The following is a 57,671-nucleotide window of genomic DNA, read 5'->3' on the forward strand; positions in this document are numbered from 1 at the left end:
TATGGGCACCAACGTGGTGGATGTTTATGTAAACTACCTCAGAAAGAAGATAGATAACGGCACCGGGCAAAAGCTTATCCATACCGTTTTTGGAATGGGTTATATATTGAAAGAAGAAGCTTAATGAGGTTAAATTCTAGTCCCTGTTTGCGGTGCCAAAGAAAATTTATACCCAAATTTCTAATCAAATTCTAATAAGTATAAAAAACCCATCAAACAGCCCACAAAAACACCCTATAAAACAACAACTTACACATATAATTAAATATGATTTTCTAATCAAATTCTAATTTACCTCTTATCCCCTTTTAATCATTGGGGCCTAGTATTGCAGTATAACATTAACCATTAATTATTTAGTTATGCAAACAATACTTATCCCCACCGATTTTAACCCTGCATCGGTAAACTGCATCCCAACGTTATGCAAACAATTACCTGAACAGGAATTGAACTTTATTTTTATCCATATGTTCAAACTTTCCGACAGAATGGGTGATCTTTTAATGCTTTCCCGAAGGAACAGGGAATACAAATATGTAAGTCAGGAATTTTATGATCAGTGCGAACTCATGAAACAGACTTACTCCTTAATTAAAGCAATTAAAATAGAGTTTTTTTATGGAAGTACAGTAGGCATGTTTCGCGATTACCTTGAAAACGCCGGAGTTAATCAAATTCTTGACCCCTCTTTTTGCTCCACCGGTAAACTGAACAGTAACAGCATTGACCCTGCTTTGTTAGTTCAGCGCTCGGGCACTCCTGTAATCCATATTAATACCAACACGCCTGTTGCCGAGCTTCCAAAAAGAAAGATCATACTGGAAGCCGAAACATTGGAAACATTGTTAGCCTAAACTTAACGGCTATTACTTCACCTAAAAATTAATCCTATGCTATTAAAAGAAAATATTCCTATTAGCTATATAGCCGGTAAGATTCGTAAAGAGATCATTCTTGTAAGTGCCTACGCTATTTTAATAGCAATTGTATATAATAACTTTCATTTCACAAGGATTTCCATTCCTATTGCCGTTCCCACTATACTGGGAACGGTAATCTCTCTGTTGCTTGCCTTTAAATCTAACCAGGCTTACGACCGCTGGTGGGAAGCAAGAACCATTTGGGGGGCAATTGTAAATGATACCAGAAGTTTAACCCGGCAGCTGCTCACTTTTGTAGATACTCCTTACAGCTCGGCCGACGGAAAAGCATTTTGCGAAAAAATGGCAAAAAGGCAAGTAGCATGGTGCTATGCACTTGGCAGACATTTAAGGCGTCAGGATATTATGCCAGGACTCGAAAAATTACTTTCCGAGGAAGATTACAATCATATTAAAAGTTGTAATAATATCCCATTGGCATTGCTGGAACTGCAGGGGTTTGATCTCCGAAATGCACACAAACTGGAATGGATCAATACCTACCAACAGGTGGAAATAGATAAAACATTAACGCGTTTTTCCAACCATATGGGAGGCTGTGAGAGAATTAAAAACACCATTTTTCCGGCAACTTACAGTGTATATATTCATTTCGCTTTAGTCCTTTTTATCATGTTGCTGCCATTTGGCCTGATAGAATTCTTTGGCATTGTAGAAGTACCATTGGTGATTGCGATATCCTGCTCTTTTTTTCTGATAGAAAAAATGGCCATTCATCTTCAGGATCCTTTCGAGAACAAACCTACGGATACGCCAACTACTACAATTTCCAATAACATTGAACGTGATGTGAAACAAATGCTTAAAGAAAACTACAGGCAAGAGGAAAAGCACAATACTGATTTGCTGATAAAATCACAATTGTTTTATATTCTATAAAATCATAGGAACCCATTTCGTTTTTCTCTAGTGAAGAAAGGAAAACAGCATGCACTCAATCTTTGTTGATCATCGCTGTTTTCCTTTGCATTTCCAATTCCAACCGAGGTTAGTAGCAGGCATCAATCAAATTTTGCAGATACGTTGTATTTATGCTGCATAAATTTTGCTATTTTATTGTCTCACCAAAAGAATAGCAAAAGAGAAGCAAAACAATAGCAAAAGGATAGCAAAAGAAAATTGTATCATAAACTTATTTTTTATTACAAAAAGCTGGAGTTATTGTATAATAATAGACCTTACTTTAACATCATTTGAGGCAAACATATCCTGATATTTTTTCTTATTTTCGTTTTCTTACAACGTCTTTCTTCGAAAAGGTAGGTACATGGAATATAATCATCAGGGAATTACAAAAAACTGGAAGCTCCTGGTCGAGGGTGAGAAGCAGGGTCTTTACACCTGCTTCAATTTATTCTATGACGACCTCTATCGTTTTGGGATGTCGCTGTACCGAAATCCGGAATTGGTTAAAGAGAGCATCCAAAACTTGTTTATAGAGCTTTGGCAAATAAGGGATAAACTAAGCCATGTACAAAACATTCAGCAATATGTTTTTACCGTCTATAAAAGGATTATGTATAAAACCTATCAAAAGGAAATCCGCAAGGATCCTGGTAAAGTTGTACACCTGGAGGACCTTAATGAACAATATGTTTCAGTTCATTCTTACGAAGCAATACTGATTGCGAGCCAGGAAGATGAGCAGCTAAAAAAACGCTTGGAGCATGCGCTGAATAAGCTTACGCCAAGGCAAAAAGAAATTGTACAGCTACGTTATTTTGACTGTTTATCGTTCAAAGAAATTTCACACAAAACGGAGCTTACAGAAAGAACGGTTTACAATACCCTTCATAATGCAGTCAACGTTTTGCGTGATTCTCTTCTTTCCATTCTTATTCTTATGATCCTGGGCGATCTCTAAATTTTTAACCTGATATTTCTTTTTTCCAGCAAACCTGTAACTGATACAATTAGCAAGGCATAAATCAATGATTTAAATAAGCCTGGCACCCCTGTGCGCATGACCTCCGGTAACTGCGAAAGTCCGAGTAGTCCAATTAATGCATAATGGATATAGGGTATCAAATAACAGGTAAGTGTGCTGGTACCGGCCGGTTTAATGTAGTTATACCAGCTCGCCACTTTTCGGATATCACTGATGTACACCATTACTAAAAACCCAAGAATTCCTATACCCGAGCAGATGGCCGTCCACGATGGTGTTGCCCTGATCTTAGAGATTCCCCAAACAGGGCGTGTAAGCAAGCCAAATCCAATAAGTACAACAGCAAACAGAACCATCAATATCCAGAATTTCTTATTTGCTGAACTAAGGTTTCGATACGCAATGGAAGTAATGATGCCTGCCATACTAAATGCAGGCATTGACCCATCCCCTGCGATCCAAACGTACTTTTTTATGCTTTCTATTGGCCCCAGCCAGTCGAGAAATGAGGCACTGCTAAAAAGCATAAAAAAAACAAGGGCAAGCACCTGAATCACGGGTTTTCCGGCCGAGAAAAGATAAACACAGGAAGCAATGAAGTAAGCCCAGCCAATTAACCCAAGTATACCCCACCAATGAATACCCATAGCTGTTATTCCATTGCGGGTTTCTGTTTTATAGAGGGCGGCCAATATAGCCAATAGTAAAACTCCCCCAGCCCTTAACAGTTTTACGGTTAATGACTCAGGGTTTTTATAGGCCATCCATATCAGAAAAAAGGCGGCTACCAATAAAATCATCCAGACATCCTTAGGCAAAATTGCATTATCTGCATAGCTTTCTGAATTGACAAGGAACAAGCCCATTACCAACAGTGCTATCGTTCTTGCTACAATATGAAAAAATACTGTGGTGTTTGTATCGCCCTTTTTGCTTCTGCTCTCTATTGCATAGGGCACAGATAAGCCTACGATAAATAAAAAAGCGGGAAATACAACATCGGCAAGCCCCATACCATCGGCATCGGCCGAAACATGTTCAAGCCAACCCGGAATGTCAATTAAGGTCCACAGATCGTTTACAAAAATCATCAATATCATCACTATTGCCCTGAAGGCATCGATAGAAATCAGTCTGGATAATGTTACCCCTGGCTTAGCTGTCATTTGAGTATCTTGCTTAATGTATTCATTAAGGAATTTTCGCCCACTGCATCATAGTCGCCTGCCCAAAGATACGCTCCTTTAAAGCCTTTTTCTTTTATGTAATTGGCTTTTTGAGTTACCAGCGGAATTCCATTGAAATATACACCTTTAGCTTCAACAGCTGTAAATTCTTTTTGAGCAGCCGTTGGGTCTTTTACTAATATGTCTTTAAACTGCATATAATCATAAGATCCCCAGCTCAGGTTATTACCGTCTCCATCTAATTCAAGATACCTTACACCAAAAGCTGGTATTCCTAGCACAATTTTGTTAGCAGGGAAACCTTTATTTCGCCAGATGGTTGCGCCATCATTCATAAAACTAAGTGATGACTGCTGTCCTAAAGGAGCTCCCGGGCCTACGTGTGCACCATCCTCAAATGCGTGAACATTTATCCAATCGGCTTTAGAAAGATCAGTATATTCCCAATGCATATAGTTTGTGGTTACCGTGGCGGTAACAATGCTTCCAACTGGTAATGCCGCCTTTAACTCTGATACGAAAGGGCCAACGGATTGAGCACTTTTAGCAGAGATATCGTAAACGTCGTTACTTAGGTCTGTCATCATGACATCTATTCCGTCCAGCTTTCTGTTTACAACATATTGAGTAAGGGCTTGTACCAGATGAGCTCTTTTTGCTGCATCGCTGATCACCAAACCAAAATCTGTACTGTTGTATAACGACCATCCATCTACTCCCGACAGTCGGCCAGTAACACCCAGCAGCACCGGAACGCCATTCATATGGCCCCGGGCAACAAGTTCATCTATGTTTTGATTCTGGTTTCCCTTCGAAAAATCAACCTCTCCATCGGGAAGCACCCTTGCCCCGCTAAAAGCCACATGGGAAACATTGGCCCAGGTAACATTGGCCGAAACCCCGTTTTCAGAAAGATAAGGCATATTTACAAATGGGCTAACTTTTGGTGTATAAGTGGATGGGCTAACCAGAACCTTAGATAGGCGCGTGGCGGTCTGTCCATTAAATGTGGCTTCCAGTTTAATTTCAAATTCACCTCCTGCCGTGGGGGTAAATGTAAAGGCAGTATCTGTTGAAACCTCTTTACCATCTACCTTCCAGCTTAATTTTGTTTTAGCTCCGGGAGCCGGGGAAAATAGCAGGCGGTTATAGACGGCCGATTGCCCTTCCTGTATAATTCTGGATGGCGACTGAAATACCAATCCCTGGTCGAAGATCCGGGGATGAAAATCTCCGCCAACCTCATTATTGTCTTTTTTACACCCGAGCATAAATATCAGCAGGGGAAATATAAGGTATACTATTTTTTTCATCTGAATATCTTTATTATTTTAAATAATTTCTCTTATTGGATTAAGGTATTTATGGCCGACAAAAGTGATTTATCTCCTATTGCATCTCCCAGCAATTGCCAGATCATGATGCCTCCTGCTTTTTTATTCAAAGCAAAGCCGACCTTTTTCTTTATGGTTGGTAATCCGTTATAATAGATCGTTCCCTTATTGGGCACGACAACAAAATCAACAAGCTCTGAGCCTGGAAATCCTGTTACAATATCGCCATAAGAATAGCTCTCCTGAATTGAGGGGCCAAAACCATATCCATAAAATGGCAAGCCAAGTGTAAGCTTATTTGCAGGCACGCTTCTGGAAGTGTTCCAATAAGCAAAGTCTGTTTCTGCCGCTTCATAGGTTGAATGGGGGCCCGGTTTTTCTTTATTCCACGGACCCGTCTGGTCATAAGACATGATGTTAACCAGATCGAACAAAGCCAGTGCCTTATCTGATATTGCATTTCCGTTCCAGGTTGCTACTGCCGCTGTTAGTAGTTTTTTATGCGGCTTTAAGGCGCTCGACAATTCAACAATCAACCCTTCATAGTTCAAATCAATAAAGTCTCCTTCCAGGTCAACATCTACCCCGTCAAAATTATAGGTATTGGTTAGCTTAACCAGTTCCTTAATCAATTCAGCACGTTTAGCTGGTTTGATCAGTTCCTTTAAATGTTGCGGGGCATTCCCTCCTCCAAAGGAGAACAAAACCTTTACCTTATTGTCATGGGCCCTTTTTATGGCTGCGGTTAAACCTGCAGATGGACTAAACAATCCATTGGCATCCGGATTTAAAAAAGCAATGTTCAAATGTGTGATCTTGCTGAAATCCAGCTTTGCTGATTCCGCATCCAGGTCGCCGCTTCCAAATATATATCCAACAACATAAAACCCTTTATCTTTTTTGTCTGGCATACTCTGATCTGTTGCTTTTGATTTGGCACAGGACACTAATGCAAACAAGCAAATGATTTGTATAAAAATTCTTGACTTTCTCATCGTATGAAAATTAGGTTTAACATTATGGTTTATCCCACCAAACCCTGTTGGTCCAGGTATTACCACCAGGGCCAATTGCAGCCACCGCAGCAGCAGCATTCACTGCATTTTGCTCCAGTTCAAAAATTGGATATTCAAATCTTCTTGGCGTGGTTTGAACGGATGAGTCGTAATTAGTAGATGAAGCTAAGGCAGGAAAGCCTGTTCTTCTCCAGTTTGCGTAAGCTTCCGGTCCGTTTAAAAGCAATGCAATCCACAGCTGTTTGTTGATCATCTCAATTTCCCTTCCCGGAATCAGGTTGTTCCCTTTTATGAAATTGCTGATGTCTGTTGAGCTGATAGAAGGCCCGCCCGGGAAAAGGCTTAACTGCGAAATTGCAGCTTCAATACCTTTTGCATAATGTTCTGCAGCTGTGCCACCAAAGGTTGTGCCCCACCTTACTGTTGCTTCGGCAAGCAGCAATTCAACTTCGGCATAAGTCTGGTGAAGAAAAGGGGCATTGTTACGAATGAGGAAATTAGCCAGCTGCGCTTTTTGATCGTTGTTAACGGCTTCAGTTGGCCCAACACCTGGTATGTCAATGGTGATTGGATTCATCCAGCCATCCCAAATGTACTCATTAGGAGGTACCCCGTTATAACCAATCTGCGCTTTAACCTGATCTGTGATGTCAGTGCGTTCAAAAGGTCTGTTCACAATGTCAATATAATACCTTACCATATGTGAAAGACGAGGGTCGTTAGTGCTTCTCAGTTGTTCTATGAAAGGGTCCTGAACACGAGGAATAACCTCAGACTGACAAAAAGCTGCAGACACGCCATTTCCTCTAATATCTATATAGCTGTTTTGTACATCCTGATGAACTATTTTACACATCTCTGCATTGCTGGTAAAAACACCCGCCGCAAATGCAGCCTGAGCTTCCGTTTTTGCTTTATCAGGATTAATCTTTACCAGACGCATGGCATACCTTAGTCTAAGCGAATTGGCGAATTTTTTCCAGGAAGCAATTCCACCATTATAGAAAAGATCGCCTTTCACGGCATCCTTAGAAGCATCAAGTTGGGCCGAGGCCTCGGCAAGTTCTTTAAAAAAATCGTTGTAGATTTCTTCCTGTTTATCAAACTTGGGTTGTACTATTCCATCTGTAAATGCTTTGCCCGCTTCAAAATATGGGATATCTCCATACACATCTGTTATTCTGGCAAATTCATACACCTTCATAATACGGCAGATGGCATTCAGATTCGTTTTTAAAGGATCATTTTTAGTCCGGTTCACCGCATCTACAATATTTACCACATCATTGTTGTACGTGTTATTCCATAAAGAGGAAAGGTAGTTTCGGTCGTATACATAGAACTGGCCATTTCTATTCAGCCAGATTCCTCCAATTTGCTGTACAAGAGGCATTGTAAATACAAGACCCAGCTTTTCATTTACTTCCAGATCTCCTGAGAAGCGTAGTTGAACGTTTGTGAGCTGTAAAGAAGGATCAAGATTGCTTGATCTGGTAGGATCAATATTTACATCCCCAAATTTTTTACAGGCACTGAGCATCAATACCATTATGGCAAGTACGAATGCGTATTTTTTTAAATTCGTTTTCATGTTTATCTCCCTTGATGAATCTCTTAAAACTTAAAGTTTAAATTAAAGCCCCAGCTGCGTCTGGTTGGCAAAGAGCCATACTCCAGACCCTGTCCGTTTCCATTATTGTAATTAGAATCAGGATCTACATTTGGTACATCGCTGAAAAGAATAAATGGATTTCGGCTTACCAGCGCTACCTGTATATTTCTAACTCCCCATTTAGCAGAGATTCTTTCAGGAATGGTATAGCCCAAGGTGATCTCACGCATTTTAACATAAGTTCCAGAGTAGATATAAGGTCTGGCTACACCACCGCTTGATACGATCTGTGGCCAGTAAACTGAAGGATCAACGGCTTTTGTGTTTTTAACAAAGTTCCCATTCTCGTCTTTAACTACACCTTCAGGAACTAAGCCCCTCACCTTTCCTATTGCCTTCCATTGGTCAAGTGTGTAACCCTGGGCCTGTCTTTCTTCTTCCGATGCAATCCATTCTTCACGTCCGGCAAGTGTAGTGTTTAAACTACCACGACTGGCGGCAAAAAGATTAGTCATTGAAAACAGGTCTGACCCGAACTTCACATCGATAAGTGCACTTAAACTAAAGTTTTTGAAATAAACCGTATTGCTAACACCACCTGTCCAATCGTAAATTCCTTTACCAACTACTTGTCTTTCGTCGCTTTGCAGAGGCAAAAGTGTAGTAGGGTCAAGTATCACATTTCCATTGGGATCTTTCTGATAGTCGAACGACAAGATAGAGCCATAGTTTTCACCTGGTTTTGCTATTACCGCAACCCCCATCCATCTCGCCTCCGATAGGGTTAAAAAAGGAACACCATCGGCCAGAGATTCAACTCTATTGACATTCCGGGCGAAATTAAAGCTCACATCCCATTTAAAATCTTTCTTGGCAACCGGACTTGCAGTAAGCAGTACCTCGATCCCTTTATTTGAAACCACTCCTGCATTGATCATCCTTGTAGAAAAACCTGAGGAGAAAGGACTTGGAACATTATTGATCTGATCTCTTGATCTTTGGTTGTAATAAGTAACATCAAGTCCAATTCTGTTTTCAAAGAACTTTAGTTCCGTACCTATTTCCCAGGAGCGTGTACGGGTTGGCAACAGATTGGCATTTGGCATTCTGGCCGTATTCAATCCTCCATAAGACATTCCGTTAAAAGACAATGGATTTACCGAATAATACAGGTCCAGTAAATAAGGATCGGTATCACTAGCCACCTCAGAAATTGCCGCTCTTAATTTACCCATCGTTAAGACTTTCTTACTTAATTTAAAGGCATCAGAGAAGACAAAACTTGAAGACAGTGATGGATAAACATAGTCTTTATTCAATGTAGAATAAGCATCATTTCTAACTGTTGCATCCAGGTACAGATAACCTTTATAGCCTACACTAAGCAGTGCATAAACAGAGTTTAAGTTCTTTTTATACGGCACAGGGATAATACTTTTATCGGTAAAACTTGTAGGGGTAATTGCATCAGGAACAGTAAGATTTGTGAACTGCATAAAGTCTGCATTGTTGTGTACCCTCGAAATACTACCCCCTAAACGGGCGGCCAGATAAAGAGAAGGTGTAACCTGTTTTTGCCCGGTAATTAATACATCGGCCTCTGTAGTTACGTGCTTTCTGTTGATCTGATCCAGCGCTCCGGTTACTACACCCGGTGTAGTTCTTGGACTGAATTTTTCAAAATTGATATAGGTAAGGTCTGTTGATCCGCGACCTTGAATACTTAACCAATCGGTGATTTCATAGTTTAATTGCAGGGCACCTAACAGACGATTCTTTTTGGTTGTGTTCTTCATTTCGTTAATTACCCAATATGGATTTAAACGATACTGACCACCACCCCATTCGATATAAGAACCATCTGGGTTTTTATAAGTTTCTGCAAACCATGCCTGATCTACATTATTTGCAAGCCCTATAAAAGCATTTCCAATATTCCCCGGATCATCAGCCAAAGCAGGACGATTATTTACATTTTCGTCCATGTAAAAAGCCCTGGCTTCGAGAGAGAGCTTAGAACCAAATTTTGATGTACCATTAAAAGTAAATGAATTTCTTCTAATGCCACTTTCAGGAATGATGTCGTTATTTCTAAGATCAGTAGCAGAAAATCTGACAGATGATTTTTCATTGGCGTTACTGAAGGAAACATTATTGGTAAATGTAGTACCGGTTCTGAAAAAGCCACCAATATTGTCGCCAATCTTTTGGTAAGGCCTATACACATCGTCGTACGATACCACCATTAAATCAGGATCCAGTCTGGCACCAAAGTTATTAAACATTGATGTTCTTGCCTGTAAAGAGGAGGTATTGATGGTCTGATTACGGCCTTGACCATATAAGTACTGGTACCCATCGAAGGAAGTAAGCTGATTCTCAAATGATGCAGTGCTGTTTACTTCTATACCAAGGTCAGAAGTGCCTTTACCCCGTTTCGTTGTGATCAAAATAACTCCATTGGCGGCTCTTGCACCGTACAAAGCCGATGCAGAGGGACCTTTTAATACGCTGATTTTATCAATGTCGTCCGGATTTATTGCAGATATTGCATCTCCGAAATCATATCCCTGAGCATACATCTCAGATCCTGTACCTCCGTAATTCGAGTTATCTATTGGAACCCCATCTACCACATACAAAGGCTGGTTATTGCCCGTAACTGTGGTATTACCACGAATGATCACTCTGGAAGATCCGGCAGGCCCACCTGCTGTACTGTTAATGATAAGACCTGCTACCTTTCCAGCTAAAGAGTTAATTACGTTTGTTTCTCTTGCTTTTTTTAATCCCTCGCCATTTACCTCAGAAACCGCATACCCCAAAGATCTTTCTTCTCTTTTGATACCCAGTGCGGTAACAACTGTTTCTTTCAGTTCAAGCGATTCCTCTTTCAGCACCACAGTTATATTTTTCTGTGATTCACTGGCAACAATGCCGGTTTGCTGAAAGCCCATCATCCGGAACCTGATGATGTCGCCTTTATTGGCTGCAATAGAAAACTTCCCGTTCTCATTAGTTGAAACTGTTTTGTTAGCCGTGGCATTAATCACAGAAACTCCGGGAATCGGGATGTTTTTTTCATCGGTAACCGTTCCGGTTATGGTAAATTCAATTTTTACAACCACCGGCTTGTAAGATTGGATCATTATCGTTTGTCCGTTGATCTGATATTTGATACTCACCTTTTTTGAAATGGCATCCAGAACGTCGTTAATTTTCTGTTTTTCGATATTCAGATCAAACCTTGCGTTTACATTTAAATCGAGTGGGTTGTAAGAAAAGTGCACTTGTCCCTGACTTTCTATTTGTTTAAAAGCATCCAGGATGGTGGTGTTTTTCCATTTAAATGAGTACAATTTATCTTTGGACTGTGCATATGCGGACGTTGACAGGATTAGAACAACGCATAAGCTTATTTTAAATAAAAGCCCATAAAAGAAATAATAGGTTGGTAAGTTTTTTTTCATATTGTTTGGTTTGGTTAGGTTGTTGCGGTTTAGAATGCCAGTGTTACAGTATCATTTTTTATAGTGTAAGTAAAGTGGTTAGCGAATCCGATGGCATTAAGCACATCAGTAAGATTTTCATTTTTAAATTGACCGGTAAAAGCGATTGGCTTTTTAGGTTGTTTTTCTGTTCTGATTTCAACTCCATAGATCTCCTTTAAAACCGATTTAATATCTTTTAAAGAAGCCATTGAGAATACGAGTTTTCTTTCTGCCCAGTTCTCTACTTTTTCCAGCTCAAAGTTTGATTTTGTAAATTTATTTTGAGTCTCCACAATCTCAACCTGCTCTCCGGGAATCAGTTCAACTTTGTTTATTATTTTTTGATGATTAACAGTTCCAACACTAACCTTACCAGTGGTGAGCATTACAGAGGTAGAAGTATGCATTTTGTAATTGTTGATTTTAAAAGAGGTGCCCAGGGCTGTGGTGGCTGTTTTGCCTGAAACTACAATGAAAGGTTTGTCTTTATTTTTAGCAACGCTAAAATGAGCCTCTCCATCCATCCATAAAACCCGGTTATTTTCGTTGTAATTGTCGTCTATCTTTAGTGTTGTTAAACTATTCATCAACACAGTACTTCCATCTGATAGCCTTATGGATTTACGTTCGTTATATCCTGTTTTTATAGTGGCTTTGGTGCTAAGTTCATTGTAGACAGGAATGGTTGTGGCATAATCCTTCCTGTTCAACAGTGCATAGGCGCCTATAGCAATTAAAATTGCTGCTGCCGATGAGAACCAAAGCGTCCGGCTTTTTAAACGAATCGTTTTCGCAGGGATCTGTTCAGACTCTAATGTCTGTAAGTGTTCAATAGAAGATTTAAGTTTGGATAATTCCTGCTCCTTTTCCTGAGGATCAATTTTTACAGAAAGTAAAAAGAAAAGCGATTCGGCCTGGTGTATTTTTGTCGAAAGTTCCGGGTACCGGATAAGGATGTTTTCCCAGAATGCAATATCCTGATGGTTATCGCGCAAACAATATTTAACAAAACTTTCGTCGGTTAGAAAGTCTTCAATAGTATATAAAGAATAATCCATTTTTATCGCCTATAATTGATTTATAAGCACAAGTGCAGGACTATTCCATTTTTTACCAAAAGAATTTTAAAAACTAATGCAAACAACTGATGATGAGTGCATTAATTTCAATAAGGATAATTCTATTGAATTATCCTTACTCCTTTAGGGGCATTTATATCCGTTTTAATTTTACCGTTAGCCAGTTTAGTATGTTTAATTTTTAAAACACCATAAGGTGTAGGGTATGTACCTTCTACAAACTTTAAATCACCTAAATGCGGTTCTATTTTAATTGCTTTACAACCCGCCTCCACTACTTTAACACCTAAAATATGTTCAGTTAACCATGCTGTTGGCCCCGAGGCCCATCCATGGCATAAGCTATGTCTGAAACCTACATAACAGTATGCTCCATAATCGCCATGTACGTCTTTTTTACCTTCTGGCACTAACTCATCTATGCGGGAAGCATTCGCTATCCAGTCCATATTAAAATCTTCCCAGAAAGTGGTGGCTCCTAAGTCGAGCATTGCACCCCAGTACTGACGGATTACATCAATAGCACCTTGATGGTCCCCTGCTTTAGCTTTTGCCTCGAGCATATAGTAGCCATAAAAAGTAGAGAAATTTGCTGCACCACCAACTGAAAGTACATCTTTATTGGCTTTCTCCGCAGGCATTAAACCAGTAATGGCAAGCAAAGCTGCCGCTTGTTTTGAACCATTAGGATCAGGTATATATTTGCGCATCCTGGCCACCGTTTTGTTGCATAAATCAGCGGTTTCTTTATCGCCTACAAGGTTACTTATTTTGGATGCCGTAGCCAATGACCAAACCGTCATGGCCTGCAAGCCTGCATGAATTCCCTTAGGATTTTCGCTTGATGGCCAGTCCAGAAAACGCGTCCCATCCAGTTTTTCCTGATTATCATCCCCAACTTTTGCTACTATTTGCTTTACCAATCCATTTAAATACTGCTTCTGTTGTTTCAGGTAATTTAAATCTCCGTTCTGCATATACCAATCGTAATGAAGAATAATCCACCACATAGAATAAGTACTTATCCCATTCATCCAACCTGGTAAAGGAGTAGTTTCCTTTGATAAATCTAAACTCTTAGGAACCACCTCATTGTATCCAAAAACAGAATTAACGGTAGATATTTCAGGATGAAGATCACCAACCCATACCAGCCTATCACGTTTAATTCCATCCCAAAGATATTCCTGCATGTTCAAGTGCACTGTATAGGCACCCGTTTCCCAAATTTTGTTCAGGCGCTCATCATTGCTTTTAAATGAACCGATATAAGGAATATCACGATAGGTAAAAATTGCACGTACTTCTTTCAATTGCAGTTCTGCATTTTCCTCTTCAAGGTCTATGCGCACAAAGCGAAATCCGCTTTCCGCCAATTGGATTCGGCCCAACCAGGGAGCCAATGTGGTAAAATCCCTGATAGCATGATCATTGGTTGCACCCTTTGGACCACCAACGTCAGACATGGCTTCGCTTGCCGATTCACCATAACGCACACGTATTTTAAGAGGAACATTTTTTGGGCCCCACATGCCGGTTACAATCTCCAATCCACCCTGCAGTTCTTTACCAAAATCCAGTAATATAGATGCTTTTTTACCTGAGCCATCATTTTTCAAGATCGCCATGTTACGATTGGCCAGATCGGCCTGACTAATTCCCGGTTTCAACAATTGCTCAATGTTGTTAACCTGGCCTTCTTTCCATAAAATCTTTACCGGAGAAATATATTGTCTGGTTAAAGGACTAATATTATCAGCTTTAGCAGAACTACTTAGTTTCTTGCCTGGCTGTGCATGTGTACTAGCGGCTATTAAACAAATGGCAAAAAGAGGATATAAGAATTTTTGTAACATGTTTTTAATTTATAATGATCTGTTTAGATTTTCTCTGTTTTAATAATATGGTTACCTGATGTAAGCTCAAAAGATCTGAAACCATCCTTTAAACCTAAGTCCTTAATGTGGTTTGACTTATCAGTTACATTTTTTGTCTCATTTTCCTGTAGCTGAAGTATAGCCGTACAATTAGGAGGTACGTTTATGTTCATGGTGAGCTGATTACCTGTACGTTTCCATGCCGTTTTGATTAAACCTGCAGGCGATTCTATATTGGCTTTGGCCCATTCCATTTGCGTGGCTGTTAACAGTGGGGGGCGAACGATAAAGCGTTGAAATCCGGGTGCCTGCGGATCGCGTTTTATACCAGCAACTCCGTCAATATACCAGGCACCCGGATACAGGTATGAGCTATGTAATAGAGAATGTCCAGGCAGGTCTTTTTCCCACATTTCCCAAATGGTTGTTGCACCATTGGCTTTCATGTAGCCCCAGCTCGGATAATCAGTCTGCGAGGTCATGGCATAAATAAGGTCATCGCGTCCGGCGTCTCTTAATACTTTAAAGAGCATTGCTCCGCCTGTTATCCCTACATTGATGTGCCCTTTATGAACCACCAGAATCTCATTTTCAAGCCGCTTCATGATTAATGGTTTCAAGTCTTGAGGCATTACCTCACCCAATAAGGCCGCAGCAAGATTAGACATTGATTTATCAGAATAACTATGATCATCTGCATTGTAAAATTTAGCGTGAATTGCTGCGCTTGATACATCTGCTTGTTTTTCCCACTGTTGTGCTTCTTTATCTTTATGAAGTACGCGAGCAATTTTAGCAGCCGTACGCAGGTTAAATATTCTATAGCAATTGTTTAAGAAAACGGTTTGGGGTTTATTGTTATTCATCCCTTCGGCTGTGGCTCCAGGCCATAACCAATCACCCAAAAAATCCCATGATCCGCCAAAGCGAACCAACATATCATCTTTAGTATTCAGATCCAAAAATGAAAGCCAGCCTTTTATCATTTCAAAATTCTTATCAAGCACCCTTTTGTCGCCTTCATGCTGATAAATAAACCAGGGCAAAGAGACTACTATACCGCCCCATGCAGGGCCACCGCCCCCCATGTAAGTAGGTGCAGTGTGTGGCAGAACACCATTATTCATGATGCGACCACTCATTATGCTTTTGCGGGCAAAGTTTTCGTCGTACATGTTTCCTACCAGAGATTCAGTTCCTTGTACATCTCTCCAGTCTTCCATCCATTTGGTATAGAAAGCAGCCATGTGATAATTGAACATTCCTGTTTCGCAAGTTGCATGTGCATCGCCTCCATAGCCCAGTCTTTCACGCTGAGGGCAGTCTACAATATACCCTCCTATTGAGAGATTTTGAAAGGTCCATTTTATCGTATTATATGTCCAGTTTTGCAAAGGGTCTGAACATTCAAAAGTGGTAGCTTCTTTGTAATTTGTACGTACCATCCACCCACGGATATCATTAAGTGAGGGCTTACTTTTTAAACCTTTAATAGTAACCCAGCGACCTGAGCTATAGTTAAAGCGATTATGGAAAGTTCCCTGTCCTGTTTTACCAATAACAAAAGCGCTGTGGTTGCTGAAAGTGATATCGGATTGTTCCCTTTCTGAGAATAAAAATTTCACAGTATCCCCTTGCTTACCTTTTACTTTAATTTCTGTCCACCCGGCAAAGTTGACACCCATATCAACCCGGTATGTCCCATCATTTCTTTCTACAATTCCAATTGGCTTTATTTCATCAAAAACACGGTTAGGTTCTATTTTTTGAGCAGAGAGGATAAGTTTAGGCTGATAGGTTATTGCCTTATCCCATGTTGTTTCATCACAGGCGGTAGTGTTCCAGTTTGCAACTTCTTTATTTGCATCCCAAATCTCTCCTCCCATTCTGTTAGAATCCCACACGCCTAATAATTTATTAGGGCTCCTGTGGGTTTTCCAGCTTTCATCTGTACTTATTACCAATTCAGGTTTTGATAGTGGTGTAGTGTTTTTATTGGTATAAATTGTGGCCTGAGCAATTACAATTGGGGTATTTGGCCGGTCTTTTACGATGTAGGGTCCAAAAATAGACCATGATGTTCCTAACCAGATGGTGATTACATTTTTACCTGCTTTAAGTTCCGGTGCAATATCGTAGGCCACGTAACGCGCCCTTTTCATATGGTCTGTTACACTTGGCGCCATAACATCGTTGCCTATTTTTTTACCGTTTACGTATACTTCATGGAAACCTACAGAGGCTACAAATATGTTTGCCTTTCCGGGTTTTGTTTTGAGTGTAAATGTTTTTCGAAGCCATGAATCGGAGATGTTACAATCTTGCTGGGCAGGATCAAAAATCTGATCTGTGCCAATCCATTTTGCTTTCCAATCTGTTGGCTTAAGTAAACCCGTAGTCCATTGAGCGGCTTTACTCCAAGGCGAGATTTTGCCTTTCTCGTCTTTAACCGAGACTTTCCAAAAATAGTTTTTATCAGATACAAACGGCTTTCCTTTGTAGGTTATCTGCTGCATCTGCGATGAACTTACCCAACCAGAATCCCATATATCACCTTTGTTGAGTTTAAGTCCGCCTTCTGTTGATGCAACTAAAATCCGGTAAGCAGTTTGCTTTTGTCCAAAAGCAGCGGTATCAGTTGCGGTAAGTGTCCAGCTTAAACGGGGTTGTAATTCATCCAGACCCTTTGGGTTGATCAGATATTCACATCTCGTATTTCCCGGAACAACGGAACTGGTTACATCGGTTATTTTGGCAGCGAAGGCCGTACCCGATAAACACAGAAATAGCAATGCAATAAATATATTTTTAGTTCGTCTCATTGGTTAACATTTGGTTTTTTAAAATACCACAATTACAGTAGAATGGCAACCTGTACTGTCCAGTACCTGGTCTTATTGTTTAATATATCTGTAAGCAAACCGTGCATTTGGAGCAGCATCACCCTTGTCTAGCCAATGCATGGCATTTCCGTCAACAGGTGAGTTATCGGCCCATTTAAAGTCTAATGTAAACTCGTTTCCTATAACACCAAGTTGTTTTTTTGGGATAACAAGTTCCAATTCGTTTTTGTCCGTTCTGTATTTTATGGAAGATGATTTACCTAAACTACCATCTTTTTTAAGGTTATGTAACGTAGCAGTATTATTACTTAAAACACGCTGGTTAACTACATATTGGAAGCCCTCCCAGTCTTGGTTGGCAGCACCTTTTACACCTATAAACAAATGCATCCAATCTGGAGAATCCCATGGTGTTAATGGATCTTTTGTTTTTACATAGAAGTACACATTCTGCTGATCTGAAGTAATTCTGGATTCAATAATATCATTGCGACCTGTGTTATTTACATATTCATTTATGCGGCCCCAGCCTGGGTGTTTGCGATGGAAGGTATCTCCACTATCATCTTTATATACCGCCGGTATTTTTTTCCAATCACTAAATTTCCCATCAATGCTCATTGATGTATTGGTTTTGTAAACGGGAAGTTTTCCTGTGCCTTTAAACTTCCTTACATTATCTACCAGCTGGTAATAATAATTGTCTTTGGTTACGCCGTTTTCAGGTTCCGCGTCTCTGCTAAATTCGGCATTATAAAGATCTACAAAATAGGTTTCTCCCTTTTCGATTGACTTACCTAAAAAGGTTTTGGATGCTCCGTCATTAAAGCGCATGGCCACCCACTCATTCCATCCGGTTATAAATACAAATTCAGGATCTACCTCAAGAGCTCTTTTCCATTGTTCTTCAAAGTAAAGTCCTTTTTCGGTCGAAAATATTTCTGGCTCTTTACCATTATGAAAGCTTCTGCCAATGTTCGACATCGGGTGTTGTGCAATAGAAACGGTTACCTGTTCAGCTTTATCTTTTGAATCGTGCCAGCCATAAGATTGAGGGTAATGATCAAGCCATGGCCATTTATCTTTACCATCTGCAAACCACTGCTGGCCCTTGCTCCATGCCCAGGAATGTCGGGTGGTAAAGAAACTTTTAATTTCGGGTGTAACTGCCTCTGGCGGGCACAACAACAGAGGTTTTCCTTTCCACAAAAACCAAAGGTTACTAAACAATCCTTTTTTATAAATCTGCTCATAAAGGTTATTAACCGTTTGTTTGGGCACACTATTTACAATAAAGGAAATAGATGGTGTGCTTACTCCTTCGGCACGCATTTTAAGGTAAGTATTGGCAATCTTTGTAACCTGCGGCAGATAAATAGCGGCATTGGTTACATCAAGAATAATTACATCAATACCAGCATCAGATAACATTTGTGCGTGTTTACGGATCACCCATTCATCATCGGCAAGGTAATACCCAAAATAAGGTTCACCCCAATGGTGAAAAGCGTGAATTGGTCCATATTTAGGGTCAGTTGGATTGGCCTTTAAAAGCTTGGTAATGTCATATGGGCTAACCGTATCCCCTGGTGTTTTGGGCATCACCCCACCATCAGCAGCACCTCCTTTATGCTGATCATAGCCGTGAGCGCCCTGCCATATGAAATAGAATATTCCTGCATACTTATCTTTACGTGGAGTTTTATATTTTGCTGGCTCAATAGTGCGGCCCAGCGCATCTTTTGCTACCCATGTATCAGCATTTGATGATGAAACTTGAGCTTCAGTCTGATAAAAGGAGATACAAATCAATCCCGATAAGAAGATTTTTTTTAAACCCATCATCAATTGGTAGCGCTATATATGAAATTAAAACGGCCACCCGGTGCTGTGTCGCCATTTAGATACCAGTCTAACGGATCGTTATCGTTCTGCATATTATCAGACCATTTAAATTCGAAATTGAGCGGTTTAGCTACGTTTTTAAGATAGATTCTTGGAAGTGTAACCATCATTTGATTACCCTTAACTACGTATTTTAACGTCTGTATATCTTTCCAGGCTCCATCTCTGTATTGCTGCAAATTGCTTCCCCCTGCAACTCTAAAATCATATCCTTTCCAGCCTGTTTTAGCGCTTCGATCTGTATCCAGATATAGTCTCATCCAGTTACTGCCTGAATTGGAAGTGATGTCAGCTACAGTTTTAACAAAAAAGTAAATGTTGGCTTTGTCACGCGCAATCTTCATCTGCTCAAAATCGTTTCTGCCTGTTGCATTGGTATAAACAATTGCAGGCTCTATCGGGGTGCCTGGATGGTTACGTTCCTGAGTGTCGCCGGTATAATCCTTGTAAACGGGCTGTACTGATGTCCAATCACCGAACCCATTAATTGTTTTAGGTAAGCCAGCCGAAGGATTTGCGGCTACGCCTTTGTATCTTCTTATATTGCCAACCAATTGCATATAGTAGTTATCCTTTAAACCGGCAGTAAGCGAAGGCTCGATATCTCTGCTATATTCTGGGCTTGCCTGATCACAAAACCATGAGTGTTCCGGGTTGTTATCTCTACTAGGAAATTTTCCGGCTATCCACTCATTCCAACCTGTAACATACACAAAAGGCGTGTTTTGTTTTATAGCATAATCCCATTGCTCCTGAAAATTGTAACCATAAATTACATCTGTTGCAGGATTTCCGGGTGACCCATTATGATAGCTCCTACCCCAATTGTCTTTATTACCATAAAATGCCGAACCACCCATCCCTGCCGTTGGATTAGGGTGCTGTGCAACTGAGACATTGATGATTTCTGTTTCTCCCTTGGCGTTCTTATATGTTTTTTGAGGTCTTACAAATTCAATCCATGGCCAGCTGTTTGTTTTTTGAGGTTCGTTTGGCCATTGTGATTCTCTGTATGTGAAAGTATTTTCATAATCTTTTCCCTTAGCTTCTGCAGATATTCCAATTATAAGCGGCTTACCATCCATTAAATACCAGCACTCGGGGTAGCGGTATGGAGCACCAGGTTTATAAAAATTATTGTAGGCTTCCTGCATGGTCTCGCCCGATGAGGTATTGGTATAAAACACGATTTTAGGAGGGGTTTTACCCTGCGCCCGAACTGCATTCATAGCCTTCATCAACACGTCGGCTTGTTTTGGATAAGTTAAGCGGTTTGTTGCATCAATTACAAGAAGATCCACACCAGCATCAGTTAGCAACTGAATACTTCTTAAATGCACCCAATAATCATTTGCGCTATAATATCCATAAATGGGTTGCCCCCAGTAATACATGCCCCCGCTTCCCCAATATGGATTATCAAAATCATTGAGTACTTCGGGATGTGCATTCACGATTTCATGGAGATCCCAATATTTGCGTGGTGCTGTTTCATGCCATAAAAAGTAGAACATGGCAACCGTTTTTTTTCTAGGATTACCCACCTCCTTATTTTGAGGGAGAACTCTGCCCAAATCATCAGCTCCGGCAAACGGCTGAGCGCTTGATGAACCAATCCCCAATAATGCAAAAAGTATTATAAAGTGAACAGACCTCATAGGATTTATTTTTTTACAAATGCCCTTTTTAATACGTCCAGATAACCCATTTTATGTAAGGTATCGGGTTCGAGATAACTTCCTTCCGACCACTCATTCCAGGCATTGATGGTAATTAATTTGCGTTGTTTTGGATGTGTATCTGCAAATGCTTTTGCCTTTTCGACATACTTTGCAAATTTTTCAGGAGCGGGATTATTTATATAACCGGTTTTATATGGAAACCTTGGGTTAGCATCCCAGCTAATTGTGAGATTAGGGAAATAAGGAATGGTAAAATCGTTACTAAATCCTTGCCACATATTGGTAGACAGATCTGCCCATTTCTCGTAATCTCCATCTGGATTTTGCAAATGTGCCCAGCAGTAATTTGTTAAACTGTTAAAGCCAAAATACTCCATAACTTTATTCTGTGTTCCAATTTTTTCGCCGGGTACCCCTGCAATACTTGAAGGTAAGGCCTGCCAAAGAATTCCCTGTAAGTGCAGTCCGGGAAACCCTGCGGCAATTGTTTTTTCTCTGAAGTAATCCAAAGCTTCTTTGGTTTGCGTTGCACCGCCTAATCCTGCAATCAGCGTATGAAGTTCGTAGATACAGAATACCGGGGCACCATCAATCTTGTAATAACCAGGATCTTTGAAATATTTTGCTATCACACGATCTACCACAATATTAAATTGTTTACGATCTACACTGCCTTTCCAGATCACTGAATCTTTTTTCGGGTTCTTGCGCTCCCAATAAGTTGTAGCATCATGATTTGCCCACATCAGGTAAAACTTCATCCTGCCTTTGTTGGCTTTTAAAAAGCCTTCGTTGATACAATCTTCAAGGAATGGTTTTCCCTCATACCAGTACCAATCGAAGATAAATGTATTCACTCCGTGATCAACAGCAGCAGTGATCTTTTTATCCATATCTTTTGGATTTGCCTCGTCCAGATATCCCCAGAGCGGGACTTTTGGTTGGGCATGTCCTTTTTCTTTAGGTTGCGCTTTATAAATGATCTCCCATTCCCCCTTTTTTTCTGGAAATAAAAACTCCGCTCTAGGCTCATAGTGATAGGCAGGCCAATAGAATGCAGCTACATCATAATCCTGGGTAATTTTCTTTTTGATGTTGCACGATTGAAATATAATGGCAATAGCTATTGCTATTGCCAAAGAAAAGAGCGATCTATTATAAGATAATGACTTCATAATAAATGTTGTGTTTAATATGGATTTATTTCAATAGATACCGGACCTGTTAACCCTGATGGATGCAGCGGGCTGTCTGCTTTGTACGGGTTAATATAAGACCAGGTTTTACGTTGATCTTCTGGCAATTTTAAATCACCTATCAACCGGTTTACCCAGGTGTTAACCACTTTTACTTCCAGCTTATTTTCACCCGCCAACACTGCCTCGGTAATGTCTACTTTGTAAGGTGGTGTCCATACACCACCAACCTCTTTACCGTTAACCTTTACTTTGGCCAATGCGGTAACTGCGCCGAGGTTTAGATAAATACGCTGCCCTGCAGCTGGTTTCTTAATCTCAAACGAAGTATTATATAAGGCACTTCCAGAATAATGAGCTATTCGTGTATCCGGGTGTTTTGACCAATCTATTAAAGTTTTAAATACCACAGGTTCTTCTGGGCCTCTGCCCTCTTTATCAAATTTAACGGTCCATGGGTCAGTTAATTTAATTACATCAATTGGCTCAGGGAAATTAACCTTTTTCTCGGCCGTGGTATTACCGGACTGGTCTTTTCTGAAGATTATAAAAGCACTTTCAAATGCATCGAGTTTTAAAGGAACAGATGTTGTATTTGGTGTTGAGCTGTACTCTGGAAGATCACGCATTTTCCCTGTTATAGCATTCCACAATTCGGGTGCTTTTCCGGTAACCCGGAATGCAGGATTAATGCTTATAGGTTTATCACTCTGATTAGACACAAAGTATATTTCACCATCGTTAGTCTTTCTATGGATATACAGGGCCAGATCATTACCAACGGTTTTAAAATCTGGAATCACTCCTATTTTATCTAATGCCTGTTGTAAATCAAGGCCATCCATTACCAGACCCTTACCATATTCATTTGTTTTAATACCCTGTCCATCAATTTTTCCCCAAACTTCGTTGGCAAGTTTTTTTACATTGTCATCTGCAGTGCTGTAGTTTTCTAAACTAGGTGAGCGTTTTGGTTTTGGGCCCAATATCACTCCACCTGCTTTTACCAGACTTGCTATTTTCTCCAACAATTCCGGCCTCATGGTTTCCAGTGCAGGAAGTACCAATACCCGGTAAGACATACCATCAGGAAGTACAAATTTGCCATCCTTAACAGTTAATCGGTTAATGATCACCTCTGCATTGATGTAGTCAAAGGAATAACCTTCGGGGAGCTTAGGATCCTGTATTCCAGTCATTTTTGGTGCATCTTCACCAATAAAATAGGCTACATCTGCAACATATTTACCTTGCTGCAGCATGAAATTACTGCGCTTAAGATAATGGATAAACATATCCATATCGTAAAACCAGGTATTGAAACGGTTAAACTCATTGCCAAACCAGGCATTAACACCGGGTTTCCTGTCCTCATATGGTTGTTGAATATAAACATGTAGCAACGTATTATTGATCCCTTCTGTAAAGAAGCGATCGCCACGTTGTTTCATCATTGCCGGATAACGACCAAAGGTATTTCCGGCAGCAGTGAATGATTCTGCAGAAACTTTAGTTTTACCATAAATATGTGCTGCCGATGATGCTGCCCTGTTTTCTATGTTACCAAGTTCACCTTCGCTCCAAAACTCTCCGCCTACTTCATCAGATTGTCCTCCGTATTGAAGAAATTCACCGGGAAAACCCCAGTGTCCATAATTTTCAAGCCATATGGTTAACCCATGTTTGTGACTTACATCGCGCAATCCGCCAACATATTCATAAGCAACATTGTCTGCAACAAATCTTCTCAGGTCCCATAGAAAGCGATCTGATTTATCCTGACTTCCTACCACATGCCCATACATAACCGGTATAAGTGGCATAGGATCATATCCGTAACGCTTTTTAAACTTGGCAATAAAATCATCTGTCCAGTTTTGGCCGCCCATCTCGTAACTATCCTGAACCGCGACTTTCCATGTTTTACGGTCTTCGGCAGGAATTCTTCTCTGAATTTCGCCCATGAATGCATCAAAGTGTTTTATCACATGCTCATGGTTCATTTTATCTACCTCTAGTCCGGTTCCTTCTGGGGATGCCGGGCTATTTTGAACACCTGTGGGTGCCATTCCTGTTCGCATTACAATCCATTCACCTTCGGGAACATCCCATGTAAGTGTACCATCAGCCGACAAATTTGAACTGATATCTTTTATTGAGCCTTCATCTATCAGCAATGACTTATCTGCTACCTCTTTTTGTTGTGCCCACTGATATTCATGCCAATAAGGAAGTGGGGTTGGGTGCATTTTAGCGAGTGTTTTTTCGATGAATCTTTCCACTTTTGGCACCGAAGAAATTTCCAGTTCAGCAATGCTGGCATCCTGGGATGTATTGGTAAACGTTAGACGAAAGGCTTTTGATGTTACTGCATCAAATGAAATGATAACCGGAGCAAACTGAGCAAAACCAACATTCAACGCGTTATTGCTACGGTCTACTTTGAACTGTTTTATTTCGCGGTAATTACCATTATCCAATGCCTCTATTTTCACATCCATACTCATGTTCTTTTTGGATGGATAGATGGTTAAACTTCTTGCAGTATAGCTTTCTTTGGCAGCTATGGTAATAACAGAAGGTTTACCACCTGGCAGCAATGCTTCAGTTTTCTGGTTTTTATCAAGGAAATTTGCAATGCTTTTTATAGCCGGATCGGAAGTAATAACAGGTTTTAAATCAGCGATACTGCTCCCATATCCTTTTGGTGCTTTAAAAGCCAGCAGTTTAACATCCTGAAAATTCCCTTCAGGTTTATTAAGCTTTTGGGAAATCTTTGCAGGTCCTTTGAACACAGTTTCTGATGATGCCAGATAACGCATTGCCTGTTCAGGTTTAACCCAGGGTCCGCCTGACTGGCTCCAGCCAGGACTATTAAACATTCCTATTTCTATCCCTAACTCCGAAGCCGTTTTTAAAGCAGTGTGTGTAATATCCCACCATTCATCAGAAAACAACTTGACCTTTCCATAAGGAACTTCTCCGGTTAAACCTATATTACCAATAAAAGCACGATTTATACCTACTGCTTTCATTGCCTTTAGATCGTTTATAACTCCTTGTTTAGAGATATTGTCTGAAATCCAATACCAATACACACTGGTCTGTATTGAATCCGGAGGTACTATAAACCCACTCTCAACTTTAGTGAAAGCAATGTTTTTGTTAGTACTTGAACAAGCGGAAATTATTAAAATTAATACCGGTATCACAAAGTGGGCAAGGTGCTCCCATACAGTACCCTTAAAAGATCTGATGTTTGAATTCATAAATGGTTTCATTTGGTTGTACCAATACTATTAATTATTTTAATAATCAGCAACCTGTACTATACTGCTCTTATTGTAACTTTTAGGATGCTGTTAATCAAGCCACCCCGGGTTTTGCCAATTCTGTCCGGTAAGGTTAATCATCTTATCCACTTCAGCCTGGTCTATTGGGTACAACAAATACTTATTGGACCAGGCATTTCTGTTGGCAAATTTGAAACGGCTAAAAGTAAGGTTTGAGCCTTCTTTAGTAATCCTCATCCCGGTAACAAATTTATCTGTCTGATCAAGGATTTTCCATCTTCTGACATCAAAGAAACGATGGCCTTCAAAAGCAAACTCTATCCGCCTTTCATTACGATACTTTTTTTCGAATGCTTCTTTTGACATCCCGGCCGGAAACGCAGGCATTCCAGCTCTGGCACGTACAGCACTAACTGCTTCGCGGGCACTCAGGGTAAGCGTTCCAGAGGACACCGCAGCATCAGGCCCCGCTGACTGGTACGCAGATTCTGCAAAGTTCAGATAGAGTTCGGCCAAACGGAAGATCCTAATAGAACCATCTGCATCATTGCTAATTCCCGATTTGTAATTGTTGAACTTACGAAGGTAATATCCTGTTCTGGTGCGCGTTCTTTCCGTTCCTGAAATCCCTTCAAGACCGCCAACAAAGGTTTCCACTTTTTTACCGTTAGGATCATTCAGATTCCTTACGGCACCATTATAGTATATCGAAGCATAGAATCTGGGATCGCGACCAATGTATGGGTTCCCCGGATCATAACCGGATGCCGGATTTACTGTTGCCACAAGGTTATCCGTTCCTGAATATCCATTTATTGGAGCTTCTCCATTTGCCATTTCGTAACTATCTACCAGGTCCTGGGTTGGACTTGGGCCAGTTTTTTCCATTCCTGGATTTGTTGGCATACCAGCCAGTTTCCATATTTGCAACTTACCGCCTCCATGAAAAATTGTTTCTTTATCCGTAGACCTTTGATCGTTGGAACCAATCAGATTGTAATACGCATATGCATTTTGAGCAACATCAGCTGCCGGAAGCTGGGTAAAAAGCTTATAGTCGTTTGCAAGGCATTGAGCAAGCGCCTCTAAGTTTATAGTTGTAGCATCGGCCCATGAGTAAGTTCCATCGGCCCATAAAGGACTTGCGGCATAAGTAACTGACTCTGATTTGATGGCATAGGCAATTGCTCTGGTCATGATACCATATTGGTTATCGTAAATATCCCATGAAAAACCATCACGTCCAGCTGGATAGGATAAAGCTTTATCACAATCTGCAAGAATGAATTTCACAACCTCCGAAAAAGTGGCTTTCTTATCCTTAGAGTAATCATAGTCTACACCTAAAGGTTTATCTATAAGCGGCACTCCTCCATATCGTTTTATCAATTGCAAATAATAAAGTGCACGTAAAGTATGTGCCTGAGCTGTCCACGCGCCTTTCTCTGCTTCAGTTGCAAATACTGTTGCCGTTTTGATATTTTCTATAAACACATTGCATTTACGGATTCCCTCGTACAACTTACCCCATGGACTACCATCCGCAGAATACTGGGCATATGAACTGGAAGTTATTGATCCACCATACCAGGCAGCATACCTGGAACTCACAACATTGTCATCTGCATCCTGAGATTCATCTCCAAAAGATGCTCTATCGGTATTAGGGGCCGGACAATATCCATAACATGAATTCAGATACCCTCTGGTTCTGTTATAGTCGCTGAATACCTGTTCCATAGTTATCCTACCATCTGAAGGCAAATCCAATTGTTTGTTACATGAAAACAGAACACCGGCTGTAATTATAATTATAAATTTTTTATACTTTCTCATCGCAATAATTTGTTAAAAAACAACATTTACACCTATGTTAAATACCCTGTAGACCGGGAAAGAAGTATAACCCCCACCTTCAGGACCAAAATCTTTCGACTTCATTTTATCCCAGGTGATTAGATTCTGTCCGCTAAGTAAGAACTTGATTTTTTCTGCCGAGATGGCTTTAGACAGACGGCCAGGCAGGGTGTACGAAAGCTCTACATTTTTAAGGCGTAAATACGATCTGTTATACTTATAATAATCGTTTATTTCCTGACTTGAGGACTTAACTGTCGACAATGCAGGGGCTGTTATTGTTTCACCATTTTGGTAGCGTTCCGGCGTCCATGCATTTTTGTGCAAGGAACCATATATTCCATCAAAATCTGCTTCCCAAACACCCTGCCCAACAATTACCGAAGAGTACTGACCAATTCCTTGTAATAAGAAACTCAGATCGAAGGATTTATAGGCAACACCTCCCGATATTCCATATGTAAACCTTGGAAGTGCTCCGGTACCTATTGGAGCCTTATCAGCCTCATTTATAATACCATCATCATTTAGATCCTGATATTTAAGATCCCCTAAACGTGGATTACCAACTTTGTACTCAATTTTGTTACCATCAAGTTCTTGCTGAGTATTAAAAAATCCATTGCCGTTACTATAATCAACCAGGTATCCAAATGTTTGGCCATAAGAATAGCCCTCCTCCTGCTTTCTATAAATGTAATCGTCGTTTCTCAGTGGCTCATTTGTATTAATCACTTTATTTTTCGAATAACCAATTAAACCTCCCAACGATATTTTCACATCCTGATTTAAAGCCTTGGTATAATTAGCGGTTATTTCGTAGCCCTTGTTTTCAAAAATACCTGTGTTTGTTTTAGGATAATTATTTAAAGGTATACCCTGATACAAAGGAATAGCTGATAGCGCACTAACTACCATATTATTCATGCGCTCTTTAAACACATCTACAGTAAAAGATAGGGAATTAAATAATCCCAGATCTAACCCATAGTTTTGTTTTGTAGATATTTCAGCCTGTATATGAGGATTTCCAACGGTCCTCTCATCTATAATATACTGAAGGGAACCAATTGGTCCTCCTCCTCTAACGGTTACCTCATCGAGGTAGGCGAACCGGTTTAAGCCACTTTGGTCGTTTGCTGTTTTACCATAAGAAGCCCTTAATTTAAGGTTGCTTAGCCAGGCTGCATCCTTCATAAAATCTTCGTTCGACACTTCCCAGGCTGCAGAAATTGCCGGAGTAAAGGTATAACGGTCGCTGCGCGCATATTGCTCAGAACCCGAATAACCAACATCAAACTTAATATGGTACCGGTTATCGAAGCTGTAGGTTGCTTCTGCGCCCGAGCTTAGGCGGTTATAAGGCAATAATCCCGGGGAACCTGTATCTGCCTTTGTCAGATTTTGGAAGAACATATAAGCCATACCTCCTACATGATGCTTACCGAAATCCCGGCTGTAATTAAGCGCTCCATTGTAGGTTAGGTGATAATAGTATGAACTTCCCTTGCCATATTTCAAAGGTGTATTGTTCTGGTCACCTTTTCTATTGAACAGGAGTTCTTCGGGTTTGGTATTATCTCTTGTCCAGCGTTCATAATCCTGAGTAGTACTTAAACTGCCAACGGCATTAGTCTGATAAGCAACTACACCTGTTAAATTTAAGCCTTTTGTAAGGAATCCCATGTCCAGATCAAGCCCAAACTGCGAGGTGATATTGGTCACTGTATGTCTTACATACCCAGATCGGTTTAACATCCCAAAGGTTGGCGAGCCCACATTACTCGTTGTAATTACCTGACCATTCGGAGTTAACGGACCATACACAGTTGGAGGAATCTGAAAAAGGCTGCCATATATTGTTGAATTTCCGGAACCAGGGGTTCGTTCTCTTTTAATATTACCACTTAAGCGGATAAATGCTTTAAGGTACCGGTTTAGGCTCATATCAACATTACTGCGATAGTTAACCCAAACGTTGTTTGCATTAGAATTGTATTTATCCTGATCTGTAATAAACTGTCCTCCCTGATGCATAAAGTTCACATTGGAATAGAATTGTACTTTTTCGTTTCCGCCGGTAACGTTAAGACTTGCACGCTGCATGGCTGCGTAGTCCTTAAAATACCTATCATACCAATTGTTATTGGGATAAAGGTCGTTCCCGCCTGAACGAAAGTTTTCAATCTGCTGATCGCTAAATAACTTTTCCTTTTTATCATTAACCAATGCCTGATTTCTCATCGATGCGTAATCGGCAGCACTGTAAAACGTTGGTGTGGTTGTTACCTGCTGTATGGATTGATCGAAAGTTGTTTTTATTTGGACATTGCCTTTTATCCCGCGATTGGTAGTAATCACGATTAATCCATTTGCACCCTGAATACCATAAAGCGCTTGGGTAGATGCGTCTTTTAACACAGTAACAGATTCGATTTCATTTGCACTGATGTACTCGAGCGTCTGATTGCTGTTATAAGCACATATAATTCCATCAATAATTACGAGTGGTCCGTTGCCCCTTGCAGCAGATAGCCCTCTGACATAAATATTGGTAGTTGCTCTTGATAGCTCTGAGTACGTTTCTTGTGTCACTAAGCCTGCAAAACGACCAGCAAAACTTTGGGTAAGATTTGCTACAGGAGATTTTTCCAGCTCTTCGCCTGTAACTGTTGCTACCGATCCGGAAACCTCATGTCGCAGCTGTGAGGTATACCCCAGTTGAACTACATCGTCTTTTTTATGTATATCTGGTTTTAACTCAACATCAATCTGAGCTTTCCCATTGATAGCTATTTTTTGTGTAGAATAACCAGCATAGGAAAATATCAGTGGGCTATTCACATCCAGTATTATGGCGTACTCACCATTTGCATTTGTTGATGTTCCTGTTTCTCCATCCCGGGAGCTTATTGTTACGCCAGCAAGCGGTCTTCCAAATTCATCCTTCACTATGCCTTTCACTGGGACCGATACCTCCTGTGCGCTTACACTTGTTCCTATGGAAAACAAGAGTGCCAGCAGCAATGTTATTTTGATCATTAATTTATGTATCATCTGATTTGTCATTGAGGTCTATTAAAAACTATTATTACCAACCGTTACTTTGCCACTTAACTCCTGTAATTGACTGCAGGCGGTTTGCCTCATCAAGCGGTATAGGTACCCAAAGGAATTTATTGGTAAAATTCTTGCGTTCATTGGTGCGGACAGGTCTTCGGTTATAGGTAAAGGTTCCGTCGGGGTTTCTGGTAATTTCCATCCCTGTTACCCACTGATCGGTTTTAGAAAGGTCGCCGGTTGGCAGCGTCCATCTGCGAACGTCGAAATACCTGTTTTCTTCCATAGCCAGCTCTACCCTACGCTCATTCCTGACCCTGAGTATCAACTGTTCTTTAGATAGATTCGAAGGTATTTCTGGCATCCCCGCCCTGGCCCGTATTTCGTTAACAGCTGTAGTTGCTTCAGGTAATTTACCTGCTTCAGCAGCTGCCTCTGCAAAGTTTAAGATGACTTCTCCAAGACGGAACATTTTCCAATTTGCACCACCCACAGGGTTATCATTACCTGAGTTTGGATGCAGGAATTTCCTTTCGAAATATCCAGTACGGGTTGCCTTTCTGGTAGAAGCATGAATACCGGTTTGCGGTTCACCTACATAAGTTGCAATAATCCTTGTTCTATTACCCATTGGTGCAGGATAATTTTCAATAGATTCAGGCACTTCCGCAAAATTCCAGAATGCTTTTCTTTTCGATCCATTGTAGTAGATGGAAGCATAAAAACGTGGATCTCTGTTTGCATATGGGTTTTTAGGATCATAGGTTTTATTTTCAGGATTGTAGTTTGGCTGCTGGTGCTTATCATCAAGATATGGATTTGCAAGATTTAGAATTGGCTTCCCATCAATGGTCTCATATGCATCTACAAGCTCCTGCGTTGGGCAGGTTCCTGATTTGTATCCATCCTGTGCGCCAATGCCATCAATATTCCAGATATTACCTTGCCCATCGCGACTTTGATATATTGTTTCATGATCTACACTGGATGCATAACCCATTGATTGAGTAAAATATTCATTATAGATGGCGGTTTTTTCATTCTTATTTGGCCCGAGGTATGCAACATCTGAAAGATAAGTTTGCGGATAGTTTACCTTATTATAAAGCTCAAAACCGTTTTTCCTTAAATTTTCTAATGATGTTTTGTTGACTTCATAAGCCTCTTCCCAATAATTTTTGCCTTCATTATATAATGGGCTCGCAGCAAAAAGGATCATTTTTGATTTTATGGCCTCTGCCATTGCTTTGTTTACACGGCCAGCTTCCTGATCTGAGTTAATTCTCCATTGCAATTCATTTGTGCCAAGTGCAACATCACAATCTTCCATGATAAACTTAACTACGTCATAATAAGTCTCTTTTTTTACTTTGGAAAAATCACCTGAAAAATCATATGGTTCACGTTCTATAGGTAGCGAAGGACCAAACCATTTTAGCAGTTCTGAGTAATAGTAAGCCCTTAAAAGATGTGCTTCAGCTTTCCAGCGTTTTCTATCTGATTCATTGCCCACCGTTGCATTATCTATGCGGCTAATAAATATGGTACAGTTGCGGATAGCGCTCCAATAGCTTGCCCAATAATTTCCATTTCCACTATCCCCACTTACATTGGTTATGGGATGATTACCGGCAGACGCATTGCCATTGTACATTCGGCCACTCATAAGTCCCGACTCTGCTTCCGCATCCGTATCCCAGGATTCGTCGCTCCAGTTAACGGGGCCTCTTTGCCAAAAAAAGTATCTGGTCCCTTTTACGGGCATGTTTGCATAACAGGTATTTAAAAAAGCTTTCACCTTTTCGTTATCGGCAAAGACTTCCTCCATCGTGATCTTGCCATCGGGTGCTGTATCCAAAGCTTTCTTACACGCAGCAAGGAAAAACATGGAGAGCGCGATTAATAAAACTATATATTTCGTTTTCATAACTTCTTGTATTGGGGATTAGAAAGTAACATTTAAACCAAAGTTTGCCATTTTGGTTACAGGGTATCCGAGAGGATCATTGTTCTCAGGATCCAAATGGCCCATTTTTAAATGATCCCAGGTATAAAGATTTTGTCCGCTTACGTAAACCCTTAATCTTTGAACTCCAATTTTATTAAGGATTCCCAGGGGAAGTGTGTAGGCTAATTCCACATTTCTAAGACGAATAAATGAACGGTCCATAATGAAGAAGTCATTGGCCGTGTGATTCGTATTGTTCAATGTGCTTAATGCCGGATAAGTAATCTTCTCGCCGTTCGCATATCGCTCCGGAGTCCATGCATTTTTATGATAATCGAAATAAGTACCCAGTTTTATAGTTTCATAAACTCCCTGATCAGAATAATTATTGGAGTACTTGCTTACACCTTGCAGGAATGCTGTAAATTCAAATCCTTTATAATTAAGGCCCAATGTAAAACCGTAAGCAACCCTGGGTATGGTGCTATAGCCAATGGCCACCTGATCCTTATCATTCACTACTCCATCGCCATTAGCATCTACATACTTAAAATCGCCAACTCTTGGCGTACCGAAACCATAAGTGGTATGCGCAAGATAATTATCGAGCTCTTCTTTTGAATTGAAATACCCATTTCCGTTGCTGTAATCTATTTTGTATCCAAGGGTTTGACCAATCGAGTACCCTGTAGATCTATATCTTGTTGCGTAAGATTCATCACGGATCTGTTCATCTATAAATTTAACTACGTTATGGTTATATCCATAATTTCCCTTAACCATTAAAGAAAGGTCCTTTGCGAGTGATTTATTATAGGTTAGCTCAATTTCATATCCTTTATTATCGACCAATCCCATATTTACTCTTGGAATAAAATTTAAGGGTACGCCTTGAAATTCAGGCACAGTGTTACGCTCGATCAGAATGTTGCTTCTTTTCTCAACAAAATAATCGAAGGAACCACTTAAATCCTTAAATAATTGTAGGTCTATACCATAGTTTTGTTTTACAGCGACCTCCCAGGTTAGATTTGGATTAGCCAGAAGAGCCTGATTTATTCCACCTCCAAGGCTGCCAAGTGGGCCACCGCCAACGGTGATATTACTTTGATAAAGAAACCTGTAACCGCCCATTTGATCGTTGCCTACTTTACCATAAGATGCACGTAATTTTAGGCTGGTAATTGTCTTATTATTTTTTAGGAATTGCTCATTACTTAGAATCCATCCAATTGAAGCCGCAGGGAAAAAGCCAAAGCGTTTGTTTGGCGCAAACTGTTCAGAACCATTATATCCCATGTTAAATTCTGCCAGATAGCGATTGTCATAAGCATACGTGGCCCTGGCTGCTATACCTAATACGTTAAAAGGAATATCACCACCCGGGGTTTCCCAATAATCGCGTTGACCAAGGATCATTGCACCAACCTCATGCTTTTCAGCAAATGTTCGGGCATAATTAACCGAGGCCTGCATATTGATATTATAACGGGAATCTGCTCCCTTAGTTAATGAAAGCAATTCTTCATCGGGACGTTTAACCGCATAACTTAACTGATTAGTTTCCGGGTTAACTTCGGCAAGATAAAGACGCTCGCTTTTCTTGCCTTGGGTAGCGGTAGTTGATTTAGAATCATAAGAGATCATCCCTTTAACACTTAGCCCTTTGGTAACGAAACTACTTAAATCCCAATCGAGCCCTAAAGTGGAATTCAGGTTAGATCTAACTTCGTTACGATATCCAAATCTGTTCATAATTTCAAAGGCAGAACGGTCTAAGTATCCCGGATCTACTATTTGACCTGGCGCTATTCCAAAGCCACCTATGGTTGTTGGTCCCGGCGTAATCGGCAAAATGGTTTGGGCCTGATACAATAAATCTCTCATCATCCAATTCGTATCACCTCCGCCATATAACCATGCTGAAGGCATATTAACCTGTTCTATATAACTACCTATATTTAAAAATGACTTTAGTGAGTTCGTGACTTTATAATCCAGATTGGCCCTAAAATTAAACCTATCCATTTTTGCGGAAGGATCATAACCCAATACCGGTTTAGGCTCAGTTTTAAGGTTACCCCCTTGATTAAGATATGCGGCGTTTACAAAGTAGGATACCCTTTCTGTTCCCCCGCTTGCACTGGTATTAATTCTTGTTTGCGGTGAATAACGGGATATAAACTCACGATAATAATCATGATCCGGATACATGTATTTTCGAACTGCCGCTTTTTGTGCATAGTCGGGATCATTTGGATCTAAGCCTGCCAAAGGATTTAGGTATTTATCCATGGTTTCCTGACTAAAAGGAAGTGGCGATATGTTGTCGTTTTTAGAAGCTTCATTTCTTAGCTTCATATAGTCTATAGAGTGCAGCCTTTCTGGTTCCCGAGTAAATGATGAATAACTCTGATCTAAATTGACAGATAATTCGGGCTTACCTTCCGTACCTCGTTTGGTGGTAATAAGGATAACCCCATTTGCTCCTCTAACACCAAATACTGCCGTTGCTGATGCATCTTTCAATACGGAAATAGTTGCGACCTCGCTAGCGTCAATGGTCCGTATGTTATCACGGGGAACTCCATCAATTAGAATAAGAGGGCTTTTAGTATTAGTTGTTGCGGCGCCACGCAGATACATAGTTGCATCGTCACGTCCCGGTTGGCCACCCCCAGACTGAATGGATGTTAAGCCCGACAATTTACCCGCCAATGCATTAGCAAGACTTGCAGAAGAATTTTGTTTAAGTTCCCTGGAGGAGACCGAAGAAACTGCCCCTGTTACCGAAATTTTCTTCTGTTGACCATATCCTACTACTACCACTTCATCCAATTTCTCATCGGAATTTACCAGAGTTACATTAATTGCTGATTTTCCATTTATGGCTATTTTCTTTTGAATATATCCTATGTATGCAAATACCAATATGGCATTTGACGGCGCTTTAATAGTGTAAGTCCCGTTTTCATTTGTCTGGGTACCCACCTTAGATCCCTGAACCGTAACAGTGACCCCGGGTAAGGGACCAAGATCCAGTGAATCCAATACCTTTCCGGAGACAGTGATCTGTTCCTGTGAGAAAGCATTAAGTGAACTACATATTGCCAGTAATAGCAAAGGAGTCCAATAGAGCTTTGAGAATAGTCGTTTTTTCCTCATAATGAGCATTTTTGAAATGTTTGATTTGGATTTATTAGGTTAGGTTTCAGGTGTGCTTTGTTGGTGTCAGTCTTCTTTATAGGGATAATTAAATCTTCCCGAGGGTGCAACATCTCCATTGATCAGGAAATCAATAATATCACCATCAGTCTGCATGTTATCAGACCATTTAAATTCAAAATTTAATGTGTTTTTTAAGGTTAGGAATGTTCTCGGAATACGGATTTCAAGCTGATTACCGATGTAGTTTAAATCGACTTGGGCTACCTGTTTCCAATTCCATCCCTTTGTGGATTTTTCCAAAAAAGCCTTTTGATCAGGAGATTTTCGATTCACAACAAAGTCATATCCCTCCCATCCTGTTTTTTTATCCCTATCAATATCTATAAACAGGCGCATCCATGCGGGATCTTTGTGATCGGTAAGCTTATCTGCTGTTTCTACATAGAAATAGACATACTTGTTATCTCTTGCTACTTTGGCTTTTACAATGTCATTTCGCCCAGTCGTATTTGTATAATGTGTACCTGCAAAGCCATCGGCATCGCGATGGATGGTATTTCCCTTATGAGCCAGAAATTCCGGCCTAACGTTAAGCCATTCATCGAATTTCCCATCCATGCTGATCGTTTTTGCTGCAGAGGCTTTTTCAGGAGCAGGCATCCCTTTAAAGCGGCGGATGTTAGCGATTAACTGGTAATAGTAATTATCCTGATGACCACCTTTCATAGGCTCTATATCTCTACTGTGTTCTGTATCAAACTGATCGGGAAAGGCATTTGGCTGATCCTGCCAAGTTTCATATCTACCGGCTATCCATTCGTTCCAGCCGGTAACAAATACCAGTTCAACGTTTTGCTTTAAAGCATAGTCCCATTGTTCCTGAAAATTCAGCCCGTATTGATGAGCATCCTTATTTGTGTTTTGCCCATTTTTGTTAGTGTAACTTCTTCCAAATGCACCTTTCGCGTTCATTGGATTTAAACCATTTTCCTTGGTCCAGTTTTGAGATGTGCCAACGGTCATTTGTTCAAAGCTTCCATCATCATTTTTTACGAAGCCATGCTGAGGATATATCTCCAGCCATCCCCAATGATCTTTACGTTCAGGTCCTTTGTTGTAAACCGGTTGTCCCGGACGAAAAGTAAAAAAGTGCTTAATCTCGGGATCAATATTATCCGGGTAAGCCATAATTAAGGGTTTACCTTTCCATTGAAACCACAAGTCTTTATAAAGGCCTGGTTTGTATAGGTCGTTATAAACCTGGCTGATGGCACTTTTGGTATCTTTTGATGCCCCAAAGCCCATCATAAAAGCGATCTGAGGGGTACGGATACCATTTTTTCTAGCCTCTGAAAACACTTCACACAATGCCATATACGCAGGCTTCCACACCAGATCTCCATTGGTACAATCAAACATAATCATATCAACACCTGCATCAGCCAGCATTTCGGCATGCTTCCAAAGCACCCATTTGTCCGTATTTACGTAATAACCAAACAGCGGTTCATTCCAGAAATTCATGATGTTTTGTGGCCATGCCGGATGCTTGTAATCGTAAAGCGCGTCGGGATGTTTCTGTAAAAAGGCAGTCGTATTATTTGGTTTCAGCTTGGCTTGAGCATAATGCCATGTCCAATAGAACAGGCCAATAAATTTGTCGCTTTTCTCTTTGCCTACTTCATTAAATATGGGTAGTTTTCTGCCCAATGCATCTGTGGCTGGCAATGTTGCAGTATAATTGGTTAGCGGCTTCTGTGAGAAAACATTTGTTACAGTGGCACACAGCACCAATAAAAGACCAGCAGAGGATCTGATATTAAAGCTCATAATAAATCTATATTTGGTTAGGCACAATCGTTTTCGAGGGAAAACTATTGGTTGCTATTTCAATAATATTAATAGTTTCATCGAGCAGCAACCTGTACTATACTGACTGGCATCCTGCACCTACAGGCTCTTAAATATTAAATTATGAATACAAATACATGCTAAATCCTATTAGGAAGAGAATAATTATTTATAAAAGAATTTCTTTTTTTAGATAATTATACCGGTAATGCCGATTATATAACTACGACATTGATAGGCATAAAAAAACGAGTGTCCATATGATAAAGATACTCGTTTTAATAGTTTAAGGAAAATACTGTCTGTTAGTTATATCCTGTATTTTGAGTTAATACTCCTTTTGAAAGATCCACTTCCTTTGGCTGAACAGGCTTCTTAAACCCTTTGAAATGGATTAGACTTGAGAATTCTTTAGCTATATCCCATTCAACATTGCGTTCAGAAAATCTCTCTTTTTCACATAGGAATTTGAAGTTTCAGAACTTCTATAAATAAGGAGTTTATTATTTTTAACAATGCTCTTAAATTTCTTCAGAGAAATTCTTAAAACACTGCAAGCCTCGGTTTGAGTGTAATACAAATCTTTGTTAATCATAATTGCGTTCTTTATAGCACCAATTTAATCTGAAAACGTTCAGATTATACAGCAAACTTATTGAATGGTAATTCTCGATCTTTAAACTGCGATAAATAACAGGTTATACAGGTTATGTGATATTTATACACTTTGCTACACAATCATAAAAGTTCCATTTCTTTTCATTAAATGTTGGGTATTTTCATCTTAAAAAAGATCATGAAAAAATTAGCGTTTATCTCTTCAATTACTTTCATCCTGCTGTCATCAGCATGCAGTAAAAAAGCTGGACAAGAAGTTCCCGAACCAAATAAAACAACCTATAAAGTTGGTCTCTCTGTTGAGAATGGAAAAACAGGCTTAGATGGTGGCACTGAAACAACATTAGTTACGCCCATAGAAAATTTAGTTAATCAATTGACCTTTATCATATTTAATTTTGACACCGGAAATGAATATTATAGATCAACTCAAACCAGCAATTTGCCTGGCATGGGAGAAATATATTTCGATTTGCCTGTTGGTAATTATATATTTATTGCGGTTGGCTCCAAATCACTTTTTGGGATCAATAAGTATTACCGGGACAACGAAGTTCCTATACTATTACCTCTTGCCGAGGCAAACATGCAGTATTGGCAACCTAACCCAACAATGGCTGATAAGCATTATAAAACAGATGATACTTTTTATGCAAAATCTTCAGTAATAAGCATCGATGGAAACCAAACAATAAACCTTACCATGCAGCGGGTTGTTGGCAAACTGGAAGTACTTGTGGAAGATGTACCTGAGTTCACCGTTGATGTTAATTTCGAAGCAACAGGTTTTACATTGAAAGATCAAAAAACCTTCGGCCGTATTGATGATAATGCGGGTTACGAGGTAAGCAATGCAAATGGCCCAATCAGCATTTATATTCTGAGTACGGAAAGACCTATTCTAATTGAGATATCTGGAGGTGGTGTAAGAAAAACCCTGAGTGTACCCATTTACAGAAACAAGCGTACAATTGTGAAAGGCAAACTACTAGTCCCTTCTACATCAACCAGTTTTAAAGTTACCATTAACGATAAGTGGCTGGTTGACACTACTGTTGTTCATTTTTAAGTACTACATAGATAGGAAGAAAATTATTGACACAATTTTGACAGTTAAAAAGAGTTAGGTTACGTTAACTTTCAAGGCTAATACTATTTTTGTGGCCGAATATGAAAACTGCTGTTGTATTCTTCCTATCCCTGTGTTTCTTCCTTTTAGGAGGATCAAATCACGTTTATGCGGGCACTCATCAAAGCACAAGCAGTTATTCTGGTGTTCAAAAGGTTGAAAAATCGCAACAAACAAATCTTGTGATTGCCAGTCAGGGCCTTTCAGAAGTTAAAACCAGTACCATAGGTGATAAAAAAGAAGACTTCATCAGTGTTGAAGACGAAGATGATGATCTTGTATCTGTCAGGAAATCCGTATTGCCTGCCAAGTACTTTGCAACACTTACCTATGCTTCTATTTTAATTTATTCCAACGCTTATTTCAAAAACCGCTTGCCTTTTTGCAAGCACCTTTCCTACACTTCTTCTTACAAATACATTCTACAAAGAGTTCTAAAAATATGATCAACAATACGCTTCAGTTATCGAAGTCGTGATCATACATGCCCGTAGAGGTAATTCTGGTTTCATACCCGGTAACTGATGCTATTTCTCATTTCAGGGAATCTCTGATTCCTGATCATCAAATCGATTAATAATTAATTCATACTATGAAGAGAATTGCAATGCTCATGGGCTTGGGCGTTATATTATGCCATACAAGCTGTACATCTGAAAAAAAAGAAAAGGAAGAAATCAGCAAGTATGCGGTTACTACTCCTTTAAAAATTGACACCTCATTTACCAAGGAATATGTTTCACAAATAAAATCTGTAAGGAACATTGAGATTAGGGCACAAGAAAAAGGATACATGCAGAACATTTATGTTGACGAAGGTCAATCTGTAAAAGCGGGCCAGCTCTTGTTCAGGATCATGCCAAAAATGTACGAAGCAGAGTTAATGAAAGCGCAGGCTGAAGCCAAATCTGTAGAGATAGAATTACAGAATACCAAAACTCTGGCTGATAAAAATGTAGTCTCAAAAAATGAGCTGACAATGGCTCAAGCTAAACTTGATCAGGCTAAAGCTGAAGTGGCGCTAGCAAAACTACACCTGTCATTCACTGAAATCAAAGCACCATTTGATGGCACCATTGATCGCATTCCTTTGAAACTGGGAAGTCTTGTTGACGAAGGTGAATTATTGACTAACCTTTCTGATAACAGCCAGATGTTTGCCTACTTTAATGTATCTGAACCGGAGTATCTGGACTATCAGACTAATATCAAAGGTCGCGGCGACAACAAGGTAAGCCTGCTTTTGGCTAATAGCCAACCCTTGAAATATAAAGGTGAGGTAGAAACCGTTGAAAGTGAATTTGATAATGAAACAGGAAACATCGCTTTCAGGGCAAGATTCCCAAACCCTGACAAGCTTTTAAAAAATGGCGAGACAGGTAAAGTTCAAATGACAGTTCCACTTAAAGGTGCATTAATAATCCCTCAAAAAGCAACCTACGAAATTCAGGACAAAGTATATGTTTTTGTGGTTGACAAGAATGGAGTAGTGAGATCGCGGAATATTAGTATCAGCAGCAGAATGCCTGACTTGTATGTTGTAGGAAATACTCTGTCTGAAAATGACAAAATCCTACTTGAAGGTGTACAAAAGGTTAAAGATGATGATAAAATCAAATATGAATTTATAGCACCCAAGGAAGTTATTTCCCGTCTGCAATTGAAAACGGAATAGTAATTCCATCCTTAAAAAAGTAATTCTATGTTTAATAAATTCATACACAGGCCAGTCCTGTCTATAGTAATATCGCTCATTATTACATTTCTGGGTGTGTTGGCTACCACCCAATTACCGGTAACACAATTCCCTTCCATTTCTCCACCAAAGGTGAACATCACTGCGGAATATCCGGGAGCAAATGGTGAACTAATGATCAAATCAGTAATCATTCCGCTGGAACGGGCGATTAACGGTGTTCCAGGAATGAAATACATGGCATCAGATGCCGGCAATGATGGTGAAGCCACCATACAGGCCGTATTTAATCTGGGTACCGACCCCAACCAGGCATCAATAAATATTCAAAACCGTGTAGCTTCTGTTATCAATAAACTACCTCCTTTGGTGGTGCGTGAAGGTGTAAAGATTACGAGGGAAGAGTCTAATATGCTCATGTACATCAACCTGTACAGTAAAGACCCGCATATGGATCAGAAGTTTCTTTTCAACTTCGCCGACATCAACGTATTATCAGAGTTAAAAAGAGTTGATGGTGTTGGAGTTGCAGATATCCTTGGTAACCGCGAATATGCCATGAGGGTATGGTTAAAACCAGACCGTATGCTGGCTTACAAGATATCAGCCGATGAAGTTTTAAAAGCACTTGACGAGCAGAGTTTGGAAGCTTCGCCAGGTAAAACCGGAGAAAGCTCCGGTAAAAGATCTCAGGCATTTGAATATGTATTAAAATATCCCGGAAGGTTTAGTACCAAAGAGGGATATGAGAACATCATACTAAGATCATCCACAAAAGGAGAGATACTTCACCTGAAGGATGTAGCTGATGTGGAGTTTGGAAGTTCATATTACGATCTTTATTCCAATCTTAATGGCCGACCTTCGGCTGCTATAGTTGTAAAGCAATCTTATGGAAGTAATGCGAGCCAGGTAATCAAGGACATAAAAGCTAAACTGAAGGAAATCAAATCGAGCTCATTTCCTAAAGGTGTAGATTATGAGATCAGTTATGATGTATCCAAATTCCTGGATGCTTCTATTGAAAAAGTAATACACACCCTTGTAGAGGCATTTATTCTTGTAGGATTGGTTGTATTCCTTTTCCTTGGCGACTGGCGCTCAACACTAATCCCAGCCATTGCAGTACCGGTATCTCTTATAGGAACTTTTGTATTTATGCAATTCTTTGGGATAACACTTAACCTCATCACCTTATTCGCTCTGGTGCTGGCAATAGGTATTGTGGTAGATAATGCCATTGTAGTAATTGAAGCAGTCCATGCCAAAATGGAAGAAAAGAATCTTTCGCCCCTTAAAGCCACCGAAGAAGCAATGCACGAGATTAGCGGGGCTATTATTGCGATCACTTTTGTAATGGCAGCGGTATTTATTCCTGTTGCATTTATGTCTGGCCCCGTAGGAATATTCTACAGACAGTTTTCTATTACCATGGCAACATCAATTATTTTATCAGGAGTGGTTGCACTTACCCTTACCCCTGCCCTGTGTGCAATTATGCTGAAGAATAATCATGGAAAAGCCCAAAAGAAAACGTGGCTTAATAAAGTGCTGGATGGTTTTAACAATTGGTTCAACAGGGTTTCGGGCAAGTACCAAAAGTTGTTAAGTTTAATTGTTAACAGACGGGCGGTCACTTTTATCATGTTAGTTGCCTTTTGCGCTGGTATATGGCTACTAAACAACAGCCTTCCCTCAGGTTTCATACCAAACGAAGATCAGGGGATGTTTTATGCGGTAATACAAACCCCTCCGGGTTCATCATTGGAAAGAACAAATCAAGTTGCCGAGAAGCTACAGAAAATTGCCGAAGGCATGGAAGATGTACAATCCGTTTCCTCTTTGGCGGGTTATGAGATCCTTACAGAGGGTACCGGAGCCAATTCAGGAACTTGTCTGATCAACTTGAAAAGCTGGGAGGAACGTAAACACTCTGTACAGGAGGTAATTAATGAATTGGAAGAGAAATCTAAAGATGTAACGGGGGCCACCATTGAATTTTTCCAACCACCCGCTGTACCGGGTTACGGAGCTGCTGGTGGTTTTGAGTTGCGTTTGCTGGATAAAGCCGGAACAGGTGATTACAAAAAGATGGAAACGGTGAGCAGGGATTTTGTAAAGGAACTGAGTAAACGCCCTGAATTATCATCGGTATTTACGTTTTACAGTGCCAGTTTCCCGCAATACATGCTCAAGATTGATAACGACATTGCTCAGCAAAAAGGAGTAACTATTGAGAATGCGATGAATACGCTTTCTACATTAGTGGGAAGTAACTATGAAACCAGCTTTATCAAATACGATAGGCAATACAAAGTGATGGTGCAGGCCTTGCCACAATACAGGGCCTTACCTGAAGATGTTCTGAAACTATATGTGAAGAATAACCGTGACGAGATGGTGCCATTCTCGGCCTTCATGAAAATTGAGAAGGTTTACGGATTATCAGAGATCACCAGACACAACATGTATAATGCATCAGAGATTAGTGGTTCCTCTGCGCCAGGCTATAGTAGTGGTTCAGCAATTAATGCAGTATCGGAAGTGGCTAAAACCAGTTTACCAAGAGGATTCTCGATTGACTGGGCAGGTATTTCCAAAGACGAGGTTGCCCGTGGAAATGAAGCGATCTATATCTTCATCATCTGCCTTGTTTTCGTGTATATGCTCCTTGCTGCACAGTATGAGAGCTTTATTTTACCATTCCCTGTAATTCTTTCACTTCCGGCCGGAATTTTCGGAGCATTCCTCTTGTTGAAATTATTCGGGTTAGAGAATAACATATATGCTCAGGTGGCTATGGTTATGCTTATCGGTCTGCTGGGTAAGAATGCTGTATTGATCATAGAGTTTGCCGTTCAGAAACACAGGGCAGGAAGCTCAGTACTTCAGGCGGCTATTGAAGGTTCGGCCGTAAGGTTCCGCCCTATTCTGATGACTTCCTTTGCATTTATTGCCGGATTGATCCCATTGGTTTTTGCTTCCGGACCGGGTGCAACAGGTAACAGGACAATCGGATCGGCTGCTGCCGGAGGTATGCTTTTCGGAACTGTTTTCGGTGTTCTTATCATACCTGGATTGTACTACATCTTCGGCAAAATCTCAGAAAAATATGCTCTTGTTAAAAATGAAGAAGAAAATCCTTTAACTGAAGAAATTGATCACAATGTATAAACACAAGATATATAAATGCATTGGCCTGGTGGGTATTTGCCTGGCCGTTGCAAGCTGTAAGGTCCCTGCGTTCATGCAGTCTGCTGAAAACAAATCTGTTCCCGAATCTTATAATGACAACAGGGATACCACCAATATGGCTGCGCTTGAATGGAGGCGCTTTTTTACCGACCCAAATTTGGTGAATCTGATTGACACGGCTCTTAAACATAACCAGGAGTTGAGTATAACACTTCAGGAAGTTGAAATAGCCAAGAACGACATCAAATTTAAACAGGGAGCGCTTTTACCAACCGTAGGTGCAAAGCTTGGTCTGGGTGTTGAAAAAGTAGGAAGGTACACCAGCCAGGGTGCGGGTGATGCTTCAACAGAAATTGCCCCGGGAAAAGAAACTCCAGACCCACTGATGGACTATACCGCTGCAGTGTATGCAAACTGGGAAGTAGATATTTGGAAAAAACTCCGTAACTCTAAGAAAGCTGCAATTAGCAGATACTTATCTACCGTAGAGGGCAAAAATTTTGTGCTGACTAATTTGATTGCTGAGGTTGCCAACTCTTATTATGAATTGCTGGCTTTGGATAATCAGTTAGAGATTGTTAAACAGAACATCCAGCTTCAAAAGGATGCCCTTGAGATTGTGAAAATTCAAAAACAAGCAACCAGGGTAACCGAATTAGCTGTTCAGAAATTTAAAGCGGAAGTACTGAATTCTCAAAGTTTGGAGTTTGACATTCTTCAAAAGATCAAGGAGGGTGAAAACAAGATCAATTTTTTACTTGGTCGATTCCCTCAGGAAATCCCAAGAGATCATGGCAATTTTCTGAACCTCTTGCCTCCGGCAGTTCGCACAGGTATTCCATCGCAGCTGCTGGCCAACAGACCAGACATTAAACAAGCAGAACTGGAGCTGGCTGCTGCAAAATTAGATGTAAAAGTAGCAAAAGCGGAATTCTATCCTTCACTCGATATTTCCGCAGCGTTCGGATTTCAGGCATTTAACCCATCTTATCTGGTGAAATCGCCCGAATCAATGCTGTATTCACTTGCCGGAGATCTTGCTGGCCCGCTAATTAATAGAAACGGAATTAAGGCAGAGTTTAAAAATGCAAACTTGCGTCAGCTTCAGGCCATGTATAACTATGAGCGAACAATTTTAAATGGATACTTAGAAGTTTCTACTCAAATGTCGAATATAGATAACCTGGAAAAGAGTTTTCGTTTGAAGTCTGACCAGGTAGATGCACTCAACAAATCTATTGATATCTCCAATGACTTATTTAAATCGGCAAGGGCAGATTATCTGGAAGTGCTAATGACCCAGCGGGATGCCCTGGAGTCAAAACTGGAACTCATAGAAACAAAAAAGAACCAGCTCAGTGCTGTAACCAATATCTATCAGGAACTTGGTGGTGGTTGGAAATAACAACAATTTCTTATAAAAAGAGCCGGTCTAAAATTTTACACCGGCTTTTTTTCTTTTAATCAATAACTTGATCTTATCTTTCGTTCAAGATTTGCAACGCATCCTGATCTTCAAATTTATTGATTTGCCTGTTTAGCTCTTTATATAAATCGGCAGTGATGGTTTCGTATCCTTTTTTCCCATATTTATTATCCATTTCATGTGGATCTTTTTGCAGATCGTACAACTCCCACTCTACTACACGCTTATAGAACCGGATCAACTTGTACCTCTTTGTGCGAATCCCGAAATGAGGGGAAACTGAATGCTCACCATTTTCATAATAATGATAGTATAAAACCTGTCTGCCTTTATCAGCATGGTTTTTTAAGGCAGGCAACATAGATATGCCTTGTATATCTTTTGGGATAGGCAACCCCGCAGCATCAAGTACGGTTGGGGCAATGTCCAGGTTCATCACAAAACGATTGGAAACAGTGCCTGCTTTTACCTGGCCGGGGTATCGCATAACCATAGGGGTACGGAATGACTCCTCATAAATCCAACGTTTATCAAACCATCCGTGTTCTCCCATATAAAATCCCTGATCAGACAGATAGATTACAATAGTATTCTTGCTCAGACCATGTTGATCCAGGTAGTCCAGTGTGCGCCCGATGTTTCGGTCCAAGGAGGTTGCAGTACTTAAGTAATCGCGCATATAACGTTGAAATTTCCATTCGGTAAGTGCTTTTCCTTGTAATTTCAATGCATTAAATTGTGCTTCTATAGGCTTATAATAAGCATCAACTTTAGCACTCTGGGCGGCGTTCATCCTACTAAAATTACCATCTTTATTCTCCTTATCATCAGAACCGAACATCTTTAGATCATACCCCATTAGCATGGTCTTTTCAATGGACATGTCCTGTATCTCGGCAGCTTTTCTGTTTTGGTAGGTATCGTAAAAATTGGCCGGAAGCGGAAAGTTAACCTTATCAAAGCGCCCCAGATCAGCAGTATCTGGCAACCAAACACGATGTGTGGCCTTATGTCCGATAACGAGGCAAAATGGTTTGGATTCGTCTCTTTTATCCAACCAGTTTTCAGCTTCATCCGTAATGACATTGGTTACGTAGCCGTCAATTCTTTTTTTGCTACCGTCCATCATGTCAAAATCCGGATTGAAATATTGTCCCTGATTAGGCAATACCTGCCAAAAATCAAAACCCTGGGGTTTGCTTTCCAGATGCCATTTGCCAATCCATGCAGTCTGATAGCCGCCTCTCTGCAACTGCTTTGCAAAGGAGTCCTGGTCGCCATTAAAAACTGAACTTTCATTATCTTTAAATCCATTTTTATGACTGTATTTTCCAGTCAGGATTACTGCCCTGCTGGGACCACAAATGGAGTTGGTTACATATGCCTTATCAAAACGAACCCCTTCATTTGCAATCCGGTCTATATTGGGGGTTTTCATCAATTTACTACCATAGGCGCTTATGGTCTGATAGGCATGATCATCTGAAATGATAATCACAATATTTGGTCGTTTTGCCGCAGTTCCCCTTTGCTGCTTTTGTGCAAACAGATGCATACAACTATTAACTAATGCAAGGAGTAGTAAGGTCTTAATTAATTTCATTTGATTTCCATATTGTTATATAAAAGGAGGCTGAGGTAAACAAATTCCTTCCGGCTCCGCCTAATCTTTTGGAATGGAAATATAACTTATTGTTAAGCCTTGTCCAATCTTTTTCTGTTTTTGGTAACCATTGCCTAAATAATTGATTTTTATTTACCATCGTTAATCCAACGACAACATTGCCGGTTTAGAATAACTTTCGCATACCCATATCGCCATAAATTTGTAGTATGGAACAGAATCAAAGATAAAGTTTGCCAGTTTGGGCCTTCGTTTATTAAGGTTGTAAAAGATTAATTTTAGCCGGCTAATTCCATTGGTTGAATGAAGGATACAATCTTGAAATTGATTAATCAGAAATTAAGGGTAAACTAAAAGAAAAAACAGAACCTTTTCCCCACTCACTTTCTGCATAGATTTCTCCATCATGAAAATGAATTAGCTCCCAGCAGAGGTACAACCCTATCCCAAACCCGGAAATGGATCGGCCCTGTTCATCATTCACCCGATAAAAACGTTCAAATACATGAGGGAGGTCCTCTTCTTTTATGCCCAAGCCCTGGTCAGACACACAAATTATAGCTTTACCGTCTTCTTTATGGCAGCTCAGGGCTACGGGCATCCCTCCCACGTTATATTTTATGGCATTACTGACCAGGTTATTGATTACCTGACCAATCTTTTCCCGATCGGCCATGACTGTTAAATCTGGACCAGGCTTAAAATGAAGGGGGGTAATGATAACAGGTGCAAAAAAGGTTTCCAGCACTTCCAAAATCAGATCGTTGATCAGAAATTCTTTCTTATCCAGGTGTATTTTACCAGAATCTAAACGGGAGACATCCAGGAAGCTGTTTATAAGGCCTGCCATTTTATTCACTTGGGTATCGAGTTTAATCAGCGTCGCTGCACTGAATTCATCAGATTTGATATTCGCTTTTCGCATCAACACCTGCACATAAGCTTTTAATGAGGTTAATGGTGTTTTCAGTTCATGACTGACCATCGCAATAAAGTCATTTTTTCGGACCTCATCTTTCTTTTGCTCCGTAATATCCTGCAATATACCACTGAATCGAATAGCCTGCAAATCCGTGTTAAATAATGCTTTCCCTTTAGCGCGTACATGCCTGGGGATAGGATTGTCAGGAGGCTGAATGATATAATCGATGTCATAACTTCCTCCGGAACTATAAGTCATCGCCTCGCCGATGGCATCCAATACACGCGGACGATCGGCTTCAGCAATAATACTTGTCGCCTTAGGCAGTTCAACTTCATCGTCCGCAGACAAGCCGAACCAAGCTTTTAGCCGTTGGTTTCCAATAAACCTATTGGTTTGTGGATTAAGATCCCATGTGCCAAGTTCTGCAGCCTCAATTGCAAATTCCAATTCCTTTTTGGCTTGTTCAACTTCATCATAGGCTTTTACCTTTTTAGTCGTTTCAGAACAAATGACCAATACCCCGCCAACGGCTCCGTTTTCGTCATCCACACCACTGTAGCTGAAAGTCCAGTAAACATCCTCTACTCTGCCATTGCGATAGATAGGAATGAGTTGATCTTCGCTCCAGGTAGACGCTCCTCCTCCCATAACCTGATCGATCAACGGCTTTATAGTAGGCCAAATTTCCGGCCAACATTCCGCACCCTTTTGTCCCAATGCGACAGGATGTTTCCCTTCATTACCGAGGCTTGGGCGGTAAGCATCATTGTAAAACTGAATGAGTTCTTTCCCCCACCACAAAAACATTGGAAACTTTGATCTGAGGATAATATTTACGGTGGTCAGCAAACTTTGCGGCCATTTTTCCGGACTACCTAAAACAGACTTTGACCAGTCAAAGTTCCGGGTAAGTTCTCCCATCTCACCCCCGTCTTTAAAATACTTGGCATTTGCTGATAAACTGGATCTGGTCAATGTGCTGAGCGTTTAATAAGTAAATAATGAAAAATCGGTTCAAAATCATGCCAAAACATTCCGAATGTCCCTTGTTTATTAATCCATTCTCTATGGCCGATGTAGTAGACCCGCAGCATCGGCAACCCTGCAGGCTTCCATTGCGTTGTTTACATTGAGTTTCTGAAAAATATTCTGCCTGTGCCTGTTCACAGTATGGATACTCAGAGACAGTTTACTGGCTATCTCTTTACTCCTTAACCCCTGGTTAATAAGGTGAAGAATCTGTCCTTCTCGTATAGAGAGTATGTCTTCGAACCGTCCCTGCTCACTATCTACTATTGTACCTGTACCGGAATTAATGATAAGACCTTCAGGGACGTCAAATCCAGGATGATCATACACCACGTTGTATAAACAGAGGGTTAACCAAACATCCCCTTCTTTGGTACTGCTAAGGTAAAGCAGACGATGTTTGATCATGACATATTTTCCTTCGCTGTTTCTTATCCGTAACCTTGTGATCAGACTGTAATTGAGACGATCAGCTAAGTCAATAGATTTAATTAGCTGGAAAAATTTAAATTCCAGTCTGTACTTCTTTTGAAGATCTTCAGGATGAACCCGGGCTAACAGTTCATCTTCCCAGATTGAATTTATTTCTGTTCGCGTGGGTTCAAAACCAAGTTGACGGGCAACTCCACCAGGATAGATATAACTTTTTCTTGCCCTCATATCACTCAATACGCTGATGGCATTTTCTAGTTTTGAATACATTCCAGCGATTATTTTGCCGTCATCGAGTAGCAGATCAGGTTGAAGCTTACCAGAAATTGGTTGAGAAAATAGTTTTATGTCAAGCAAATCACGCATCTCTTTGGTGTATTGATGGTTATTTATAGCCATTTGTGTAAGATTAGCAAACTGTAAATTTGGAGTGCACAAGTTAAGCTTTCGAAGCTATGAAAAATATGAAAAAAACCTTACTGGCGATTACGCTAATGCTGAGTTTCAGCGAAATCAGTGCCCAGAGTCTGGAGAAAATGAATTGGTATAATGAACCGGAACGATGGCAGATCAAAGACGGCAGCTTAATTATGCAGGTAACACCCAAAACTGATTATTGGCGAATATCACATTATGGTTTCACGGTTGACGATGCGCCTTTTTATTATAGCACTTACGGTGGCGAGTTTGAAACAAAGGTAAAGTTAACAGGTGATTACAAAGCCCGATTCGATCAAATGGGACTTATGATTCGTATTGATCAAAAAAACTATATTAAAACCGGGGTTGAATTTGTGGATGGTAAATTTAATATCAGTACAGTGGTGACCAATGAAAAGAGTGATTGGAGCGTGACCACACTTAACAAGATACCTCCTTTTATTTGGATTAAGGCATTACGGAGATTGGATGCTATCGAGATTTATTATTCTTTTGATGATAAAAACTATATCATGACCCGCAATGCTCCGTTACAGGACAATACTCCTGTTATGGTTGGCCTTTTGGCTGCCTCTCCTGATGGAAATGGCTTTGAGGCCCGGTTTGAAAATTTCTCTGTAAAACATCTTCCCGATCAACGACGCGCAGAGTGGCTTAAACAACATCAATAACCTTACTTTAAAATGAGAAACTAAAACTTAATCAGTAATTCTTCAATAATCAGTTTATCATTGTTGTAGTATTCAAAGAACCACTTCCCGTCTTTTTTTAGTACCATACCTTTGTGCTGACTACCCTCGGCAATAAAACAATTCTCAACAGAAGTTTTAAATAGGGTCAGCATTTTTTTCGGTGTGGTATCGACCAACTGAAAACCAGTTGTCGTTACCTGGGCATATAGTGTACCTGATGGCTCGGTAGTTTCAGCCCCTGCTGCCTGTTGATTTGCCGGCGCAGCAACGACCTCGGGTGCTTTTACACTTTCAGCCATCTGGACATCACCTGAAAAAGCATAGGGAAGTTCATTGAAAGAAATAAAGGCGTTTTGTAAGGCCTCCTGATAAGCCGCAGTAAAATCCTTTTCCTTACTTTTACCTTCCTCGCCCTTGAAAACTACGTTACCCTGACAGTCTTTTAATATCAGCGTAAGTCTGGTGGTAAACATTCCTTTTTTTTCTGTAAGATCTGCAGTCATTGCCTTACATTTGTTAGCGGCGATTTCCACCGGCAAATTTTCATTATCAAAATAAACCGTAAACCCTTTTTCTTCCAACAACTTCCTGGTCAGGTTGTTCAGACCATACTTGTTCACTTCTTTAAAGAAACTGAATTGCTCAGGCACCAGTATGTATTTGTAGTTATTGATCGTGTTTTGTGTATACCCCGACAGCGCGGTGAATAATAAGAGTAGTAAAAGGTATCTTTTCATCCTGCAAAATTCTAAGATTGTAAAGATAAGGTATTGGCTTGGTGCTTTCAAACGGTTGAATCTCGACTGTATTCTTAAATTATTTTTTTTGCATTATAATTTTTTCTGTCTGATGCTTCCCAATATCCCTCCCCTGAATTTGGCCATTTTCAATAGCCGGCCTATAATGAATTCCACCGTAAAGCCTACTGATAGCCGCTTCTTTAGCCGCCTGATCAAAAGAAGTAAAGCTTCTTATTGGTAATCCATAATCAACCTCTGTATTGTCTTGAAATTTAAAATTATCTCCAAATATTTTAGTTAGAATATAGGCTGCTGATGTTGAAGCAACACTATGCCCACTTGGGTATTCTGGGAATGGTGGCGTTTGCAGAATTGGCTGCCAATTTTCATCAATATTAGAATTTATAAATGTTTCCGGCCGGATATAGTTGCTCCTGTATTTTTCATCCCAACAACTAATAAACGCATCAAACAATGCAATACATGTAGACGTGTATGCAAAACTACTTTGTATATAATTAAAAGTTTTCAGTTTGCAGGCAATGCCAGCAATAGAAATCCAATGTGCTCCTGGTGATATCTTTTTCGTTGCATAATTCATATGTCCATTTACATTTAAAAAGAAAGGATTGCAATCCCAAAATTTTGCAATGTTTAATTGTTCATCATTTAGGTTTTTACCCGTTAGATAAACCTCATCGGCAGTTTTGTAAAAGGCACTATTTTTATCCCTACTATAAGCCGGAGGAGGAGAAGGTTTAAATTGATCGGCCGTTTTCATACATAGTGGTCTTATTTTATTCCAATAAGGTTCCACTGCCGCCATATAACCAGGTGGAGTAGGTGCCCAACTACCTTCTTTTTTAACAATACTATAACGTCTTAATTTACGTGTTTCTTTATACTGATCCTGATCAACCCACCTTAATATAGAATCTGACACCTTTTTACCATATAAAATTGAGTTCTGAACTACAATTTCAGGATATCCTTTTATTTTATACCACAAAAGGATACTGTTTAAACTATCTAAAGCTACCTGATCGGAGAATACAAGCCGTTTTGCAACCTGCCAATATGCGTAGGTAGCAGCTAGTGAATAGCTAATTTGTTTGTTGTCGGCGTTTGGAATTCCATTAAAGCCGTTCAATTGCCCTTTTAAGGATTGAAACTGACTATTACTCTTAGCCTGAATTTCATATGCGGCAATGTTTGAATAAACAAATATTCTACTCGCAACAGGTGGAGAAAATATATCGCTTACAATAATATCAGAAAGGGCTTTTTGAGATCTGTGCAGAGGAAAGGGATCATTTTCAATTTTGCTCCACTGCCCATTTGCACCTGTAGAAATACAAAAAATAAATAAAAACAAGTATATCTTCATGCTGTTCGATTTAATTAGCAGCCTTTAAAAGCTGAACTTTATCATTATTTTTAACGATAATAATTTTTTTGGTTTCTCCTTTAATCTCAATCATATTTCTAACGTCTCCATCTATATACAGCCCCGAATCGTAAGGAGACATTGGTTTAAAATCACCTTTGCCATTTCCAATTAAAAGTAAACCCAAACCAGCATCTGCCTGACCTAGCTGAACCCGATAGGGATAAAAATTTCCACTCAAAAGGAGATCATCTTTTCCATCCTTGTTAAAATCATCTACAACTATACCCCATGTTCTGGAAAACTGCGCTTCGATCGGAAGGGGCTTAATGGTAAACTTCCCGGTTCCATCATTTAACAAAATGGATGTTTCGAGTTGTTTGTAGTAAAATTTCTGACTTTGGTTTAACTGCTCCGGTGTAAATAACTTATCTATAGTTATGTCCGAATAGGAACTATAACTTAAAAACCGTTTTTTTAATTGAACCATCTGATCAAGTAGTTCATCTCTAGATGCCATTGGATAGTTTTCTCCCTGAATGTAGTAACACATAATTGGATCTAATGCGCCATCATTATTAAAATCTGAAGCATAAATGGTCATTGGTTGCTTACTATTCGCTTTAAATTGATTGTTTAAACCGCAATTCCCTACAACGAAATCAATTGCTCCATCATTGTTCACATCCATTGGTACGATCTTACTCCACATACCGTCTGAATTTTCTAAGCCCGAGTCTTTATCATATTTCAAAACCCCATTCTCATTTGTAAACTTCTTTAACGACATCCAGTCTCCGCCAATTAACAATTCTGGATATCCATCTTTATTCAAATCCTGCCAACAAGATGTAACAACCATTCCCGCGTACTCCAAATCGGGAGAAAGTTGGCTGGTTACGTCGCTAAATTTTACTTCCCCTCCTTTTGATTCATTTCGCAGCAAATAGCTTTTACTACATAGCGGGAAAGAGCCCGGTTTACTCATTCCGCCAACAAAAACATCTAAATCTCCATCCTTATCAAAGTCAACAACGCTAATAGCCTGTTTACTACTCCACATTTTCGGCAATGCGTCTTTAGCTTTGTGAAAAATACCTTTCCCATCATTTAGATATAATCGATCCTGATATTCAGGCGCGTTTTCATCATATTCATTTCCACCGCTTACCACCCAAAGATCAGGAGCCCCATCGCCATTTGCATCAAAAAAAACTGCATTTACATCTTCACTCACTTTGTCTTCATCCCAAGGTTGATTTGGCGAGGGACTAAAGTTTCCTTCTTTATTACCTAAGAATAATTGACCTGTCTGTCCAATTGCCCCTCCTATAAAAACATCTTCTATTCCATCTTTATTAACATCTGCCTTGGCTAAAGCAGGGCCGAATTTTGATAGCTGATAAGGTAAAAGCGTTTCGACTTTAAAGTCTATAAAATCATTCTCATTATGTTTAAATTCTAGTCCCGATTCTAGTGTGTTATCTACAAACAAGGGTTTTGTTTTAGTAATATTCTCTTTTTTGATTACCGCATCCTTCTGATTGAAAGTTAATGTCCGGTTCGATTGTATATTTTCAATAAAGCTCTCTTTTCCATCAGGCCAAATGACCCTAACGGAATTTATTTCAGTATTTTTACCTACACCAAAACAATTTGTTTGACTTACACTAGATTGATAACCACGTACCACATATTTTTCCTGATACTGTATGTTATCTTTTGTTTTAACATAAATTTTAGCTCCTATTGCAGCCGTATTTAACCCCGTACCGATAAGCTCAATTTTCAAATAGTTGGGTTTTAGTAATTCTGAGTTATTTTTATACACCATTACAGGTGAGTTTATATTACAAACAATCAAGTCCAGATCACCGTCATTATCTAAATCAGCATAAGCGGCACCATTGGAAACAGAAGGCTCTGAAACTCCCCACTCTGCCGTTTTGTTACTAAAAGTTAAATCATGATTGTTAGAAAAAATATAATTTGAAATTTTGTTTGAGGGCATTTTTTTTACCAAATCGAAAGTTTGAAACTTTAAATTCCCTTGTTTAAGCGATTCTTTTTGTGCACTGGCAACTGTATATTTTAAGAAATCCATGTCGGTAAAATCTCTTAAATAACCATTGGATATAAATAAATCTTTCCAGCCATCGTTGTCAAAATCTGCAAATAACGATGCCCAACTCCAATCTGTATTAGAAACACCTGCCAACTGACCTATTTCACTAAAGCGCAAGCTACCATCCTGCGCCACACCTTCATTTAAGTGTAGCATATTTCTCATTTGCTGGTTATAATATCCACTGTCTAACAATAAGTGATATTGATCGTATTCATCCGGCCCTTTAAGCAGTTTTTGCCTGTGGTTATCTTCTGGCAGCATGTCAAGAGTCAAGATATCCGGTCTTCCATCATTGTTATAATCGGCAATGTCCGAACCCATTGAATATTTTGAGATGTGTTTAATTGATTTCCGGATACTTTCCGAAAAAGTTCCATTCTTATTATTGATGTAAAGGCAATCTTGTTCGGTATAGTCACTTGAGGTATAAATATCTGGCCAGCCATCATTGTTTAAATCGCTTACCGCTACACTTAGCCCAAAATTTAAGGCATTGTTTATAATCCCTGAGGCTAAAGTAACGTCTACAAAATGAGGTTGATTATTTTTAGAATCATTTCTAAATAAACGATTCCCGTATTTCATATTTGGGGTAGATCGTACTTTTTTAGTATTTAAAAAAGGCTTATAAGTTTGGTTGGAATGATTTAGCAAAAACATATCTAAATCACCATCATTGTCATAATCAAAAAAAACCGCCTGGGTAGATTGAGTTCCTATTGCATCAAGACCATAAGTTTCGGCCATGTTTTTAAAAATAGGTATACCTCCTTTAATTCCCTGATTAATAAACAATTCATTTTTGAGTTTATCATCAGGAAATTTTCCTGAATGACAAACATATATATCAGGCAAACCGTCTCCATTTACATCTGCTATACTTACTCCTGTCGCCCAGGTGCCATTTCCTTTTACACCTGCTTTATTGGTAATATCTTCGAACTTTAAATTACCCTTATTAAGGTATAATTTATAATCTCCGGCATTTGCCGAAAAAAAAATGTCAGGCAAACCATCACCATTAAAATCCGCTACTCCAACTCCCGACCCGTTATACAAATATTCATAATTCATCACATGTAATGAATCGGTTTCAATTACCCTATTTACAAAACTGATATTTGTTTCTTTTGCTGGTAGCAAGGAAAATAAAGGCTGTTGCCCATTGGCATTGTTAACAACAGCTAGTACTGAGAAGAAAAGTGCAGATAGCCATATCTTTATTTTCATGGTATTTTTTTTTAAATCAACCTAAAGTATTATTACATGGGTAGCTGCAAATCTTTATTTTAATTCTACTTGTTCGTCATTTTCTTTATAAGGTAAAAATACAAGCAACATGGTCATCATCTCATCGGTTGACTTCATGTCATTGGCCGAATAAACGTTTCGAGGCGGACTACTGGGATTGTTAGGGTTACTCTTTGTATTATCATAAGTACCCTCTATGGTTAATACAGAGCCTTTGGGAATTTTTACTAAACTTTTAAATTGGTAAATTTCTTGCCATCTAAAATCCCAGGATGGGATTGAAACGAGCTGTATTGTGTCTTGCTGAGGCGTTACCGCATATGATTTGAATATTTTACCTAAGTAATGCATATGTGGCCAAATGTATAGTAAAGATTGATCTTGCGGTGTTGTGATTTTTAGTTCGAACTTTCTTACGGAATCAGCGGGGATGAAAAAATAAGGCTCGATAGCGTTTTCGCCTACACCGGCAGAACCTAAGCTAATCACCTCAACTTTTCGTTCTATTGGTGTTTTTTTGAAAAAGAAATTTATTCCGGAAATACTTTCTTCGTCTTTCGAAACCGGAGCATAATGTATGGTTAATAAGATGACACCCCGTTTAGGCATAACCCAACCAAAATTATTGGGATAAGATTCATAAGATGTTCCTGGAATCCATCCACCATAGTAGGTCATTGTTTTTTTAAAAGGAAAGTACTGCGAGTATTTGGTCCTGTCATCCTCTGTTAAATTTAAAAAATCAGCACCCTGGTTAATTTCAATATCATCTGCTACAGGGTGAATGGCAAAGTTAGCGTGATGTATTACTTTTTTATTGGATGAAAAAAACTCCATTGCTTCGACGTTATTTTCAGCACCAATGTTAAAAGGAATTTTAAAAACAATAAACCGCTCCTTATTATCGCCAATAACTTTAAATGGTTTAATTGTTTGTAAAACAAGATCAGGCTTCCTGGAATACTGGGTCCCTTCAATAAATGTTTTAACTGCAGTTTTTGGCGTTTCGCTGATATTGCCCATTGGCATTTTTGCGTCAACCCACTTGGCTATAGTTAGCTTTTCTTCATTCGTTAATGACCTATCATTCTTAAATAATCTGTAATGGTTATCTGGTTTCCATGGCGGCATATAACCAGATTGTGTTACCTTTTTAATAAAAGAGCCTCTTTTTGCAACATCCTCATAAGTTAATAAAGAAAATGGAGCAGACTCCCCAGGCCTATGGCAGGATTGACACTTATTTTGAATAATGGGTGCAACATCTTTATAGTAAGTTATTTTTTGGGCATTTACGTTATTTGCGCAAATGAATAACCCAATTACAATGGTAATAATTTTTGAAAGTAGTAAAGATTTTGAGCTCATTATATATCGTTGATTAGGCACCCAACAGGAATAGTTTTTTTAAATGTTTGTTTACCATTTAACTGGTCTTTTATAGCTTGTTCAAGATATTTCTCAGTAATTACCAAACGTTTTTGTCCTAGCGAGGTAGCCCAGTTATCGATTAGTCCACTATAGGTTATTGCCCCCATTTTATTAATTAAAAAAACTTCAGGTGTTGTGGTTGCACCTAAATATTTTGACAATCGTTTCTCTCTGTCAGTTAATAAACTGAAGTTGATCCCGTATTCATTTTTAAGTTCATTTATTTCTTTTAATGAATAACTGGTACCCGGGATTATACCATAAAAATTGATGCTTTTATTAGCATTTTGAAGCTT

General features: G+C 39.7%; 35 protein-coding genes (2 of these 35 only partly in view). 10 read left to right on the forward strand and 25 right to left on the reverse strand.

What is annotated here, in order from left to right; genetic code table 11:
• The 4 genes from HQN86_RS11080 to HQN86_RS11095 form a co-directional block, all read left to right on the forward strand.
• Positions 1-124: the 3' portion of a response regulator transcription factor gene (locus HQN86_RS11080; RefSeq protein ID WP_172661030.1), read on the forward strand. The gene continues 557 nt to the left of window position 1, outside the view; only the last 124 of its 681 coding nucleotides appear in the window; the start codon falls outside the window, past its left edge; its stop codon occupies positions 122-124.
• 238 nt (positions 125-362) lie between these two features.
• The gene (locus HQN86_RS11085) at positions 363-857 is read left to right on the forward strand and encodes a hypothetical protein (protein WP_172661031.1); all 495 of its coding nucleotides are present in this window, start codon (positions 363-365) and stop codon (positions 855-857) included.
• A 36-nt stretch (positions 858-893) separates the two neighbouring features.
• On the forward strand, positions 894-1,823 hold the full coding sequence (locus tag HQN86_RS11090; protein WP_172661032.1) for a bestrophin family protein: 930 nt from the start codon (positions 894-896) through the stop codon (positions 1,821-1,823).
• A gap of 388 nt (positions 1,824-2,211) precedes the next feature.
• A complete protein-coding gene (locus tag HQN86_RS11095; RefSeq protein ID WP_172661033.1) occupies positions 2,212-2,808 on the forward strand; it encodes an RNA polymerase sigma factor in 597 nt (198 codons plus the stop codon).
• Here HQN86_RS11095 and HQN86_RS11100 read toward each other — a convergent pair.
• The 17 genes from HQN86_RS11100 to HQN86_RS11180 form a co-directional block, all read right to left on the reverse strand.
• Positions 2,805-3,998 (reverse strand): DUF5009 domain-containing protein, encoded by a 1,194-nt coding sequence (locus HQN86_RS11100; RefSeq protein WP_172661034.1) that lies wholly within the window; start codon positions 3,996-3,998, stop codon positions 2,805-2,807. The two genes, HQN86_RS11095 and HQN86_RS11100, sit on opposite strands and share 4 nt — an antisense overlap.
• Positions 3,995-5,332, reverse strand: coding sequence for a glycosyl hydrolase family 18 protein (locus tag HQN86_RS11105; protein ID WP_172661035.1), 1,338 nt, complete (start codon positions 5,330-5,332; stop codon positions 3,995-3,997). The genes HQN86_RS11100 and HQN86_RS11105 overlap by 4 nt, the downstream gene beginning before the upstream one ends.
• Before the next feature lie 32 nt (positions 5,333-5,364).
• Positions 5,365-6,348, reverse strand: coding sequence for a glycosyl hydrolase family 18 protein (locus HQN86_RS11110; protein WP_172661036.1), 984 nt, complete (start codon positions 6,346-6,348; stop codon positions 5,365-5,367).
• A gap of 22 nt (positions 6,349-6,370) precedes the next feature.
• Entirely contained in the window at positions 6,371-7,960 is a 1,590-nt protein-coding gene (locus HQN86_RS11115; protein ID WP_172661037.1) for a SusD/RagB family nutrient-binding outer membrane lipoprotein, read from the reverse strand.
• A gap of 23 nt (positions 7,961-7,983) precedes the next feature.
• The gene (locus tag HQN86_RS11120) at positions 7,984-11,451 is read right to left on the reverse strand and encodes a SusC/RagA family TonB-linked outer membrane protein (RefSeq protein WP_172661038.1); all 3,468 of its coding nucleotides are present in this window, start codon (positions 11,449-11,451) and stop codon (positions 7,984-7,986) included.
• A 29-nt stretch (positions 11,452-11,480) separates the two neighbouring features.
• Positions 11,481-12,530, reverse strand: a complete 1,050-nt coding sequence (locus tag HQN86_RS11125; RefSeq protein WP_172661039.1) for a FecR family protein — start codon at positions 12,528-12,530, stop codon at positions 11,481-11,483.
• Positions 12,531-12,652: 122 nt separating this feature from the next.
• Complete coding sequence (locus tag HQN86_RS11130) at positions 12,653-14,407, reverse strand: alpha-L-rhamnosidase-related protein (protein ID WP_172661040.1); 1,755 nt, start codon at positions 14,405-14,407, stop codon at positions 12,653-12,655.
• Between the two features lie 23 nt (positions 14,408-14,430).
• A complete protein-coding gene (locus HQN86_RS11135) occupies positions 14,431-17,250 on the reverse strand; it encodes a family 78 glycoside hydrolase catalytic domain (protein WP_172661041.1) in 2,820 nt (939 codons plus the stop codon).
• 72 nt (positions 17,251-17,322) lie between these two features.
• Complete coding sequence (locus HQN86_RS11140) at positions 17,323-19,116, reverse strand: glycoside hydrolase family 71/99 protein (RefSeq protein WP_172661042.1); 1,794 nt, start codon at positions 19,114-19,116, stop codon at positions 17,323-17,325.
• Positions 19,116-20,834: a hypothetical protein gene (locus tag HQN86_RS11145; protein WP_172661043.1), complete on the reverse strand. Its 1,719-nt coding sequence runs from the start codon at positions 20,832-20,834 to the stop codon at positions 19,116-19,118. Before HQN86_RS11145 ends, HQN86_RS11140 begins: the two co-directional genes overlap by 1 nt.
• Positions 20,835-20,839: 5 nt before the next feature.
• Complete coding sequence (locus HQN86_RS11150) at positions 20,840-22,033, reverse strand: glycosyltransferase WbsX family protein (RefSeq protein ID WP_172661044.1); 1,194 nt, start codon at positions 22,031-22,033, stop codon at positions 20,840-20,842.
• Between the two features lie 14 nt (positions 22,034-22,047).
• Positions 22,048-25,323: a glycosyl hydrolase gene (locus tag HQN86_RS11155; protein WP_172661045.1), complete on the reverse strand. Its 3,276-nt coding sequence runs from the start codon at positions 25,321-25,323 to the stop codon at positions 22,048-22,050.
• 93 nt (positions 25,324-25,416) lie between these two features.
• Positions 25,417-27,183, reverse strand: a complete 1,767-nt coding sequence (locus HQN86_RS11160; protein WP_216854376.1) for a RagB/SusD family nutrient uptake outer membrane protein — start codon at positions 27,181-27,183, stop codon at positions 25,417-25,419.
• A gap of 12 nt (positions 27,184-27,195) precedes the next feature.
• A complete protein-coding gene (locus HQN86_RS11165) occupies positions 27,196-30,246 on the reverse strand; it encodes a SusC/RagA family TonB-linked outer membrane protein (RefSeq protein WP_216854377.1) in 3,051 nt (1,016 codons plus the stop codon).
• A gap of 49 nt (positions 30,247-30,295) precedes the next feature.
• Positions 30,296-32,191, reverse strand: a complete 1,896-nt coding sequence (locus tag HQN86_RS11170; protein ID WP_172661047.1) for a RagB/SusD family nutrient uptake outer membrane protein — start codon at positions 32,189-32,191, stop codon at positions 30,296-30,298.
• An 18-nt stretch (positions 32,192-32,209) separates the two neighbouring features.
• Positions 32,210-35,377 (reverse strand): SusC/RagA family TonB-linked outer membrane protein, encoded by a 3,168-nt coding sequence (locus HQN86_RS11175; RefSeq protein WP_172661048.1) that lies wholly within the window; start codon positions 35,375-35,377, stop codon positions 32,210-32,212.
• A 66-nt stretch (positions 35,378-35,443) separates the two neighbouring features.
• Entirely contained in the window at positions 35,444-37,210 is a 1,767-nt protein-coding gene (locus HQN86_RS11180; protein ID WP_216854378.1) for a hypothetical protein, read from the reverse strand.
• 817 nt (positions 37,211-38,027) lie between these two features.
• Between HQN86_RS11180 and HQN86_RS11185 the strand changes: the two genes are divergently transcribed.
• The 5 genes from HQN86_RS11185 (at position 38,028) to HQN86_RS11205 (ending at position 45,274) form a co-directional block, all read left to right on the forward strand.
• Positions 38,028-38,918, forward strand: a complete 891-nt coding sequence (locus tag HQN86_RS11185; RefSeq protein WP_172661049.1) for a FimB/Mfa2 family fimbrial subunit — start codon at positions 38,028-38,030, stop codon at positions 38,916-38,918.
• Positions 38,919-39,019: 101 nt separating this feature from the next.
• Positions 39,020-39,424, forward strand: a complete 405-nt coding sequence (locus tag HQN86_RS11190; RefSeq protein ID WP_172661050.1) for a hypothetical protein — start codon at positions 39,020-39,022, stop codon at positions 39,422-39,424.
• Between the two features lie 146 nt (positions 39,425-39,570).
• Positions 39,571-40,653 carry an efflux RND transporter periplasmic adaptor subunit gene (locus tag HQN86_RS11195; protein ID WP_048903825.1) on the forward strand — a complete coding sequence of 361 codons (1,083 nt, stop codon included), beginning with the start codon at positions 39,571-39,573 and terminating at the stop codon, positions 40,651-40,653.
• Between the two features lie 27 nt (positions 40,654-40,680).
• On the forward strand, positions 40,681-43,848 hold the full coding sequence (locus HQN86_RS11200) for an efflux RND transporter permease subunit (RefSeq protein ID WP_172661051.1): 3,168 nt from the start codon (positions 40,681-40,683) through the stop codon (positions 43,846-43,848).
• Positions 43,841-45,274, forward strand: coding sequence for a TolC family protein (locus HQN86_RS11205; protein WP_172661052.1), 1,434 nt, complete (start codon positions 43,841-43,843; stop codon positions 45,272-45,274). Before HQN86_RS11200 ends, HQN86_RS11205 begins: the two co-directional genes overlap by 8 nt.
• A 73-nt stretch (positions 45,275-45,347) precedes the next feature.
• Here HQN86_RS11205 and HQN86_RS11210 read toward each other — a convergent pair whose 3' ends face one another.
• The 3 genes from HQN86_RS11210 to HQN86_RS11220 form a co-directional block, all read right to left on the reverse strand.
• On the reverse strand, positions 45,348-46,898 hold the full coding sequence (locus tag HQN86_RS11210; RefSeq protein WP_246269552.1) for a sulfatase family protein: 1,551 nt from the start codon (positions 46,896-46,898) through the stop codon (positions 45,348-45,350).
• 349 nt (positions 46,899-47,247) lie between these two features.
• Positions 47,248-48,819 carry an ATP-binding protein gene (locus tag HQN86_RS11215; RefSeq protein ID WP_172661053.1) on the reverse strand — a complete coding sequence of 524 codons (1,572 nt, stop codon included), beginning with the start codon at positions 48,817-48,819 and terminating at the stop codon, positions 47,248-47,250.
• A gap of 90 nt (positions 48,820-48,909) precedes the next feature.
• Complete coding sequence (locus HQN86_RS11220; RefSeq protein WP_172661054.1) at positions 48,910-49,704, reverse strand: response regulator transcription factor; 795 nt, start codon at positions 49,702-49,704, stop codon at positions 48,910-48,912.
• A 65-nt stretch (positions 49,705-49,769) separates the two neighbouring features.
• Here HQN86_RS11220 and HQN86_RS11225 point away from each other — a divergent pair, with 65 nt between their 5' ends.
• Entirely contained in the window at positions 49,770-50,417 is a 648-nt protein-coding gene (locus tag HQN86_RS11225) for a DUF1349 domain-containing protein (protein WP_172661055.1), read from the forward strand.
• A gap of 20 nt (positions 50,418-50,437) precedes the next feature.
• Here the strand turns inward: HQN86_RS11225 and HQN86_RS11230 are convergent, their stop codons facing one another.
• The 5 genes from HQN86_RS11230 to HQN86_RS11250 form a co-directional block, all read right to left on the reverse strand.
• Positions 50,438-51,175, reverse strand: a complete 738-nt coding sequence (locus HQN86_RS11230) for a hypothetical protein (RefSeq protein ID WP_172661056.1) — start codon at positions 51,173-51,175, stop codon at positions 50,438-50,440.
• A 79-nt stretch (positions 51,176-51,254) separates the two neighbouring features.
• Complete coding sequence (locus tag HQN86_RS11235; RefSeq protein ID WP_172661057.1) at positions 51,255-52,565, reverse strand: vanadium-dependent haloperoxidase; 1,311 nt, start codon at positions 52,563-52,565, stop codon at positions 51,255-51,257.
• A 10-nt stretch (positions 52,566-52,575) separates the two neighbouring features.
• Positions 52,576-55,923, reverse strand: coding sequence for a VCBS repeat-containing protein (locus HQN86_RS11240; protein ID WP_172661058.1), 3,348 nt, complete (start codon positions 55,921-55,923; stop codon positions 52,576-52,578).
• 54 nt (positions 55,924-55,977) lie between these two features.
• Positions 55,978-57,312 (reverse strand): cytochrome c, encoded by a 1,335-nt coding sequence (locus HQN86_RS11245; RefSeq protein ID WP_172661059.1) that lies wholly within the window; start codon positions 57,310-57,312, stop codon positions 55,978-55,980.
• A protein-coding gene (locus HQN86_RS11250; protein ID WP_172661060.1) for a redoxin domain-containing protein crosses the window boundary here: on the reverse strand, positions 57,312-57,671 show its 3' portion. The gene runs 222 nt beyond the window's last position; the window shows 360 of its 582 coding nt (coding positions 223-582); its start codon lies beyond the right edge, outside the window — the gene reads right to left on this strand; its stop codon occupies positions 57,312-57,314. Before HQN86_RS11250 ends, HQN86_RS11245 begins: the two co-directional genes overlap by 1 nt.

Origin of the sequence: Pedobacter panaciterrae, assembly GCF_013204795.1 — a bacterium.
Taxonomy (GTDB): Bacteria; Bacteroidota; Bacteroidia; order Sphingobacteriales; family Sphingobacteriaceae; genus Pedobacter; species Pedobacter panaciterrae.

What these genes read in the sequence shown, in the direction of transcription:
- HQN86_RS11085 (WP_172661031.1), top strand. Translation starts at nt 363, where the DNA reads ATGCAAACAATACTTATCCCCACCGATTTTAACCCTGCATCGGTAAAC.
- HQN86_RS11090 (WP_172661032.1), top strand. Translation starts at nt 894, where the DNA reads ATGCTATTAAAAGAAAATATTCCTATTAGCTATATAGCCGGTAAGATT.
- HQN86_RS11095 (WP_172661033.1), top strand. Translation starts at nt 2,212, where the DNA reads ATGGAATATAATCATCAGGGAATTACAAAAAACTGGAAGCTCCTGGTC.
- HQN86_RS11100 (WP_172661034.1), bottom strand. Translation starts at nt 3,998, where the DNA reads ATGACAGCTAAGCCAGGGGTAACATTATCCAGACTGATTTCTATCGAT.
- HQN86_RS11105 (WP_172661035.1), bottom strand. Translation starts at nt 5,332, where the DNA reads ATGAAAAAAATAGTATACCTTATATTTCCCCTGCTGATATTTATGCTC.
- HQN86_RS11110 (WP_172661036.1), bottom strand. Translation starts at nt 6,348, where the DNA reads ATGAGAAAGTCAAGAATTTTTATACAAATCATTTGCTTGTTTGCATTA.
- HQN86_RS11115 (WP_172661037.1), bottom strand. Translation starts at nt 7,960, where the DNA reads ATGAAAACGAATTTAAAAAAATACGCATTCGTACTTGCCATAATGGTA.
- HQN86_RS11120 (WP_172661038.1), bottom strand. Translation starts at nt 11,451, where the DNA reads ATGAAAAAAAACTTACCAACCTATTATTTCTTTTATGGGCTTTTATTT.
- HQN86_RS11125 (WP_172661039.1), bottom strand. Translation starts at nt 12,530, where the DNA reads ATGGATTATTCTTTATATACTATTGAAGACTTTCTAACCGACGAAAGT.
- HQN86_RS11130 (WP_172661040.1), bottom strand. Translation starts at nt 14,407, where the DNA reads ATGTTACAAAAATTCTTATATCCTCTTTTTGCCATTTGTTTAATAGCC.
- HQN86_RS11135 (WP_172661041.1), bottom strand. Translation starts at nt 17,250, where the DNA reads ATGAGACGAACTAAAAATATATTTATTGCATTGCTATTTCTGTGTTTA.
- HQN86_RS11140 (WP_172661042.1), bottom strand. Translation starts at nt 19,116, where the DNA reads ATGATGGGTTTAAAAAAAATCTTCTTATCGGGATTGATTTGTATCTCC.
- HQN86_RS11145 (WP_172661043.1), bottom strand. Translation starts at nt 20,834, where the DNA reads ATGAGGTCTGTTCACTTTATAATACTTTTTGCATTATTGGGGATTGGT.
- HQN86_RS11150 (WP_172661044.1), bottom strand. Translation starts at nt 22,033, where the DNA reads ATGAAGTCATTATCTTATAATAGATCGCTCTTTTCTTTGGCAATAGCA.
- HQN86_RS11155 (WP_172661045.1), bottom strand. Translation starts at nt 25,323, where the DNA reads ATGAATTCAAACATCAGATCTTTTAAGGGTACTGTATGGGAGCACCTT.
- HQN86_RS11160 (WP_216854376.1), bottom strand. Translation starts at nt 27,183, where the DNA reads ATGAGAAAGTATAAAAAATTTATAATTATAATTACAGCCGGTGTTCTG.
- HQN86_RS11165 (WP_216854377.1), bottom strand. Translation starts at nt 30,246, where the DNA reads ATGATCAAAATAACATTGCTGCTGGCACTCTTGTTTTCCATAGGAACA.
- HQN86_RS11170 (WP_172661047.1), bottom strand. Translation starts at nt 32,191, where the DNA reads ATGAAAACGAAATATATAGTTTTATTAATCGCGCTCTCCATGTTTTTC.
- HQN86_RS11175 (WP_172661048.1), bottom strand. Translation starts at nt 35,377, where the DNA reads ATGAGGAAAAAACGACTATTCTCAAAGCTCTATTGGACTCCTTTGCTA.
- HQN86_RS11180 (WP_216854378.1), bottom strand. Translation starts at nt 37,210, where the DNA reads ATGAGCTTTAATATCAGATCCTCTGCTGGTCTTTTATTGGTGCTGTGT.
- HQN86_RS11185 (WP_172661049.1), top strand. Translation starts at nt 38,028, where the DNA reads ATGAAAAAATTAGCGTTTATCTCTTCAATTACTTTCATCCTGCTGTCA.
- HQN86_RS11190 (WP_172661050.1), top strand. Translation starts at nt 39,020, where the DNA reads ATGAAAACTGCTGTTGTATTCTTCCTATCCCTGTGTTTCTTCCTTTTA.
- HQN86_RS11195 (WP_048903825.1), top strand. Translation starts at nt 39,571, where the DNA reads ATGAAGAGAATTGCAATGCTCATGGGCTTGGGCGTTATATTATGCCAT.
- HQN86_RS11200 (WP_172661051.1), top strand. Translation starts at nt 40,681, where the DNA reads ATGTTTAATAAATTCATACACAGGCCAGTCCTGTCTATAGTAATATCG.
- HQN86_RS11205 (WP_172661052.1), top strand. Translation starts at nt 43,841, where the DNA reads ATGTATAAACACAAGATATATAAATGCATTGGCCTGGTGGGTATTTGC.
- HQN86_RS11210 (WP_246269552.1), bottom strand. Translation starts at nt 46,898, where the DNA reads ATGAAATTAATTAAGACCTTACTACTCCTTGCATTAGTTAATAGTTGT.
- HQN86_RS11220 (WP_172661054.1), bottom strand. Translation starts at nt 49,704, where the DNA reads ATGGCTATAAATAACCATCAATACACCAAAGAGATGCGTGATTTGCTT.
- HQN86_RS11225 (WP_172661055.1), top strand. Translation starts at nt 49,770, where the DNA reads ATGAAAAAAACCTTACTGGCGATTACGCTAATGCTGAGTTTCAGCGAA.
- HQN86_RS11230 (WP_172661056.1), bottom strand. Translation starts at nt 51,175, where the DNA reads ATGAAAAGATACCTTTTACTACTCTTATTATTCACCGCGCTGTCGGGG.
- HQN86_RS11235 (WP_172661057.1), bottom strand. Translation starts at nt 52,565, where the DNA reads ATGAAGATATACTTGTTTTTATTTATTTTTTGTATTTCTACAGGTGCA.
- HQN86_RS11240 (WP_172661058.1), bottom strand. Translation starts at nt 55,923, where the DNA reads ATGAAAATAAAGATATGGCTATCTGCACTTTTCTTCTCAGTACTAGCT.
- HQN86_RS11245 (WP_172661059.1), bottom strand. Translation starts at nt 57,312, where the DNA reads ATGAGCTCAAAATCTTTACTACTTTCAAAAATTATTACCATTGTAATT.